The sequence below is a fragment of the Photorhabdus heterorhabditis genome, assembly GCF_001280945.1.
Classification (GTDB): domain Bacteria; phylum Pseudomonadota; class Gammaproteobacteria; order Enterobacterales; family Enterobacteriaceae; genus Photorhabdus; species Photorhabdus heterorhabditis.
The window spans coordinates 1-57,671 of sequence record NZ_LJCS01000024.1; the positions used below are offsets into that span (position 1 = coordinate 1).

Below are 57,671 nucleotides of genomic sequence, written 5' to 3' on the forward strand. Positions count from 1 at the left end.
GTTTCTTTAACAACGGCGAGGTGTTCAATCAGAGTCATCATTGAGCTATCTGAAGAGAAATAAGCGTGATTAGATCATGTCATTACTCTACTTTCAATAGGCGTTAAAAAAGTATGCTCGCGCCCTGGCTTATCCTGAAGATAAAGAGCAAACTGTACAGCGTCTTCACTGTCAGGTATATATTGCTTAAATGGGCCAAGATTTACCAAATTCATTATTTTTATCCTCGTACAATAGTGATCCATTGACCATTTTTAAGAAATTGAATAGGACTCCAATATAACGTCTCAGCGGAATAATCCCTATCTCTATTATAAAACCCAGTTAACACATTAGGGCCGTGATATTCCAACACACCACCAGCTCCTATTTGTACTTCAACACCAAGGCGGATGTTAGAAATGTAAAGACTATTGCATTCTTCTTTTGTATATACGCCCAAATTTCCAACAGAAGGGGGATTTGATGTATTATATTCCCTAGTCCAAGGAGTCCATGGTAAATCATTATATTGGCTACGAGTATATATCCGGCTGCTGTTATAAACAAAATAGCGTTGAATAATCCCCGCAGCTTTCAACACAATAAGAGAACCAGCAAGTTGCTCAGGATAATTAGCACCATTTTGGGCATGAACATTATAATCTTGATAATAAACCCCTGGTGTTTTGTAATTATCTAAATTCGCTTTATCACCTAAATAAATAGCTTGCCCATTAAATATGTCTTGAGAAGTAATATCGATATCTCTGGATAGAGCCTTACCATTTATCTTACGGATTCCTGTAATATATCGAGAGTCGGATTCCGTTTGTGTATAAACCCCAATATCTACGGCAGTCGGTTTATTCAGTGTATTATATTCCCTAGCCCAAGATGTCCATACTCCGATGTCATTTAAGGAGCGAGTATATATCCGGCTGCTGTTATAAACAAAATAGCGTTGAATGATCCCCGCAGCTTTCAACACAATAAGCGAACCGGCCAGAGGTTCAGGATAATTAGTACCAGATTCTGCTGAGGCGTTGGCATATTGAACATAAACACCTGGTGTTTTGTAATCATTCAAATTGATTTTTTCAGGGATAGTGACTGCTTGCCCATCAAAGATATCCTGAGACGTAATATTGATATCCCCAGACAACACCTTTCCATTCACTTTCCTGCTATTAGGCACCGCATTTTTCGCTAAATTTACTGTTTCCATCAAACCAAGGTTTTTCAAAATTCTCTAATACGTGATAATTTCTATAAGAATAGTCTCCTATTGGTATTAAACAGGATTAAACATGGCGAAGATTGGTTATGTCAGGGTGTCAACAAATGACCAAAACAGTGATTTACAGCGAAACGCTCTGATAAGTATAAATTGTGAGCGGATTTTTGAGGATAAAATCAGTGGAAAAACAGCCAACAGACCAGGTTTAAAACGAGCTTTAAAGCAACTTAAAAAAGGGGATACTTTAGTTGTTTGGAAACTTGATCGACTGGGACGTAGCGTAAAAAATATGGTTACTTTAATTTCTGATTTAAGTGAACGTGGTATTCATTTTCAAAGCCTGACTGACAGTATTGATACTAGTACCTCTATGGGGAGGTTTTTCTTTCACGTTATGAGTGCACTGGCTGAAATGGAACGGGAATTGATCGTTGAAAGAACAAATGCAGGATTAATAGCTGCTCGTGCTCAGGGAAGAATAGGTGGCAGACCTGTATCATTCTCATTTGCTGAACAGCAACAGGCCGCAAGATTGTTGGCTAAAGGCCATTCGCGGAAACAATTATCATTGATCTACAACACATCGTTATCCACGATATATAAATATTTTCCGGTAAATAAAACAGATTTTAGGTTCAGCTAACTAAACGTTTACTTAGACAACAGATTGCCATCAAGCATGGATTTACATATCTGAAAAAATTAATTTATCGACAATGAAAAAAACTTTCAGTACCTGGAAATCATCAGGTAAACTCGACCAATGAAGTTAATCTCATCAATTGCACAATCAAAGGTCACATCATTATCACATACCCTGATTTTACCGACCGGGATTTTTGTGATCTTTTTAATACTATGCATTCCTTCAATATCAATTAACCATAAACCATCCTGAACATCAGGTTCTTTTGTATCCAACAAATACCAAGTGTTATTGTTATCTACAATGAGAGGTTTTCTTATTTCTCTGGCAATAAGTTGAGTATCTAAAGTCACAGGGTTGTCAGCGTTCAACTTTCCACCAACTAATTTAACCCGCTGTATTGTCGGAGTGATAATGTTTTCTAAAGACTCCTTTTTCTTTTCTCCATCAGGGAACATGTCTCCTTGCCCTGTGCTTAGCCATAACAATGAAGCATTGGTTTCAAGGTTGCATTGAATAACCCAATCTGCTGGAAAGCTATCTCTTAAGTACCGGTTTGCCATTGTGCTTTTAGACACACCTAGATGGTCGCTTAGTGCTTGACGTGATTTAAACCCATATGCACTAACAAGGCGTTCGATAGCTTGTTTTCCTCCACTATCTGCACCCATTTTTATCTCAGTTACATTTTTTTTCATTTAAAGTACAGTTTAGTGAGTTTTTCTTCTCCACAACTCTCTCTAATTAAAGAGCTATAGTGATTCCAAATAAATTTACTAGATCCAACGAATGATATTGCATCATGGGCATCTAAATTTCAATCTATATACTTTGTGAAACTATACAATCTAAATAAATAGCAAAAATCTTCTAAGTAATAAAATAAGAAAAACTTATTAATTACAACGGATTGTGATAGGAAAGAAACCTTTTTAATCATTAATTATTTCAATAAAAACAATAATTAATATATTAACACTATCAAATATAGTTCTTAAAAAAGATAAAAAATCCCTTTAATTTTTTCTAATCAAGGTGTACTGTCCTTATATACAGTTATGTTATACGGGGGTAAGTTTGTCAGTGGACTTTCTTATGGAATCAGTAATAGCGCAACGTATTAATTTTATTGCCAGAATGGCAATAAGCTGTGAATGTAATCATATTGAAGATAAAGAGCTAGCTTTGACTTGGATTGCAGAATTATCGACGCCACTTACGAAACAACTTATTAATTGTCACGAAACACGTGAAGAATAAATGCGACAAATAAACAGTACGCATGTGGAGTTTTTGTATGATAAATAATCTAGAGTTTCTAAGTTGGTTATGATTGTATTGAAAAATTAGCCACTGAAAAGTGGCTTCTTGCTTTTCATTTGTACTATGGCTCTAACAATGTTGTTTCATTGTTTCCCCTCTTTTATTGGCACACCATGGTACTCTAATTTAACAATATTTCTTGTAATAGAGATTACCTAATGAAAATAATTGCACAGCAAAATGATACTGTTGATGCCTTGTGCTGGCGCCACTATGGCCGAACTCAGGGTATGACTGAACGTGTTTTAGAAGCTAATCCAGGATTGGTTGAATTGATATTTAAAAAATTTCCGGAATTGTCCGAATCTGAATATAGCGTAATCCTGCCACATGGCACTGAAGTTGAAATGCCTGAAATTATGCCAACTGCAACAAAACCTATTCTGCAACTCTGGGATTAAAGGTAACGAATGGGCGTGAATACAACCATGCCATTTATGGTAGTGTTAGTTTGATTGTTTTTTCAAAGGATTATCACTCTATTTTTACCAGCGTTGCCAGGAGTATGGCTTGATCTACTGGCCTTTTAAGAGCAAATAAAACCTATCCGCATTTTACAGGATATTCTGGAAAAAAATTGTAACTGTATTGTTTTCGACATTCGAGCAAGAATTATCTGTAATCAGCTTACCTTTAGTATCTTATATCCAGCATACGATTAGACAATACAACATTGGAATTCCTTAGATTACTGCATTAAGCGTTGATAGAAAAACCACCTACAGATTATTAAAAAGCCTTTCCCTTTAAGGAAAAGGCTTTTTAATTCATATTGTTATAGTCTTTACCTTCCAAGAAATTTGTCTGACCTTTCCTACAATTCGTCTTTAATGTCTACCGCTACCTTTAATGTCATTCTTCCAAACATAAACCCATAACTACCTACATGGCATTTTTCCGAATATGGATACACAACTAACAGAACTTCTACGCTTATTACGTAACCTGATCAGAACTGGTGTTGTTACCGAGGTAGATACTCAGCGAGGAATGTGTCGAATTGCGACAGGTAATCTCGAAACTGACTGGAGACCTTGGTTGACAATGCGAGCGGGTAATTCCCGTACTTGGTGGGCTCCCAGCCGTGGTGAGCAAGTTTTGCTATTATCTGTTGGCGGTGAATTGACCACATCCTTTGTATTACCGGCTGTTTATTCTAATCAATTTCCAGAGCCATCGACTCTCCCTACAGAAACTGACCATATTGATTTTCCTGATGGTGGATTACCGGCCATTTATTCTGATCAATCTCTGGCATCACCGCCTCGTTCTGAACAAGCTGTTCATATTGCTTTCCCCGATGGGGCTGTAATGGAGTATGAGCCGAAATTTGGTGCTTTAGTGGTAAAAGGTATTAAGACTGCCAGTGTGAAAGCTGCAAATTCCATAACACTTGAGGCAACGAATATAACACTAAAGGCATACAACAAAATTGGATTGGAGTCGTACAACGAAATTGGGATAAATGGATACAACAAAGTTGGATTGGAATCGTACAACAAAATTGGATTGAATTCAAAAAACGAGATTGGACTAGAAGCACTTAATAAAATTGGATTGGACTCAAAAAACGAGATTGGACTAAAAGCAGGAAAAGAAATGGGTCTGAAAGCGTCAAAAATTAAATTGGAAGGTGATGTTGAAAACACAGGCGGAAAACTCAGTTCTAATGGTGTGACCTTACATTCTCACCAACACTCCGGCGTCATGGCAGGCGGTGCGACAACAGGAGGTCCAGTATAATGATGTATCTTGGAATGAACCGGCAAACCGGTCGTAGCCTGACAGATTTGGAACATGTACGCCAGTCTGTCAGCGATATCTTACTAACCCCCGTAGGTAGCCGTTTAGAACGTCGCACTTATGGTTCTCTGCTACCCGAATTAATTGACTGGCCACAAAACGCGGCTCTACGTCTGCAAGTTATGGCTGCCAGTTATACAGCTATCAGCCGCTGGGAACCACGAATTAATCTGACAGCTATCACCATAAATACCCAACAAGACGGCAAAATGACAATAGATATATCCGGTCATTATCAGCTGTCTCCTGGGGTGTTTTCTCTATCCATCCCTGTGAGGTAAAACAATGCCGACTATTGACTTGGTAGATCTAAGCCAACTGCCACCACCTGATGTAGTAGAGCCACTGGATTATGAAAGACTATTGGCTGAGCGTAAAGCCAAATTAATATCTCTTTATCCTGAAGAACAACGAGATGCTATTACTCGAACACTAGAGCTGGAATCCGAACCTCTGGTTAAGTTGCTGGAAGAAAATGCTTACCGAGAATTGATATTGCGTCAGCGGGTAAATGAAGCGGCTCGTGCAGTGATGCTGGCCTATGCAACCAATGGCGATTTAGACCAATTAGGTGCGAACTATAACGTTACTCGGGCCGTTATGGAGCCTGATAGCACCTTCCGTAACCGTATCCAGAGAGCCTTTGAAGGGCTAAGTGTTGCAGGGCCGATAGGTGCATATGAATATCATGCCCTTAAAGTTAATGAAGGTATTAGTGTCAATAAAGGTGACGGAAAAGGTAAAGGTGAATATCAAACTGTTGCGGATGTTTCTGTCATCAGTCCATCACCGGCTAATGTAACCGTCACTATTTTGTCACAGAAATGGATATGGGAAAAAGATAAGGACGATAAGGAAGATGAAACACATAACGGTATACCTTCACAAGACTTACTGGATAAAGTGGTTATAGCACTTAATGACGAAGATGTCAGACCGGTTGCTGATCGGGTAAAAGTGCAACCAGCCAAAATAATGGAATATCAGATTGATGCTGTGCTCTATCTTGAGCGGACACCTGAGTCTGAGCCTATCCGTAAATTAGCTCAAGAAAATATGGATAAGTACGTGCTAGATCAACATAAGTTAGGGAAAGATATTCGGTTATCCGCCATCTATGCCGCACTGCATGTAACTGGGGTGAAACAGGTGGAATTGAAAGCTCCGACGAAGGATATAATTCTGTGTAAAGATCAAGCTCCTTACTGCACTGGTAAAAAATTAGAGCTGAGTAAAATTCAAACTTCTGATTGCTCTAAGCCAGATCCAATAGTGGGAGGTTATGATGAATGACCGCCTGTTACCAACAGGTTCTACCGTTTTGGAGTTGGCTGCTGCTAAAGCATGTTCGCAACTGCAAAATATAGAAGTACGACGACTCCGTAAACTCTGGAATCCTGACACTTGCCCTCCAGAGTTTTTACCCTATCTCGCATGGGCGTGGTCGGTTGATCGTTGGGATGAAAACTGGTCGGTGAGTACTAAGCGGGAAGTTATAAAAAACTCGATGTTTCTGCACAAACATAAAGGAACCATTGGTGCCGTCCGTCGCGTGGTAGAACCGTTAGGCTATCTCATTCAAATAAAGGAATGGTGGGAGAACAATGAAACACCAGGCACATTCCGATTGGCGATAGGGGTACAGGAAAACGGCATCACCGAAGAAACTTTTTTAGAGCTGGAACGGTTAATTTCTGATGCCAAGCCTGTTAGTCGTCATCTGATAGGTTTGTCAATCAATTTGGATGTTAAGGGCGAATTTTATTGCGCTGCGACAAGTTATAGTGGAGATGATCTCACTGTTTACCAATATATCCCTGACGTCATCACAACTAGCGACAATGCTCCTTTAGGGGCAGCAATTCATTTGATCGATACAGATACATTGAGGGTTTCACCATGAAATACTTTGCAATTTTAACCAAACTGGGAGCGGCTAAGCTGGCAAATGCTGCTGCTTTGGGAACAAAAGTCGATATTACTCACATGGCTGTTGGTGATGGAGGCGGTAAATTACCTGATCCTGACGTTAATCAGACACAGCTAGTTAATGAAAAGCGTCGGGCCGCAATTAATACATTGAGTGTCGACCCGGTAAACACCAACCAAATTATTGCCGAACAGATTATCCCTGAAGGTGAAGGGGGCTGGTGGATGCGTGAAATTGGTCTGTTTGACAGTGAAGGTAACTTGATTGCGGTGGCAAACTGCCCGGAAACTTATAAACCACAATTACAGGAAGGTTCGGGTAGAACACAAACTGTCAGAATGATCTTAATTATCAGTAATACTGATTCAGTAACACTGAAAATTGATCCCTCTATAGTTCTGGCAACTCGTGAATATGTAGATAGTTCAATTCTGAAACATGAAAAAAGCCGCAATCACCCAGATGCTACGTTGACAGAGAAAGGTTTTACAAAACTTAATAGTGCGACTAATAGTAATGATGAAACCACAGCGGCAACACCCAAAGCAGTAAAAGCAGCTTATGATAATGCTAATAGTAAATTGGCAAAAAACCAAAACGGAGCGGATATCCCTGACAAAAATGCTTTTGTGAAAAACCTTGGTTTGATGGAAAAGCTAATTCCGGTCGGTGTGCCACTTCCCTGGCCGACTGAAATACCACCGGAAGGATGGGTTCCGTGTAATGGGGCGGCCTTTGATAAGTCGAAATTTCCGGAGTTAGCCAAGGCTTATCCCAGTGGTAATTTGCCCGATTTGCGTGGTGAATTTATCCGTGGTTGGGATGCTGGGCGTGGAGTCGATCCATCTCGTCCATTATTGGTATGGCAGGAAGGTTCTTATTTACTACAGGAAATTGCTGGTCAGCCTGCTGATAATGTTGTTAATTTCTCGCTCAATGAGCGCATAAAGTTACAGTGGGATACTCCTCAACCACAACCTAACGGTATTCCACTAAGAGCCAGATCTGTAGGTTCAGCAACAACCTGGACTACCAATGCAGGTTACATCGGGGTATCAAGGCCACGTAACTTAGCATTTAACTATATTGTAAGGGCAGCATAATGAGTACATCTGTACTCGAAGAAATCCCGGTGGGAATACCTCTTCCTTGGCCGACTAACATACCACCAAATGGATGGGTAAAATGTAATGGAGCAATCTTTGATAAATCCTTATATCCAAAATTAGCAGAAGTTTATCCTAGTGGTAGATTACCTGATTTACGGGGTGAATTTATCCGTGGCTGGGATGATGGACGTGGGGTGGATGTTGGTCGATATCTACTTTCCAATCAATTGGCTGATATTGCTCCACATAATCATAGGCTTAGTCGAATGTGGTCTAACTCAAATGCTGGAGCTGATGGTTTGGGTACACCGAGCTGTATTCTCAATAGTGTCACCAAAGATGCTAACTACGGATTTGATGGCCGTGGATTGGGTATCGCTACCGGAATTGGAAATGGTGGTTCCGGTTATATGGACGATGCGATTCTTGCTTCAACAGGAACAGAAACACGTCCGCGAAACGTAGCATTTAATTACATTGTGAGGATTGCCTGATGAATAAGGCTGTACTGGATAAAAATAATATTGCCATCAGTACCGGAAGTATCGTTGTGTTTAATTACGATGCGATTACACTGGAATATCTAAACAGTACTGATGAACATCTTTCCGTTGGTATTGGTCTTCCTGCCAATTCCTGCACAGACGCACCACCTGATCCCCAAGAGGGGTATGTCATCTGCCGTTCATCTGATTTAACCAACTGGTTGATTGTACCAGATTATCGCGGAAAAATAGCTTACAACACCCAAACTGGGAAACAGCAGGAAATTATTGAACTAGGTGAATTACCAGAAATACTGACATTTAAACAACCCGCTACCGATTTTGATAAATGGGATGACGAAAAATGGGTAACAGATATCGAAGCCCAAAAAAACAGTCAGATTGAACAAGTAGAACTACAACGAGCCACTCTTCGCCAACACGCTAATGAAGCTATGACTTTATTACAATATGCTGTTGAGACTGAAATGGCCTCAGACGCAGAGAAAGCGTTATTACTTGCCTGGAAGAAGTATTTGGTATTACTGAGTCGTGTCGATACTTCAATAACCCCAGATATTGATTGGCCACAAGTACCAGAATGATAAAATTGTCAAGACCGGGCATTATTCTGTCTCCGGTCTTTTTTCAGTTATGATTGGCTATGTTGGCCAGTCCGATGTTTTTGAAGTATCAATTCAGTTAATATGATTTGGTATTTTCTTCATTCCAGTGAAGCCTGACGCATCAAATAAGCACTTATTGATTGTCCTAAAAACTAGGATAGAAAAAGGCCTGCGGTTTGTGAACTGCGGGCCTATATTATTTATACTGGTTGTGCGGGCCACCCAATATCTGGTGCTATGGTGGGATCAATGCGGTTTGCTTGTATTCGGTATTTTTTCCAGTCTTTGAGTTGTTCTATCTCTTCCAGAGTTGCTTCATCTAGATCAACGGCATCCTGTAAAGAGGCAATACTATTGCTGGCGAGGGATAGCAATTCTTCTTTACGTCTCTCTGCTTGAGCCATTAACTCGACCTTTGTGTACTTACGCGGAACAATAGCACCATTTATATATTGCCATTTGCCAGAAATATCACAAGAATCAGGTAGATTACTTACCTCAGCTACACTCATTCCATCTGGGTTAAAAGCTGATACATCTCCTGATATAGAACGGATTACATTATTAAAATCATACATTACTTTGATTGTGTCAGGATTAAAGCTTTTCTGGCATTCATACCAGTCTTGGTCGTCTTCTGACTTCAAATAAATGACATTAAAATCTTCAATGATTTTTCTGGCTTGTTTTGAGTCTGGTGTATATTGGGAAAAATTTTTAATGTTTTGCATATATTCATCACCCTACTAAATATTGGATATATTCATCCATATGCCGTTAACCTTTTTCTGTATTGGCCTCGATTTACGGTATCAACTAACTCATTTCTATTTCCATTTATTACAGCAGTAGTGGCATACCCACTTGTGTCTGTATCTCCATAATTTACCCGTACTTGTGCGTACTCTTTGGCACCAAAGCGAATGTCTTGAATATAACGCGTGTCTGATTCTGATTTTGTATAAGCGCCAATAATCGCAGCGGTTGGTCTATATCCTTCATGATAGACCTGATACCTCCTAACTCGAAGATTATCGTGTCTAAGGCTCATCCATTCATTAGTCGGTCCTCCAGAGAGGGCATGCTGCCATTTGAAATATTCGTTACCATTATCCCCCGTTTTAAACCACATATAGGAATCTGCATCACCATCTCCGGTGTTTTTAAAACCGATAGAGGCAAAGTCGGTGTTTCTGTTCCAACTCAGCATAGAGTCAGTAGTAATAGTTATGTCACCTGTTACATTGCCCCCGCTACGTTGCAACGCGTCTGCGGCTTTAGTAACGGTTTCCACTAAACCAGATTTTTCAAAACTCACTATTCTGTGAAATTTCCAAAAGAATAGTCTCTCATTGGTACTCAGCAGGGTTACATATGGAAAAGATTGGCTATATCCGAGTGTCAACAAATGACCAGAATGGTGATTTACAGAGAAATGTGTTGATATGTATAAATTACAATCTATTTTTGTAGGAAAAATCTGTGAAAAAACAATTGATAAACAGAGATAAAAATTCCTAACAGCAAGAAATATGCATTGATTTATAGAGGTTCCATTTCCTGCTTACCTATGAAGTGCTTAAGGTTAATTTATTAGAAAAAACAATAGATTAACTAACCTGATTTGTATCATCTGCCACACATTTCTAATCGAATGATTTAATAACTTGGATACCTCAACATAGCGGGACACCTTAATAGGAGAACCGCTAATATGGCACAAGATTATCATCATGGCGTCCGTGTACAGGAAATTAACGAAGGTACACGCACCATCACCACAATTAGCACCGCTATTGTTGGTATGGTCTGTACTGGCCCTAAAGCAGACGCAGACGCTTTTCCATTAAACACCCCGGTTTTGATTACTGATGTTTCGATGGCAATTGGCAAAGCGGGTGATGCCGGTACATTGCCTCAGGCACTTAAAGCTATCGCAGACCAAGCTAAACCCGTTACTGTTGTTGTCCGTGTAGAACAAGGTGAAACGGAAGGTGATACCACCACCAACATCATTGGTACTACAACTAGTGAAGGTAAGAAAACGGGCATGCAGGCACTGTTGGCAGCACAAGGCCAATTAGGTGTTAAGCCACGTATTCTGGGGGTTCCTGGGCTGGATACAAAAGCTGTTGCTGTTGAATTGGCGAGTATTGCGCAAAAACTAAGAGCAATGGCTTATATCAGTGCTTATGGTTGTAAGAATAAAGAAGAAGTTGCCGAATATCGTAAAAACTTCAGTCAGCGAGAAGTGATGCTGATTTGGCCTGATTTCTTAGGTTGGGACTCTGTTCTCAAAAAAGAATCTATCGCCTACGCTACTGCCCGAGCACTGGGCCTGCGGGCAAAAATTGATGAAGAAACGGGTTGGCATAAAACTCTGTCAAACATCGGTGTCAATGGTGTGACGGGTATTTCAGCAGACGTATTCTGGGATCTGCAAGATCCAGCAACTGATGCTGGTTATCTAAATGAAAAAGGCATCACGACACTTATCCGCAAAAACGGATTCCGTTTCTGGGGTTCTCGTACCTGCGCTGATGATCCATTGTTCCAGTTCGAAAGTTACACCCGCACTGCTCAGGTGCTGGCTGATACCATGGCGGAAGCACATATGTGGGCAATCGATAAGCCACTGACTGCTTCACTGGTACGAGACATTATCGAAGGTGTTAACGCCAAGTTCCGTGAATTGAGGTCCGGGGGGTACATCATTGATGGTAAATGCTGGTACGACGAAAATGCCAATGATAAAGACACTCTGAAAGCGGGTAAATTGACCCTCGATTACGACTACACACCTGTACCACCACTGGAAAATATGATGTTACGCCAGCGTATTACAGATCGTTACCTGATGGATTTCGCGAAAAGCATAAACGGCTAAGGGGACACAGATGGCATTACCTCGCAAACTTAAATACCTGAACTTGTTTAATGACGGCAATAGTTATCAGGGAATAGTGGAAGAACTTATTCTGCCTAAGCTGAGTCGTAAACTAGAAACCTATCGTGGCGGTGGTATGAACGGTAGCGTGACGGTGGACTTGGGCTTGGATGAAGGTGCATTGGATGTTGAATTTACTCTGGGAGGTATGGAAGCTCAGCATTATCGGCAGTGGGGAATAACTAAAGCCGACGGCGTAATGTTGCGTTTTGCGGGTTCCTACCAGCGCGATGATACCAATGATGTGATTGCTGTTGAAATCGTGATGCGTGGCCGCTTCCATGAGTTTGACCATGGCACTTATAAGCAAGGGGATAATACTCAGACCAAAATCAGCGCTAAAAACACCTATTTCAAACTGACATGGGATGGTGAAGTTCTGATCGAAGTGGATACCGTTAACATGGTTGAAATTGTTAATGGTGAAGATCGTCTGGCAGATCATCGCCGCGCTATGGGTCTTTAATCTAATCGGATAAACAAGGTTGAACCATGACAGAAACACTCATTACTCAAAACGACGAGCAGCGCACAATCGTATTAGAAGAACCACTTGCACGTGGTAATAGCAACATCACTGAAGTGGTGGTGCGCAAACCTAACAGTGGAGCGCTGCGTGGTGCTCGGCTACAGGCTTTGCTGGAGATGGATGTGGACTCAATGATGCTAGTTTTGCCACGTGTTACCACTCCCGCTCTCACTAAAAGCGACCTGTTGGCAATGACACCGGGCGATCTGATTAATTTCAGTGTTGAGGTGGTCAATTTTTTGTTACCGAAGTCGGCGAAGTCCGGTTTCCAGACCGACTAACCGTAGATGACTTGGTGGCAGATATTGCCACCGTTTTCCACTGGTCTCCGGCAGTGACAAGTGAAATGTCATTGACAGAATTACTGGACTGGCGACATCGGGCCATCTTACGAAGTGGTGCAGAAAATGAGTAATACACAGTCACAGCTTAAATGGGTAATACAGTCCGTTAATAAGCTGACCAGCGTTTTGAAATCCGCACAGCGAAATAATAAAAGGCTGGCGGATTCCATCCGGCAAAACCGTGGTGAACTCAAGCAGTTAAATCAGACTTGGGAAGCAATTAAACCTTATTCTGTTCCTGAATATGCGCAGGAAACTGCGCATGACAGTAGTAAAAAGGAAGAGAGCCGCTATAGCAAAACTAAAGATCTTCGTGATCGTATTAGCCAGCATGGTGCTAATGCAAAATCGGCAGGTGTTAAAATACTGACAACCAGCAAAAACTTTTTAATGCCAGGTTACGATCTTAATGCTCAAATGGCCAAAATTCGGGTACAAACTAATATTGAAAAAAATTCTCCTGAATATGCCATGTTGCTCAATCAAAGTCGGGAGTTGAGCAAAAGTACCGGAATTGATGCCAGCAAAATTGCGCAAGGGCAGAGTCTTTATGCCTCTGCCGGTTATTCCCCTGCTCAGATAAAGAATATGATGCCCGGTACAGTATCAATGTCACAGGCTAGTGGTGCAGATTTCGCCGCTACCATTGATATTGGCACTAATGTGCTGGAAGGGTTCAAATTACAATCCGAAGAGATGAGCCGTGTGAGTGATGTTTTAACGGCAACGTTTACTGGTTCAAAAACGACGTTGGCAGCATTGGGTGACACCATGAAATTTGTTGCGCCGACCGCTTCTTCTTTGGGGATTGATATTGAAACAGTTGCTGCTGCTACCAGAAAGCTGAGTGATGCTAATATCAAAGGAAGTGAAGCTGGAGAGATTCTGAATAGTGTGTTGGAATGGTTGGCTGAGCCACCTAAAGCCGCTACCGCTGCATTGGCGCAACTAAGTATCAAGACCCGGGATGCTAAAGGTAATTTACGGCAATTACCTGACATCCTCGCTGAATTGGATGATAAAACCCGGTCAATGAGCAGTAAACAACGTACAAGTTATTTCACAGCAATTGGTGGTGAAAAGTCCGTACCTGCTTTGGATGTGTTGGTAAATCAGGCTGGACAGGGAGGATTACAAGCTTTTATCGCTGCACTAAAAAATGTTCAAGGTGAATCCCAAAAAGTTGCATCAGTAATGACGAATAGCCTTACCGGTGATATTCAAAAGCTTAATGCCGCTTGGAGTGATCTGGGCGTTCAGACGTTTTCCGGCGTAGAGGGACCTTTAAGAGAGGTCACTCAGCAAGTGACAAATGTCGTTAATAAAGTAAGTGAATGGATGAAAGCCAACCCTCGTTTAGCTGCAATGCTTGCGACTATCACGATGGTCGTCGGAGGGATGTTAACTGTTTTTGGTGCATTAGCGCAGGCGATTGCTTCAATATTACTGCCATTAGCTGTAGCGAAATATAGTCTCACTCTCTTTGGCAGTACTGGTGTGAAAGCTTTTGGATTAGTTGGAAATGCTCTGAAAGTGTTGGGAAGTACCATGATGATAGTTGGTCGTCTGATGATGGCTAACCCAATCCTTGCTATTGTTGGTTTAATTTCTATGGCTGCTGTTTATATTTGGCAAAATTGGGAAACATTGGGGCCGAAATTTTCTCAGCTTTGGGAAAATATTAAAATCAGCTTGAGTGAGAAATGGGAATCAATTAAACAGAGTGCCTTACAAATCTGGGAGAATATTAAAACTAATATAAGTAATGCCTGGGAGTTAGTTAAACAGAATACATTGGATATCTGGGAGAATATTAAAATATCGATCTCGGATAAATGGAATGAAATTATTGCTGATGTAATGAACTTACCCAGTAAATTTAAAGAGGTTGGCACAGCGATAATTAACAGTTTGTTGGAGGGGATTAATGAAAAGTGGGAGGCATTGAAAAAGAAACTGACCTCATTGTCTGAGTATATCCCTGATTGGATGCGGCCAGGGGAAGATACTGCGAAAGGTACGGGTAATAACATGACTCCTAATGTCAGCTCGGTTCTGCCTAAACATGACAAAGGTGGAATTATCCCAGCTGGCGGATTTGGTATTGTTGGTGAATATGGACCGGAGATTGTAACAGGCCCTGTTAATGTTATTAGTCGGCGTCAGACTGCTAAACTTGCAGCCGCTGCTGCGTTTTCTTTAAGTGTGATGGCGCCTTCTGCGGCAGCTAGAACAGCACCGTTGCATATTCAGAGTTTACCTGTTCAGGCGTATCCACAAATTCAGGAGAAAACAGAGAAGCGCCAGATACAGTACCTTAGTGAATCCCCGGTCTATCATATAAATATCTATGGCGCTCCAGAGCAGTCTGCGCAGGATATCGCTGCAATGGTCAGGCGCGAACTGGATGATCGGGACCGTAAACAGCAAGCTCGTTTACGCAGTTCATTCTCTGACAGAGGAGAATTCTAATTATGATGGCAGCACTGGGTTTATTTGTTTTTATGTTGAAAACCACGCCATACCAGAGCCTGCAATATCAGCAGTCATGGAGACATGCTTTTAATAGCCGTATTGGGCTCCGGCCTGCCGGGCAATTTCTGGGGCCAGATAATGACACAATGATACTTTCAGGCTCGTTATATCCAGAAATTACCGGTGGTCGTTTATCATTGGTGGCTCTACAGGTTATGGCTGATAGCGGTAAAGCCTGGTCTTTTATAGATGGTAGTGGCACGGTTTACGGCATGTTTGTCATTGAGAGCATCGACCAGACAAAAACGGAACTTATGTCGAATGGTGCTGCTCGCAAAATTGATTTTACTTTGAAATTGCGGCGAGTTGATAGCTCTTTGGGTGAAATGTTCGGTGATCTTCAGAATCAGTTCTCCATGCTTACAGAAAGTTTGGTGGGTAGAGTCAAAGAAAGAGGTATTGGATGATGTCTGAATTTGACAGGGTTCCAGAAAAAGGCAGTGCACCGGGATTTCTTCTGGAAATTGATAATAAAGATATCAGCGGGCGCATTCAATCGCGCCTGATATCACTGACGATGACGGATAATCGCGGTTTTGAGGCCGATCAGCTTGATGTTGAACTGGATGATGCAGATGGAAGCTTGATGTTACCTTCTCGAGGTAATGTGATTTCATTGGCATTAGGGTGGCGTGATCAGCCACTTATAGATAAAGGGCGTTTTACTGTGGATGAAATTGAGCACAGTGGAACACCGGATAAATTAACTATCCGTGCCCGTAGTGCTGATTTTCGTGAATCTCTCAATATGAGACGTGAAGTATCTTATCATGAGAAAACAATAGGTGAGATTGTCCATACTATTGCCGCCAGAAATAAACTCACCGCCGATTTGCATAAGGATATAGAGAAGGTATTTATTAATCATATTGATCAGACAAATGAGTCTGATGGCAGCTTTCTTACCCGGTTGGCAAATCAGGAAGGGGCAATTGCTTCAGTAAAAAATGGCAAATTGATATTTATTCGGCAAGGGCTGAACAAAACAGCCAGCGGTCAAGCTATCCCTGCATTAGTGATCACTCGTCGGTTAGGGGACAGCCATAATTTTACTTTATCTGATCGTGAGGCTTATACCGGCGTGGTGGCAAATTGGTTAGATACCCGTAAACCGGAGAAAAAACACATTTTGTCAGTTCGAGGTACTGGTAACTCAAAATCATATCTGATTGGTAGTAAGGATAATGTATTGGAACTTTCCCGTGTTTATGCTGATGAAGCCAGCGCTAAGCGTGCGGCCAAAGCTACTTGGGAAAAAATACAACGTGGTACGGCGACATTTTCAATTCAATTGGCTCAAGGGCGTGCAGATCTTTACCCCGAAGTACCGATAAAAGTCATTGGTTTTAAACCTGAAATAGATGAAACGGAATGGACGCTAACAAAAGTTACTCACACGATGAATGGATCTAGCGGTGGTTTTACAACGGCACTGACTCTGGAATTAAAAATTGATGATCTCGATATGAAATAATCGTTCTTTAAATAAGATCTTGTTGCTATATTGTTCGCGAAATGAGATTTTATGTTTTAGTTAAGGGTAATAAATATGATCAAGTGTCCTCTTTGTGGTAAAGCTGCTCATGCACGCAGCAGCTTTGAGCATTCCAGTCAGACAAAAGAACGTTACAACCAGTGTCAAAATATCAATTGTGGTGCAACCTTCGTCAGCCATGAAACATTTGTTCGCTTTATTTCCAAGCCGGGTGAAGTGGTCAGTGTGAAACCGCATCCGAAAGAAAAGCCTAAAACTCAGTTGAATTTGGCTTGAAGAATCACAAATTAGCTGTAAATGTTTGCCACCGATGGGTGGCTTTTTATTGTGTCCCCCGATTCTCTATCTTGCTGCTAGAGATATTGCTAAATATCTTATGAATAGCGAATAAATTCACTTGCGTCCCCGGCCATATTTTGTCAGCTTTAATGTAATCAGAGTACTCACCAAAGCAGGACAATAATGATGAAAAATGTGGGTTTTATCGGCTGGCGCGGTATGGTCGGCTCAGTATTAATGCAACGTATGATTGAAGAGCGGGATTTTGATGTTATTCGCCCTGTATTCTTTACAACATCACAATACGGACAGCTGGCTCCTGATTTTACGGGTCAACAAGGTACATTACAGAATGCTTTCGATATCGAAGCCCTTGGTGTTTTGGATATTATTATTAGTTGTCAGGGGGGAGATTATACTAATGAGATTTATCCAAAGTTAAGAGCAACAGGTTGGCAGGGATATTGGATTGATGCAGCTTCAGCATTGCGTATGAATGATGATTCTATCATTATTCTTGATCCGGTTAACCATGCTCATATTCAGGAAGGTCTTAATAAAGGTATAAAGACTTTTGTGGGTGGTAATTGTACCGTTAGCCTGATGTTGATGTCTTTGGGCGGTTTGTTTGCTAATGATTTGATTGAATGGGCTTCTGTTGCGACTTATCAGGCAGCTTCTGGTGCTGGCGCTCGTCATATGCGTGAACTCTTGGTTCAGATGGGATCTCTGCATGCTCAAGTAACAAAAGAACTACAAGATCCGGCATCGGCTATTTTGGAGATTGAAAGAACAGTAACGGATTTTACCCGTAGTGGTGTTATGCCAACTGATCAATTTGGTGTGCCGTTGGCAGGTAGTTTGATTCCATGGATTGATAAGCAACTTGATAATGGTCAAAGCCGTGAAGAGTGGAAAGGGCAGGCAGAAACCAACAAGATCCTCAATACCGGTAGAAATCTTATTACCGTTGATGGTTTGTGTGTCCGTATTGGTGCTTTGCGTTGTCACAGTCAGGCATTTACTTTGAAATTGAAAAAAGATATTTCGATTCCTGACATTGAGCAATTACTGGCTGCGCATAATGACTGGGTTCGTGTTATTCCAAATGATCGCGAATTGAGCATGCGCGAATTAACCCCGGCAGCGGTAACAGGCACATTGAATACTCCTGTAGGGCGTTTACGTAAGTTGAATATGGGCCCAGAGTATTTATCTGCTTTTACTGTAGGTGACCAATTGCTGTGGGGAGCAGCAGAGCCTCTGCGTCGTATGTTACGTATCTTGATTTAATAATTTTAATCTATCTATTTATGTGAAAATCCACTCGTTATCCGGGTGGATTTCTCTATATAGCTCTGTTCATTGTTTCTTTGTTGGTTTATTTTTGCTATGTTATATAAGCTATGTTAATGATTTTTTGGTTTGAAAATAAAAAATCGGTTTTATAGGGGGAGATATGAAGCAAGATAACCTACTGAATTTAAAGGTAAGGGAATTAAGAGAGTTGGCGAAAACTTTATCTTTTCGCTATTTAACTCATAGTAAAATAAGAATGGATTTTAATTCAAAAATAAATCTTTTTGTAGAGGATATATTAGGTCAGGTTCGTATTCACTGTTTATCTTCAAATGGTGCAATTGAGATTATTCAGTTTGAAATAGATCACTTAAAAGAACAAGTTTTCTATTTGACAGCAAACAGAGTAAAGCAATATGCAATAATTGAAAGGGAAAAAGAGAAATCAAGTTATACTAATCTTATATTAAAACAGATCGGGTTTGTTGGTGGTGGTACTCAAATTCTTGCAGGTTATACAGTCTGTAAAGCTTCTTTAGGGTTAGCGTGTGCCTCATTCGGTGCGCCATTAATGGCTCATGGGTATAATAATGTTGTTGAAAATGGATATTATCTATTGTACAGAGAAAATATTAATGGTGGTGTCAGAGAAGGATACAGATATATTGCTAATAAAATCGGTTTAAGTGATAAAGATGCAGATATTGCTTATGCAACGGTTGATTTGGCTCTTTCAGGTTATGGCGCTTTTAGAGAAGTCTTGAAGCCAAGAGAAAAGTCATGGAAGTTATTCAGAAATATAGATAATGATTTTATCAGAGGGTGGAGAGAAATGGGAACTGTGAGCTTAACTACAGAAGGTATCGTTGATAGTTCTACAATTTTGAGTATTTATCAGTTACAAGAGGATAAATAATGAATTATATCGATGTTACAATTTCCACTCAATCTACTTGGCAGGATATTTTTCTGTACTATCTTTTATCATTAACGCTTTTATTTTTTCTTTTTTTTATGAAAATTACCATAGAGAAAAGAAGAAGTTATATTCTCTCTGTTCTTGGGTTTTTTATTATAGTAATATTGGGCTCAATTCAATTGTTTATTGTTAAATATGGTGGTTATCATGAAATTATATCAATGTTTATTAATTTAAATAGTGAGGTAATTAGGGTGGGTAGTGTGATTTTTTCTATTTTATATGCTTGCATGTTACCAAGAAAATATTGAAATTAGTTTTAGATTAGATGATTGTGAAATGAATTTGTTAATGGATAGGATAAGCTTATAATAACTATCTGATTACTGAAAAAACCATAATATGCTTGTTGAGTATTTGTTGATTAATATAGGAAAGAATATGGATTATATTGATGTTATAATTTCCACTAAGCCCACTTTGTGGGATATTTCTCTTTATTACATTATGTCTTTAGTTGTTTTTATCTCATTTTATTTTATAAAAAAGATTGTGGATAAAAAACGTAATTATATTTTGTCTGTTTTTGTTTCTATTTTAATAATTATATTTGGTTATATACAGCTATTTGTTGTTGGTCTTAATGAGCACCATGATTTTATATCGAAATTCATTAATTTAAATAGTGAAGAGATTAAAATAGGAAGTATGATATTCTCTGTTTTATATGCTTTGGTCCTACCGAGAAAAGTTCGTTAATGAAACAAGGCGTGAGGTTAAAACGCCTTGTTTTGCTCTTTTAATAAATCCTATCATCCCAAATACTATAACCGCCAGTACCTGCGATAAGGTGATTCCAGGTAATGTTTGTATATTTTAACGAAATACTTTCCTGTGGTGGAAGCTCATTATGATTCAACGAATGTGGATGTAAGACACTTATTTCAGTGATTGTGGCGCCAGTGATCTTTATATTGTAATAACGTTCTTGAGCACCATTTGAGTTAGTTCGGTAAAAATCAATAGAGCATTCAAGAGACTCATTCTCAGAAATAGCAACACCGAGTAATGGTGATGATTTGTCGATAGGTTTTTGGATAATAATGGGTTGATGGTCGACATTTTGAGCCCGTGTTATCGCATGGCTTAAGCTATAAACTAATATCTGATCAAAGTGGTTTGCTTGATATTTATTACCAATAGAATCAACAGAAGAACATCCAGCCGATATTAATCCCTGTTTTTTTCCCTTTATTGTCATGTAAATCATGTCAGCCATATTATACCCTCAGATTATATTTAAGTGATGTTTTATAGAAACATTAAGTAAATTACACTTTATTGGTTATAAATAACAGATAAAAAAAGCGCCCAATAGAGAATCAATATGGGCGCTTTTTGAATTTTTAATAATATCAGTTAGATATCAATATTGGCTGCTTTCAGCGCATTCTCTTCAATAAATGCCCGGCGAGGTTCAACGGCGTCACCCATCAGGGTTGTAAACAGTTGATCAGTGGCAATCGCATCTTTTACTGTCACGCGCATCATTCGGCGGGTTTCTGGGTTCATGGTGGTTTCCCATAACTGCTCAGGGTTCATTTCTCCCAGACCTTTATAGCGCTGTATAGACAGGCCGCGACGTGACTCTTTAGTCAGCCAGTTCAGAGCTTGCTCAAAGTCAGAAACCGGTTGGCGGCGTTCACCACGCTCAATATAGGCGTTTTCTTCGATCAAATTGCTGAGTTTATCACCTAATTGAGTGATACGATGGTACTCACCACCGTGGATAAAGTCGAAATCCAGTGGGTAATCAGTATCGACACCATGTGTACGGACACGCAGAACGGGTTCAAACATTTGGCGCTCACGATTTTCATGGAGTTGATAGCTATAACTGCTGCCGTTTTGTTCCCGGTCATTCAAGCGAGTTACCAGCGTTTCAATCCATTCCTGAACTTTTGTTTCATCAGCTAATGCTGCTTCAGTCAGCCTTGGATGATAAATGAGGTTGTGCAGTAAACTTGCTGGATATAGACGCTCCATACGTTTAATGATTTTCTTGATACCATTAAATTCTGTCACCAGTTTTTCCAACGGTTCCCCTTTCAAGGCTGGTGTGTGATCGCTGGTGTAAAGGGATGCGCCATCCAAAGCAATAGACAGTTGGTACTCGTCCATAGCTTCATCATCTTTAATGTACTGTTCCTGTTTGCCTTTTTTCACTTTATACAAAGGTGGTTGAGCAATAAATACATGACCACGTTCAATGATTTCTGGCATTTGACGATAGAAGAAAGTTAACAATAGAGTACGGATATGAGAACCGTCGACGTCTGCATCTGTCATTATAATGATACTGTGATAACGTAGCTTATCCGGGTTGTATTCGTCACGGCCAATACCACAACCCAATGCAGTGATCAGTGTTGCGACTTCCTGAGAAGAGAGCATTTTATCGAAACGCGCTTTTTCAACGTTTAGGATTTTACCTTTTAATGGCAAGATTGCCTGATTTTTGCGGTTACGCCCTTGTTTTGCAGAACCGCCCGCTGAGTCCCCTTCCACTAAGTAGAGTTCGGACAATGCCGGGTCACGTTCCTGACAATCAGCTAGTTTGCCTGGTAAGCCGGCCAGATCAAGAGCCCCTTTGCGGCGTGTCATTTCTCGTGCTTTACGGGCTGCTTCACGAGCACGAGCAGCATCAATAATTTTACTGACAACCGTTTTGGCATCATTTGGATTTTCCAGCAGGTATTCCACTAGCTTCTCATTCATCAGTGTTTCAACTGCGGTTTTCACTTCGGAAGAGACCAGTTTGTCTTTAGTCTGAGAAGAGAATTTTGGATCAGGTACTTTAACGGAAATGACGGCGACTAAACCTTCACGGGCATCATCACCCGTAGCGCTGACTTTAGATTTCTTGTTGTACCCCTCTTTATCCATGTAGCTATTAAGGGTACGAGTCATCGCAGTACGGAAACCAACTAAGTGAGTACCACCATCGCGCTGTGGAATATTATTGGTAAAGCAGTAAATATTTTCCTGGAAGCCATCGTTCCATTGCATTGAAATTTCAACACCGATGCCATCTTTTTCTGTCGAGAAATAGAAAACGTTTGGATGGATTGGCGTTTTGTTTTTATTTAAAAATTCAACAAACGCTTTAATTCCACCTTCATAATGGAAGTGATCTTCAGTATTCGTGCGCTTATCAATGAGGCGGATGGATACACCGGAATTCAGGAAGGAGAGTTCACGCAGGCGTTTAGCCAGAATGTCGTGCTGGAATTCAGTGTTGTCACGGAAAGTATCCATACTTGGCCAGAAGCGGACACGAGTACCGGTCTGTTCTGTTTCACCGACAACTTTCAGTGGGCTTTGTGGCACACCAAGGTGATAAGTCTGTTCATGAACTTTACCGTCACGGCGGATAATTAGTTCCAGCTTTTCAGATAAGGCGTTAACAACGGAAACTCCTACACCGTGCAGACCGCCGGAGACTTTATAAGAGTTATCATCGAATTTACCCCCCGCATGCAGCACGGTCATAATAACTTCGGCTGCTGAAACACCTTCTTCTTCGTGTATGCCGGTAGGAATACCGCGGCCATCATCCTGTACGGAGACTGAGTTATCAGCATGGATCGTGACGATAACTTCACTACAGTGGCCTGCGAGGGCTTCGTCGATAGCGTTGTCGACAACCTCGAAGACCATGTGGTGTAAGCCGGTACCATCGTCTGTATCGCCGATATACATGCCCGGACGTTTACGAACCGCATCCAGCCCTTTTAATACCTTGATACTTGAGGAGTCATATGTATTCGACATCAACGTTTCTCGCTCATTTTTAATCCTGTGGTTGAATCTTTATTTTGCCATTTTCCACGCGAAACATCCTGCTATTTCCATCAAGCATGTCTGTTACCTGGCCGGGATTTATCGCACTGACAAATACCTGAGCTTGCGTGGATTTTAGACGCTCGGCCAGCAACTGACGGCGGCCGGCATCCAGTTCGGAGGCAAAATCATCAAGCAGATACAGACATTGTTGTCCGCTCTGTCGGGTGAAATATTCACCCTGTGCTAACCGCAGTGCGCACATCAATAATTTTAATTGACCGCGGGATAGCATATCTTCTACTGGCGTTCCTTCCGCACGGATGCGCAAATCAGCCTTATGCGGGCCGGAAGCCGTGTAGGTTAATGTTCTGTCACGCTCAAATTGGCGTTCCAGTAATTCAGCATAATCACTCTCTTTGTCCCATCCCTGCTGGAAAGAGAAGCGCAATATAAATTCGGGTAAAAACTGTTTACAGGTATCAATAATACCTTGAGTGATGTGTGTAACATACTCAGTACGCCACTGGTTTATCTGGTTTGCCAGTGGTGCCAATTCCTGATCCCAAGGCCGTATCTGGCTGTAATGGGTGACTTGTCGTAGAGCTGCATTGCGTTGTTTAAGTAATCGTTTCAGGTTTACCCATGCAGAAAAAAAGCGTGGTTCATTGTGAAAACAACCCCAGTCAATAAAGGCTCTACGGTACTTTGGTCCGCCATTTAACAGGGTAAATCCTTCCGGGGTAATAAGCTGCATAGGTAGCATTTTGGCTAGTTCTGCAATTTTACCGCCATCACTGCCGTCAATTCTGACTTTGCTATCGCCATTACGGTTTTTACTCAGGCCGATAGACAATTCTCGTTCATTCTCTGGTTGTCCTAGTCGTCCATGTAGAATAAATTCATCACAGTCATGGCGGATTACTCGCCCTGCCTGAATGCTACGAAAAGAGCGTCCATGACCCAGCGTATAAATCGCTTCCAGTACACTGGTTTTGCCGCTGCCATTAGGCCCAACCAGAAAATTAAATCCGGGGGCTAGAGGCAAATCTGTATCTGCGATATTACGAAAATCGCGGATAAGTAAACGCGTAAGAGTCATATACCTGAAATGTAGATCCTGTTACAGGCGCATAGGCATCACGACATAAGCCGCATTGTGACTGGCACAGTCTTCTATCTGAACACTGGAAATAGCATCGGTCAGCAGTAAACGAACCTCTTCACATCTTAATGTGTTGAGTACATCCAGAACATAACTGACGTTAAAACCTATTTCCATTTCAGTACCCTGATAACTAACATCTACAATTTCTTCAGCTTCTTCTTGTTCAGGGTTATTTGCTGTGATTTTCAGTTGGTTTTTACTGAAATAGAGGCGAACCCCCCGGAATTTCTCATTAGAAAGAATGGCAGCGCGTGAAAAAGCTTGTTTCAACATATCACAACTCGCTTCCAGGGTTTTATCTGGGTTCTTCGGTAATACGCGGCGATAATCAGGGAAACGCCCATCCACCAGTTTAGAGGTGAAAATAAAATCACCAACATGAGCACGAATATTGTTACTGCCGATTTGTAACTGTAGCGGAGTATCGCCGCCATCCAGTAGTCTCATCAGCTCAATAACGCCTTTGCGTGGCACGATTACCGAATGGGAGGGCAGATTTTGACCGATTCCCATAGAACAGACTGCCAGACGGTGACCATCCGTTGCCACTGTACGCAATTCTTCACCCTCGGTTTCAAACAACATACCGTTGAGGTAATAGCGGACATCCTGATGAGCCATAGAGAACTGCGTTGATTCAATAAGACGTTTCAGTGTGGCTTGTGGCAGTGAGAATTCAACTTCACTTTGCCAGTCATCAAGATTTGGAAAATCAGCCGCAGGCAATGTGGAAAGTGAGAAACGGCTGCGACCAGAACGCACTAATAGACGATCACCATCCAGTTCCACACTGATTTCGGCACCATCCGGCAAACCGCGCCAGATATCAAAGAACTTACGTGCCGGTACAGTGGTTGCACCTTCTTCGTGTGGTAATGAAAGCGTGACACGTGCCATCATTTCCATTTCTAAATCTGTACCGGTTAACAATAGAGAACTTTCTGTTACCTGTAGTAATAAATTACCAAGAATGGGCAGAGTAGGGCGCCCACCCAAGGGGCTACTGACCTGTTGCAGTGGTTTTAGTAATTGCTCACGTTCAATGATAAATTTCATAGCGCTAGGAAGACAATGTTCTGATTAAGTTAGAAAAATCCTCTTTGATGTCGTGACTTTCTTCGCGCAGTTGTTCTATTTTACGACAAGCATGCAGCACAGTTGTATGGTCACGTCCACCAAAGGCATCCCCGATTTCAGGCAAGCTGTGATTGGTTAACTCTTTTGCCAGCGCCATTGCCATTTGCCTTGGACGGGCAACGGAGCGAGAACGCCGTTTGGAAAGTAAATCGGCTACCTTGATCTTATAATATTCAGCGACTGTTTTCTGAATATTATCAATAGTCACCAGTTTTTCCTGTAGTGCTAACAAGTCACGTAATGCTTCACGTACAAAATCAATAGTAATCGCTCGACCGGTAAAATTGGCATTGGCTATTACCCGGTTTAATGCACCTTCGAGTTCACGGACATTAGAACGCAGGCGTTTGGCGATAAAGAAAGCAACTTCTCCTGGTAACTGAATTTCGTTTTCGTCGGCTTTTTTCATCAAAATAGCGACACGAGTTTCCAATTCCGGTGGTTCAATTGCGACGGTTAAACCCCAGCCAAAACGGGATTTTAACCGATCTTCTACTCCATTTATCTCTTTTGGATAGCGATCTGATGTCAGAATAATCTGTTGATTACCTTCTAGTAATGCATTGAATGTATGAAAGAACTCTTCCTGAGAACGTTCTTTATTGGCAAAAAACTGAATATCATCGATCAGCAATGCATCGACAGAGCGGTAATAGCGTTTGAAGTCTTCTATTGCATTGTTTTGTAATGCTTTGACCATATCTTGGACAAAACGTTCAGAATGCATATAAACCACTTTGGCATTTGCCTTACGTGCCATAATACTGTTACCTACAGCATGTAACAGGTGGGTTTTACCCAAGCCAGTACCACCATAAAGAAACAGTGGGTTATAAGCGCCACCGGGGTTATCTGCTACCTGTCTTGCGGCAGCGCGGGCAAGCTGGTTGGATTTACCTTCAACAAAGTTATCAAAAGTATGTTTTGGATTAACGTTAGAGCGATAAGATAGCTCTGGTTGTACCGCAGTATTATCCCAACTGGGACGTACTGATGTGTTCTGTGGTGCAGGTGTAACTGGTGCATGAGCAACAACCCTTTGTGGTGGGTTGTCGTTTTGTGAAACAGGTTTATTGCCAACTTCGAAACGTAATAACGGTACTTCTGCTCCACAGAAGTCATTCAACAATCCATTAATATTGTTGATATACTTTTCTCTGACCCAGTCCAAAACAAACCGGTTAGGAGCATAAAGTGCCAGAGTGTTACCGCTTAGCTCTGCCTGAAGGGGGCGTATCCACATACTGAATTCTGTGGCAGGTAATTCATCCTGCAATCGGGCAAGACATTGCTGCCAAAGCGAAAGTGACACGGCGGACTCCCCTAAAACAAGGCCAATTAACAATTAAAAAAATCGGAGTGGTTAGCTCATTATATTGTATTGGGTTCAAAACAACGATTCCTTCAGGGCAAGGAAGGATTAATTGTCATGCTTGTGGCGATTTTTAATGTTATCGCTCCCCAATGATCCGTAGATAAGATCTGGATCATGACGCGGGATCATAGCGCAAAAGGCGCTACAGATCTTCATTCTTTTACACAGTTTAAGCGCTTTTTATCCACAGGGGAAAATTACCTGTGAAATAAAGGGTTGTGAAGGCGCTTTAAATATGGTCATTGCATATCTCAAATAAGGATCGATGATAAATCGATATTTAAGACAAAATTGAACTGAGGATCATAACAGAGAATGAAGATCAGGTGGTGATCATTGCGCTTTACTGAGCAGTCCGTATAATACTGGACCTTGCGTGCATTGCCAGAGTTTTTTGCCGGTAGTGGTTGGTGAGAGGTTCCTGTGTAAGCATTGGCAGGTTGTCGGTAAACATTCAACTCAGTAGAAAAGCCGGTCGGCTTGTGTCATGTTTAATTGACTCAGAGCTGTACATTTTATTACAATCCCGCTTCTTTTATATTGATGTTGCGATTGAGGCGTCAGTGTCACTTCTCACTGGCTGCTAACGCGTTTACTGAATCAGTAATAATTTTAAGTTAGGTAGAAATCGCTATGAAACGCACTTTCCAACCGTCCGTACTGAAGCGTAACCGTTCTCACGGCTTCCGTTCTCGTATGGCCACTAAAAATGGTCGTCAGGTTCTGGCTCGCCGTCGTGCAAAAGGCCGTGCTCGTCTGACCGTTTCTAAGTAATAAAGCTAACCATCTAGTGGTTACGCTCGCTTTTCCGAGGGAGTTACGCTTGTTAACTCCCAAGCATTTCACTTATGTTTTCCAGCAACCCCAACGGGCAAGTTCACCAGAGATTACTATCCTTGGTCGCCTTAATGAGCTGGGGCATCCCCGCATCGGTCTTACCATAGCCAAGAAAAATGTTAAACGTGCTCATGAGCGTAACCGAATTAAACGGTTGGCCCGTGAAAGTTTCCGTTTGAACCAACATAGTCTGCCTCCTATGGATTTTGTGGTATTGGTTAGGAAAGGGGTTTCTGAACTTGATAACCGTGAATTAACGGAAGCTTTGGGTAAATTATGGCGTCGTCACTGTCGCTTGGTTCGCGCCTCCTGATCGGATTAATCCGTGGATATCAGTTGGTGATAAGCCCGCTGCTGGGACCCCGTTGTCGTTTTAATCCTACATGTTCTCAGTATGGCATTGAGGCATTGAGCAGGTTTGGAATGATAAAAGGCGGTTGGTTAACAGTGAAACGCATATTAAAATGCCACCCTTTACACGAAGGTGGTGATGATCCCGTCCCACCTAAAAAAAACAACGATAATAGAGAACACTAACGATGGATTCGCAACGCAATCTTCTTCTCATCGCTTTGCTGTTCGTTTCTTTCTTGGTCTGGCAAGCATGGGAAGCAGATAAAAATCCGCAACCAACTACAGTACAGGCCACGCAACAAACGGATATGCCGAGTGGTGAGAATCAGGCAGTGCCAGGCAGTGGGAAAGGTAAACTGATCACGGTTAAAACTGATGTGCTCTCTTTGACCATCAATACTCGTGGTGGTGATATCGAAGAGGCTGATTTATTAGCCTACCCTGATACCTTGGGTTCAGACCAGCCATTTAAATTGCTGGAGACAACACCTGCTTTCACTTATCAGGCGCAAAGTGGGTTGACCGGTAAAGATGGCCCGGATAACCCGACGAATAGTGAGCGCCCGCTGTATACCACAGCACAGGATAGCTATGTATTGTCTAAAGAGCAGGATGAATTACGTATCCCGATGAATTTCGTCGCTAAAGATGGCGTTGTTTATGTTAAAACATTTGTCCTGAAACGGGGTGAATATGCGGTTAGTGTGGATTATCGCATTCACAATACGACAGAAAAGCCATTACAAATGACCTTCTTTGGTCAATTGAAACAGAATGTTGAACTGCCAAAACACCGTGATACGGGTAGCAGTAACTTTGCACTGCATACTTATCGTGGCGCGGCTTATTCTTCAGATGATAACAAATATAAAAAACACAGTTTCAGCGATATTGAAAGTGAACCTTTATCTGTAACCACTAAAGGCGGTTGGGTTGCAATGTTGCAGCAATATTTTGCTACGGCATGGGTTCCTGCGGCTAATGAAACCAGCACCTTCTATACTACGGCATTAGGTAAAGAGATGGCTGCGATTGGTTATAAGAGTGCGCCAATTTCTGTTGCGGCTAATAGTGAAAAAACAATCTCGTCTACACTGTGGATTGGCCCGGAAATTCAAGATGAAATGGCCGCAGTAGCGCCTCATCTGGATCTATCTGTGGATTATGGTTGGTTATGGTTTATCTCTCAGCCATTATTTAAGCTACTGAAATTCTTGCATGGTTTTATTGGTAACTGGGGCTTCTCCATTATCGTTATTACCTTTATCGTGCGTGGTATCATGTACCCGTTGACCAAGGCGCAGTACACCTCAATGGCGAAAATGCGTCTGTTGCAGCCTAAGTTAGCGGCTATGCGTGAGCGTATTGGTGATGATAAACAGCGTATGAGTCAGGAAATGATGGCGCTGTATAAAGCAGAGAAAGTGAACCCGCTAGGAGGTTGCTTGCCTCTGTTGATCCAGATGCCAATCTTCCTTGCGCTGTATTACATGTTGATGGGGTCTGTTGAATTGCGTCATGCGCCATTCGCTGGTTGGATCAATGACTTGTCTGCACAAGATCCTTATTACATCCTGCCATTGTTGATGGGTGTGACGATGTTCGTCATCCAGAAAATGTCTCCGACGACCATCACTGATCCGATGCAGCAGAAGATTATGACCTACATGCCTGTCATGTTCACCATCTTCTTCTTGTGGTTCCCGTCAGGTCTGGTTCTGTACTATATCGTCAGTAACTTGGTGACAATTATTCAGCAGCAGCTGATTTATCGTGGGTTGGAAAAACGTGGTCTGCACAGTCGCGAAAAGAAACCGGCGAAATAAAAATAGCTTCAACCAGTATTCATTCTGGTAGTTGTAATATAAAAGGCGGTCATTGGCCGCCTTAACTATTTGAGTTAAAAGTAAACGTTGAGCTAAAAAGTCAAAGGGAGATAGCCATGAATACCACCGATACGATAGTCGCTCAGGCTACCCCACCAGGACGGGGTGGTGTTGGCATCTTACGTGTTTCTGGCCCGAAAGCAGCACAAGTGGCGGAGGTGGTATTAGGTAAGTTACCCAAGCCCCGTTATGCAGATTATCTGCCATTTCGTGATGTAGATAATCGGATACTCGATCAGGGAATTGCGATTTACTTTCCGGGGCCTAGTTCCTTTACTGGAGAAGATGTACTGGAGCTTCAGGGGCACGGTGGACCGATTATTCTTGATTTACTGTTGAAACGCATTCTGACTCTGCCTGGTGTACGCATTGCTAATCCTGGTGAGTTTTCTGAACGTGCTTTTCTTAATGACAAACTGGATTTGGCTCAGGCGGAAGCCATTGCTGACTTGATTGATGCCAGTTCGGAGCAGGCTGCCCGTTCAGCGATGAATTCCTTGCAGGGTGCTTTTTCTACCCAAGTTCATCAGATGGTGGAAGCACTTACTCACTTGAGAATCTATGTAGAAGCTGCGATTGATTTTCCTGATGAAGAGATCGACTTTCTTTCTGATGGGAAAATTGAAGCCAGTCTGGATAACGTCATTGCTGAACTTGAGCGTGTGCGTTCTCAGGCTCGTCAAGGCAGCCTTTTACGTGAAGGAATGAAAGTTGTTATCGCGGGCCGACCTAATGCTGGGAAATCGAGCCTGCTTAATGCACTGGCAGGTCGTGAAGCGGCGATTGTTACCGATATTGCGGGTACAACCCGTGATGTGTTGCGTGAACATATCCATATTGATGGTATGCCATTGCATATTATTGATACTGCGGGTTTGCGTGAAGCCAGTGATGAAGTGGAGCGTATTGGCATTGAACGTGCGTGGCAGGAAATTGAACAGGCTGATCGTGTACTGTTTATGGTAGACAGTACGACAACTGATGCGATTGAGCCTGTAGAAATCTGGCCTGAATTTATGGCTCGTTTGCCGGCATCACTTCCTATCACTGTTGTCCGAAATAAAACGGATATGACCAATGAAGAAACGACTATTACTCAAGTAAGTGGTTACTCGCTAATTCGTCTTTCTGCTCGTAGTGGTGAAGGAATCGATTTGCTACGCGATCATCTAAAGGAAACTATGGGTTTCAACAGCAATACGGAAGGTGGTTTCCTGGCTCGTCGTCGTCATTTACAGGCATTAAATGCCGCAGCAGAGCATTTACAACAAGGTTATGAACAACTGGTGGTTGCCCGCTCAGGTGAATTGTTGGCAGAAGAGCTGCGTTTGGCACAACAGACACTGAGTGAAATCACGGGTGAATTCACTTCTGATGATTTGCTTGGAAGGATTTTTTCGAGTTTTTGTATTGGGAAGTGAATGGGTAAAATCATATTTAACTTTAACGGTTTTAGCGTGTAAAATTTGATTTACCTTCTATAGCGTGTAACAATGAGGTTAATTGCTCAAATTGGTTGACCGCAATATGAAAGTGACTAACTCGAAACAGCTCAGCGCATATTTAAAAGATGTCAGGCTCACTAAAAAGCTTTCCCAAGGTAAAGTGGCAAGGGAAGTGGGTATTCGGCAGGACACGGTATCAAGCTTTGAGCAGCACCCGGATTCTACCAAGTTGGAGACCTTCTTTAAAATTCTGTCAGCGTTGAATTTAGAACTCGATATCCGGCCAAGAAACTCTACTGAAATAAATTCATCATTGGAAGATGATCGCACAGTGTCAGACCAAGTGTGGAAAGAGGAGTGGTAATGGCAGCGCTGGATGTCTACATGAACGGTTACCAAGTTGGAGTATTCACTAAAACCAATACCGGCGCCCATCACTTCAAATATGATGAAGTCTGGCTCAAGTTACCAGGCAGCCGTCCTATTTCACTGTCTATGCCGCTGCGCTATCAGGCTTACCAAGGTGACGAGGTATATAACTTTTTCGATAATTTGCTGCCGGATAATCTAGAAGTCAGAAGACGAATCGTTGCCAGGCACAATGCAGAATCAACACAACCTTTTGATCTATTGGCTAAAGTGGGTCAAGACAGTGTTGGAGCTTTGCAATTGGTACAACAAGGCACTCTCGTCAATGATATCAAGAAGATTGAATATAAGCCCTTATCTGAGGCGGAACTGGAGAAAGTGCTGACTGGCTATCAGGATGATGCGCCATTGGGGATGATCAAAGACGAGGAAGATTTTCGTATATCCATTGCCGGCGCACAGGAAAAAACAGCGCTTTTAGATATTGATGGACATTGGTGTTTACCGTTAAATACCACGCCGACAACACACATCATTAAACTTCCCATCGGCAAAATTGAGAGTCATTCATACTCCATTGATATGTCTGACAGTGTGGAAAATGAATATCTATGCATGTTGATTGCGAGGGAGTTTGGGTTGTCTGTTCCTCACTGTTTCATGATGAAAGTGGGGGGAATAAAAGCACTGGCAGTAGAACGATTTGATCGCAAGTATTCATCTGACAACAGCTGGATCATGCGGCTGCCTCAGGAAGACTTTTGTCAAACCTTGAACGTGCCTTCAGCGAAAAAATATGAGAGTCATGGTGGTTCAGGGATTACCGAGATCATGTCCTATCTCTTGGGCTCGGTTAATGCTCAATTTGACCGTTATGAGTTTATGAAGGCCCAGGTGTTGTTTTGGTTGTTGGCCGCAACAGACGGCCATGCAAAAAACTTTTCACTGTTTATCGAGGCTGAGGGGTATTATCGGCTAACGCCTTTTTATGACATCCTTTCCATGTATCCTGTATTCGGAGGCAGGGGGCTTCATCCCAGAGATGCCAAATTGGCAATGGGGCTAACGGGGACAAAAGGTAAGAAGTACAAGATAGAGCAGATCTTTCCAAGACATTTCTTTCAAACAGCCAAAGTTGTTGGGTTTGATAAGGATGCTATGGCAAGAATTCTTATTGAGTATGCTGAGACTGTTGATACAGTTATCATTAATGTCAAAAGCCAGTTGCCTGTAGATTTCCCTGCCCATATCAGTGACTCGATATTGGGAGGATTGTACGCCAGAGCTAAACGTCTGGTAATTGGATGGGATTAACATTCTTGTCATCAATATTGTCTACTGTGGATGATGAAGCCCGGAAATAGTTATCCCCCAAAGAATATCACTCTGGGGGATAAGGGAACATCAACGCCCCAATGCTTTGTTTATTAGCCCAGTAGCAATATTACAACCATTGGGTTTTGATATTTCTGAGTGGGCGCAATCTACCAATTCTACGGTTATTTTGTCAGAGCATTTTATCTTGTCGATAAAGTATTTTTCATCGTTGGAAAAAAACAACGATGTCGATTTTACTGATTGCACATCCAGGTAATCGCGGATACGTGAACCAAAGATGCAAATTGTATTCTGAACTGGCAAATGTCTATCTTCTGAAAGTCGCCATGCCACTGTAGCACCGATACTGAATCCAACCAATATCACAGGAGAATTGATATATGCAAGAGTGCTCCTCACTTTACATGTGTATTTCTCTATTGAGGACACACTATGAAAATATTTGTATACCTCGTTTTTATCATTTGGAGTTTCATTCTCTTTTTCGTAGGGAGAAATGAATGACACATCATGACCTAAATATTGTGCGATTATTTTTGCGTGTTCTGAAATTCCATAAATATCCGTTAAAAATATAAATTTCATATAATTATCAATGTGTTGTTGTAAAGCAAGAATAAACAACATGATCAGTTATCTAGCTAAGAAAATCAATTAAATTGTGTTGAGAGATGTTTACTTTGGTTCTTTTTGTAAAATAGAATAATTTATGTATTATAAAATTGAGCGCTAAGTCATTTAGTTAAATAATTTGTGTAAGCAACCAGAGAGGAATAAAATAATATAAACAATTTATTGTGAAAATAAAATTTATTTATATAATTCAGCTATTAGCCATGGATTCGGACACATTGGCGGTTGGGTGCGAGGGTTATTCAACCTGCTATGCGTTCAATGTATATAGATGCCAGGGCGGGATTCTACTTTGCGTAAAAATTATACATTTCGCAGATATTGATAATTTCTCACATTCAATACGATTTTATTGATAGGTTTTGATATCTGGCATGAACATTTATTGAGCTAGTAGAGGGTTGTTTTTATCCACAATAACCATATAGAAAATGTGAGATCCCGCCCTGATATAGATGCCACGCTTGATAAATGGCAGGAGTGGACAGAAATGAAATTCCCACAAAGTGGGCAGTACGTTATTCCTGGTGGTTTAGTGCCATTGCTAGTGGATGTACAGCAGCAAATGGGCTATTACACTGAACCCAATTTATGGATGTCTTATAACCTGAATGATTAATTTATTAATCTTTCAGAATGGGTATAAACCGTTGCTCTGCCGGGTTTGCAGAAACCGACCAGTGTCAGATTACATCGTTCAGCGACTTCCACTGCCAATGAAGTTGCTGCTGAAACAGCAAATAGAATCTCAGCGCCACAGATGGCAGATTTTTGTACCATTTCATAGCTAGCGCGGCTGGATACTAAAATGGCACCTTGCTGCCAGTCTGTTTTGGCTTTCATTCCCAGTATCTTATCCAACGCGACGTGACGGCCCACATCCTCACAGCCACCCAATAACTCACCTTTTGGGTTGATCCAACTTGCTACATGGGTACATCCGGTCAGTACACCAATATTCTGGATATTGGTTAATTGGGAAAGAGCATGGTCGAGGTGGCTTAATGAAAAAGTTTGAGTGAAAGGCAGTGGCGTAATCGGGCGGAAAATATCAGAAAGTTGCTCTGTACCACAGATCCCGCAGCCCGTCCGTCCAGCCATATTGCGTCTGCGCTCTTTCAAACTAGCAAAACGACGGCTGGAAAGCTCTATTTGCAATTCAATTCCGCCATGACAATTGACAATAGTGTCAATACCACGAATTTCTTGTTGAGATTCAATAATGCCTTCAGAAAGTGAAAACCCAATAGCGAAATATTCGAGATCTTTAGGGCTGGTCATCATCACGACATGAGAGATGCCGTTGTAGACTAAAGCAACAGGAACTTCTTCTGCTACCCAATCCGCTTTTGATATATTGAGGTGATGCTTTTGTTGCACATTCGTTTGTTTTATGCCCTCAATTACATCAAGTTGTAACAATTTCTCTGATCTTGTGTTATGCATTAGACGAATGACCTAATAGTATTGCTACATAATAATAATAGAAAAAGAGTCTATACTATTTATCAGGTCATGAATCTGATCACGCTATGGAAAGTGGTTAATAAAAGAAGACACATTCAAGATTTTTCCCGTGAAGGAATGGGCGTATGTTTAAAACAATGTGAGTGAGGAGATCCCCATGCAAGTCAGCAGAAGGCAGTTCTTTAAGATCTGCGCTGGCGGTATGGCGGGTACGACGGTAGCGGCGTTGGGTTTTGCTCCAACCGTAGCTCTTGCACAAACACGTAATTATAAACTATTGCGTGCGCGTGAAACCCGGAATACCTGTACGTACTGTTCTGTCGGTTGTGGGTTGTTGATGTACAGCCTTGGCGATGGCGCAAAAAATGCGAAAGAAAGTATTTTCCATATTGAAGGCGATCCTGATCATCCGGTAAATCGAGGCGCACTTTGCCCGAAAGGGGCTGGTTTGGTTGATTTTATCCACAGCGAAAGTCGCCTGAAATATCCGGAATATCGTGCTGCGGGTTCTGACAAATGGCAACGTATCACCTGGGATGAGGCATTTGATCGCATTGCTAAGTTAATGAAAGCAGACCGTGACGCTAATTTCATTAAAACTAATCAAGATGGTGTTACGGTCAATCGTTGGCTGACGACGGGTATGTTGTGCGCATCTGCTTCCAGTAATGAAACCGGCTATTTAACCCAGAAATTTAGTCGCGCCCTCGGCATGCTTGCCGTAGATAATCAAGCGCGTGTCTGACACGGACCAACGGTAGCAAGTCTTGCTCCAACATTTGGTCGCGGTGCGATGACCAACCACTGGGTTGATATTAAGAACGCGAATCTGATCGTCGTTATGGGGGGAAATGCTGCTGAAGCGCATCCTGTGGGGTTCCGCTGGGCAATGGAAGCGAAAATTCATAATAACGCTAAGTTAATCGTGATCGATCCACGCTTTACCCGTACGGCATCTGTGGCGGATTTCTATACCCCGATCCGTTCTGGTACTGATATTGCTTTCCTGTTAGGTGTGATTTTATACCTACTAACCAATGAAAAGATTAATCGCGAATATGTTGAAGCATATACCAACGCTAGTCTTATCGTGCGTGAAGATTACTCGTTCGATGATGGTTTATTCAGCGGTTATGATGCCGAAAAACGTCAATACGACAAAACCAGTTGGAATTATGCACTGGATGAAAACGGCTTTGCTCAACGTGATATCACACTGAGTCATCCACGTTGTGTATGGAATCTGTTGAAAGAGCACGTTAGTCGTTATACGCCCGACGTCGTTAGTAATATTTGTGGCACTCCAAAAGATGATTTCCTGAAAGTCTGTGAATATATTGCCGAGACTTGCGTTAAGGACCGGACCGCTTCCTTCCTATACGCACTGGGTTGGACTCAGCACTCGGTTGGTGCACAGAACATCCGTAGTATGGCCATGATCCAGCTTCTGCTAGGTAACATGGGGATGGCTGGTGGCGGTGTTAACGCATTGCGTGGTCACTCGAATATTCAGGGATTGACTGATTTGGGGCTATTGTCACAGAGCTTGCCGGGATACCTGACGTTACCATCAGAAAAACAAGCCGATCTGCAAACTTATTTGCAGGCAAATACACCAAAACCTATGTTGCCGGGTCAGGTTAACTACTGGGGTAATTATCCGAAATTCTTTGTCAGTCTGATGAAGAGTTTCTACGGTGACAATGCTCGTAAAGATAATGACTGGGGTTTTGACTGGTTGCCTAAGTGGGATAAAAGTTATGACGTCCTGCAATTTTTCGAAATGATGTCGAAAGGTGAGGTGAATGGCTATATCTGTCAGGGCTTTAATCCGGTTGCTTCATTCCCGGATAAAAACAAAGTGGTTGATGCACTGTCGAAGCTGAAATTTTTGATCACTATTGATCCGCTTAATACTGAAACGTCAACTTTCTGGCAGAACCACGGTGAATTTAATGAAGTTGATTCAGCCAAAATTCAAACAGAAGTTTTCCGTCTGCCGTGTTGCTGTTTTGCGGAAGAAAATGGCTCGATTGTTAACTCTGGTCGCTGGTTGCAATGGCACTGGAAAGGTGCTGATGCTCCGGGAGAAGCTATCGGTGATGCGGAAATTCTTTCTGGTATCTTCAAGCGTATGCGCGATATGTACCTTGCCGAAGGGGGCGCATTACCTGAGCAGGTACTGAATATGACCTGGGATTACTTCAACCCGGATAGCCCTACATCGGAAGAGGTGGCTCAGGAGAGCAACGGTCGGGCATTGATTGATCTAATTGATGCTGATGGCAACGTCATTGTGAAGCAAGGCCAGCAGTTGACCTCTTTTGCGCAGTTACGTGATGACGGTACGACGGCTAGTGGTTGTTGGATCTTTGCCGGAAGCTGGACGCCAGAAGGTAATCAGATGGCTCGTCGTGATAACTCTGACCCATCAGGCTTGGGTAATACGCTGGGTTGGGCGTGGGCCTGGCCGCTAAATCGCCGTATTTTGTATAACCGCGCCTCGGCTAATCCACAGGGTAAACCATGGGACCCGAAACGCCAGTTACTGGCGTGGAATGGTGCTAAGTGGGGAGGTATTGATATTCCTGATTACAGTGTAGCTGCACCGGAAACAGAAGTTGGTCCGTTTATCATGCAACCGGAAGGTATGGGGCGTTTGTTTGCTATTGATAAAATGGCGGAAGGGCCGTTCCCTGAACATTACGAACCCTTTGAAACGCCGTTAGGCACTAATCCGTTGCATCCGAACGTGGTTTCTAACCCGGCTGCCCGGGTGTTCAAAAGCGATTTTGAGGCCATGGGTAAACCAGATAAATTCCCCTATGTAGGAACGACTTACCGCCTGACAGAACATTTTCACTATTGGACGAAACATGCATTATTGAACTCGATTATCCAGCCTGAACAGTTTGTGGAAATTGGTGAAAAACTGGCAGAGAAAAAGGGCATCAAACACGGTGATACCGTCAAAGTGAGTTCTAACCGTGGCTACATCAAAGCGAAAGCGGTTGTCACCAAGCGTATTCGAACCCTGAATGTACAGGGCCGTGAAGTGGATACTATTGGTATTCCAATTCATTGGGGATTTGAAGGGGCAGCGAAAAAAGGCTTTATTGCCAATACGTTGACACCATTTGTTGGTGATGCAAACACACAAACGCCTGAATTCAAAGCGTTCTTGGTTAATGTGGAAAAGGTGTAAGGGGGAAAAATTATGTCATTCAAACTCAAGACATCATTCGTCGCTCTGCCACCCACTCCTTAACTCCTGCGCCATGGGTGCGGATGACTAACAAGAAGTTGCAAAGCTGATTGATGTAACAACGTGTATCGGTTGTAACGTTGGTGTTTATGATAACTCGGCTGATTTGACCGTGTTGGGTTTTTGCTGCTGACAGCATGACGTCACTATTCACTTCACAGGCGGTTTTCTAAGGCAGGGGCATATCCTGCCTGAGTGAATAATAGAGGAAATTAGCTCATAATATTTAAATTATTTTTTCAATTCTATAAAAGTATTTTCAGATTTTAGTTTTGTAAGCTGACTATCATTGTTAGTTATATGAAAATGCTTTTTCTTTTCTGATATTTTTGTGAGTAAGAAATCTTTATAACTGCATCCAATCACTGTGAATGATGCAGAATCATTAATGATTTCACTTATTAATGTAGAATTGTGTAAACGCTTATTCCAATTATCTACCATATGAAATAACTCTAACAATATAATAACAAAAACAGAAATGGTGCCATTTGCGTTTTCTAAGCTAATAATTTGTAAACTGTCTGGGTCTACAGAATAAGAGTTTTTTAAGGATGAAGAAATACATTCGATGAATTCATCTATAGATATTGTTGTTCCTAATATTACTGAGGAGTGGTTATTTCTACCTTTTAATATTATATTGGTTCCTGAGAATCCACATTGACAGATAAGTTTAGATAGTTCACCTATATCTCCTGTATTATGTTTATCGACTTTTTTTCCGTCTGGATAGTTTACTGATACTAAGATTTCTTTAGAGCCAGAATTTAGGTCAACATCGATGTGTTCAAATAAATGATAGTTGTCATCGTTACAATGTGAACATTGATATCCTATCACACCTGTTTCTTGAGTCGTATATGCTAAAGGAATTATTGTAATATCGGGTACTTTCAGTTTTATCTTATTTCTATTATACTCACTGAATTTCTCACCAAGATAAAATATATTTTTTATCTTAAATAAACGATTATCATTACATTCAAAATATAATTTAGAGGCAAAGCTAGGAAGACAAAATAACGTATCTATGTCATATTCACTAATGTAATTGAGTAAGGTGTCATGATCGACATGGGAACAGAATGGGAAAGAAGACAGATTATTATATCGACATATTTCATGACCAAATAAGAAACCGCCCCATAGGTTACCTGATGTTAAACAATTGGCGACTTTTTTAATCCCTAATTTATCAAAATAAGGTTTCATTTTCATCGCAGCAATTTGATTAACGAAATTGAATTGCGACCAGGAATGAAAAACATTCTTTCCTTTAGACGTTGTACCACCGGTTGAAAAATATATACCACCATCAGTTGATAACATTATATTTCACTCCTAACTTTTTGCTAATAATTAAAGTTACAACAGATAATAAAGAAAATAAAAGTATAAATAGATTAATTAAATAACCGGAGCGATAATCAAAAAGATCAACAAGAAATCCGATTGATGTTGATCCAACAGCCTCTCCAAGATTTGCCATAACTAATAGCAAGCTGAATGCTATACTAGATTTCTCTTTATTGACTATATTTGATGAAGTTGAATAAATTTCAGGGATTATTATAGCCTCAAAAATACTATATGCGACTAGTGCTATTATTGCTATGGCTATACCTCCAGAAAAATATGTCGCTGAAACTAAAGATAGTAATAATAACATGTATTTAATGGTTTTTTCAGAAAAATCAAATAGCTTAGAAAAAATTAACTGCCAGAGACAAACGACTAATCCAACTATGGTAAAGAATAATCCTACATAATCATTGAAGAGATTATTGATTCTATTTGACAAGGTAGTTGCAGTTATAAATACGCCCATCAATGAAAAGGAGAAAAATGAACTAAAAAGCAGAAATAAAAATGAAGGTGAGCTCAAATTTTTAGGTCTAATTATACTATTCTGAATTTTAATATTTTTACTTTTTTCCCTCCATGTAAAGAAGCATATAAACGCAAAAAATAAGCTCATAATTATAATAGTGGCAAAGAAAATATTCTTATAATTATTATTAGCAAAATATGCTCCAGCTATAGGTGCCAATACAATGGCAGCATTCTGTGAGAATGAATAATTGTAGAATGCTTTCTTTAATTTTCTTTTAGGTATTATTTCAGACAAGATATCACGAGTAAACGGTTTTGCAATTGCTTTTGATATTGCTAATGTTGAAAAAAATAATAGCCAAGAATAGAATCCAGAGAATAGTATTAGAAATGAGAAAGAAATAGCTCTTAATAGGCAGGATATTAAGAATATCCATCCTTTACTGAGTTTGTTTAGTTTATTTGTAATTGTCAGCATTAAGATACATTCAAGTATAACAGCGAATGAAAACATTCCTGATATTGCTTTTGCTGATAGATTTCTCTCTGAAGAAAGAATGGGCAATGAACAAAAAAAAGCAAACTCAAAGAAAAATACTAAAGCATATAGTGTAACTATTTTATACTTTAACATAATTTGTCTTTTATATAAGAAGATATGTTGCCAAATACTTTCAAAGCAATGTTCTCTGGAAGCTTTGTTAATCCAGTTTCTGCCGTACACATTTCATTGAAGTAGAATTGATTTTCTTTAACTAACCAATCAATAGAAATTATATCAGCTCCAGAGTTATTCATGATAATTTCACTGTTCCTGATTATTTCTTTGGATATTGATTCCCTAAAGTCTTTGAAAAAAGTTTTATTGAATGTTCTTTTTTCATAAATTACCTGTTTTCCTCCAAATGCAGTATTTCCAAGATATCCATTTTCTACAGGAGATCGGGTTTTTATAAAAATTAATTCTTTTTTGAGAAAGAACAATCTTACATCAATAACACCTTCAATATAAGGCGTAATATTATAAATAAGATTAGATGTTGAAATAAGTTCTGCGGTGCTAATACTTTGTTGGAAAGTATCTGATTTTATAATACCGAATCCCATTCCTGAACCATTTGGTTTTAACATTAACGGGTGATTATTGTTTTTCGAGAAATCACCCATCATGTGTGAAAATTTACAACCGTAACCTAGCAGACTTAGAGGTAGTGTAGGGACACCTAATTGATGAACAAATAGATGTTGTGCTGATTTATCCCATTCCATATCGTCAATATCTGCTATTTTTTGGTTTAAAATCAAAGCATTTCTTGATTGTTTTATTAATCTTTTTAACGTTAAGGAAAAATTTAAACCTTGGCTATTTAGGTTTGGTGGGGATATTATAAATGCCGTCTTCCCATCAATTAGATTATTACCATTGAGATATAAACCCAGATCATCTTCTATTTTAACATCTATGTGTTTCATAGATATAAAGCTAAAATCTATATCAAAAATCTTAAACCATGTTTTATATTCATTATATGTATTTTCCAAGGATTTTGGGTTTATATAATCATCTTTTGGAACAATCCAAAATAATTTATAATTCATTGTTTGCCTCCAATATAATAATTGATTTTGATACGCTCATGTTCTCAGTTTTTTTTATAACTAATCCTGCCTGATTGGCTAAATGTTCAAATTCAGATAAATAACGCTCTTGTCCTAAAAATAGAATGTCCATTAATATATCCAGAGATTTTCCTATTGGACTTTGTGGTGTTTTTATTGAGTCTATTAATAATAGAGTTGATCTTTTATCCATAACTTTCCGACAGTTTTTTAATATTAATATTGCATCATTATCAGGCCAATCATGAATTATATTTTTCAGAATATATAGGTCATAACCAGATGGAATGGATTTTAAAAAGTCTCCACTTATAAAATTTATGTTTTCCGATGCGGGAATTTCTTTATATTTGTCTAATACAGCATAATGTTTTCCTATTACTTTTTTACTAATTCCTTTTAAAAGATTTCCTTTTCCTCCTCCAATATCTAGTATTCTGTTGTTTTTATTAAAATCATAAATATCAACTAATTCATGAATTATTTCATCTGTGATTCTTGACATTAGAGTGTCGAAATTTGATTTGAGCAATTCATTATTTTCTAGGTATTCAAAGAATGATTGATCATGTGTTTTCTCAAATGCTGACTTTCCATCATTTTTAAGTAAAGAGTTTGAGTACATTAGCCATGACTTCCAGTAGGCTGAACCAAGTTCACATTTTATCCACAATGATTCTAGACTTTCAGGATCAGCAAGTGAACGGCATGCATCAGAAAGTTTGACTCCAAGGCTGCTATTAACCAATACCCCTATTTCAATCAAAAAATCACATAATCGACTGAGACGAGATCTATCAATACCATATTTGTAGGAAAGTTCACTTATACTTATATAAGTATTATCTTTAAAATTAAAAGATAGACCCGTATCAACAAAGGCGTAAATTGCCGCTGATTTTCTATATGATGTAATTAATTCAGTTATCAAAAATATATCCTTTATTGTATTAGTTCATTAATTTCGTAACATAAATTTTTTATTTGTTCCTCTAAATGTGATGATGAGATTGCAATTCGTAGAATACTTTTATTCTTTGGAACAGTGGGGTACATTGCTGCTGTTGTTAAAAATCCTTTTTCCCTAAGTATACCAGAAATATTTATTGCTAAATATTCATCACCAATAAGTATAGTTCGTATAGGGCTGTGCTTTTCTTTTGAACTAATTTTACTTGCTATTAATTCATCAAACAATGTTACATTGATCCACAGTTTATCTTGTAACTCATAAATTTCATTGGAAAGATGTATTTGGGCTGATTCAACACATGCAGCTATGCCAGGTAAAGATGGGGGGCCGCTGAAAATATAACTGTGAGAATATTTTTTCGCAAACTCCATTGCCTTACTATTATGGAATGACACACAACCACCGTGTGCACCAAATGCTTTTGATAAGGAAGAAACCAATATTAAGGTTGAAGGAAAACATTCAAGATAATGAAGAGCGTAACCACAACCATTTTCTCCTATGATTGATGTGCCATGTGCATCGTCTATGTATATACCCGTCATCTTTCAAGTTGCTTCTTTGTTGGCTGCACTCACTCACCCCGGTCACATAGTTATCTATGCTCCCGGGGATTCGCTCCCTTGCCGCCGCGATGCATCTTGAAATCCATAGGGTATATATAACCATTATATTTCTCGGCTAATTGGCTAATGGTTTTTATTGGGGATGCCCCTCCCATAGAACCTAAACTGTCAGATATAAAAATGGGTGTTTTTCTTTCAGCGGAGCTTTGCTTGGCTTCTATTTCTATATCAGAGATATTTGAAAAATCAATTCTTTTAATAACGCCAAATTGATTCATTATTCCCTGAAGAATTTGTATAGATGCATGAGATGTTTTGTCTAAAATCCAAACAATTCCACTATCACTAATTGGATATCCAGGCAACATTCCTGAACCTAATAAGGGTAAAATACCTAAATGTCCAGCACCAACTGAGTTGAATGTAATTGTGAATGAATTTTTGAATATCAGGTTAAGGAGTTCATCTAATTCATCGAAAATGCTACATTTTGCTCTTGTTCTTGCTGCTGAATATTGTACTCCATATAGGTCTATCGCTGATTTTGCTGCATCAGAAAGACGTTTATTACTTTCAAGCCCTAAATATGAGCACGACATAAAATCTACATAATATTTTTTACCTTTAGTAACGATAATACGATTATCTTTTCTTGAGATGATAGATAAATCATTTATGCCTTTTCCCCATATTTTTTCTTGATGAGGTAGCGAGTGCATAATTTTATTTGCTTGCCAGTTTTTAAATTGGCTTTTATTATTCATAACCCATTTCCCCTGTGTAATGCAATATGTCAGTGTTTTATAATTATACAATCTACAATTACATTAATCTGAATGGTGAGTCAATAATATATTCTTGAAATGATGCATTGATCACTATAATAATATAATTTTAAGTGGATTGTTAGTAATTAAAATATTCACCAAAGGTTATTTCTAAAATAATTAATTTACAGAGAAACGTAACATTATCATTTAAGTTAATGTCCTAGCCGTATACGCCATGGATTTGCTTTTTATGATGTTCAGGATATTGAAGAATATCATGGTTTAAAGCTTTATTTTTTAAAATGTTTCTGTTTAAAGGGATAAGTGTAAATATAGCATTGGACTATTGTTCTAATAGGACTTATTCGAGATGGTTAATTCACATGTATGATTATTCAACACCTAATATTTGGAGATAGTTATTTATGTGTTCTTCCCTATTGTCTGATTATGAGTTTTCTGGCCTGCTCTACGGTATTGTGCTTTTTATTATGAAATTTCAATAAAAATTTTGATCATTAAACTTATTATTATTTTTAACTAAAATTAAATTTGGCATCAAATTCTGATGCCAATTTCTATATCTGTTACGTATATTTCTCCAAGATATAATATCCATATCGTTATTTTTCAAGGTACCTCTTTGTTGGCTGCGTTCACTTACCGCTGCGATACCTTTTGAAATCCATTGGGTATCATTTATTTTATGTTTAGTTCTATAATTGAATACTCTTCATTTATATCTTTAGTGTCTTTAATGGTAAGCCCGGCCCGATTAGCCAAGTATTCGATTTCTTCCAGGTAACGTTCTTTTCCTAAAAATAATGTATCCATTAATATGTCTAAAGAGATGATCATTTTAGATTGTGGTTTTTTTATGAAGCTTATCAATAAAACAGTGGCACCAGTATTCATTGCCTTTCGGCAGTTTTCTAAAATTAATATCGAATCATTATCGGACCAATCATGGATAATGTTCTTTAAAATATATAAATCATAACTCGATGGAATTGATTTTAGAAAATCTCCATTTATAAAGTCTATATTTTCTGAAACAGGAATTTCATTATATCTGTCTAATACAGCGTAATGTTTTCCTTTTACTTTTTCACTAATTTTTACCAGAAGATTTCCTTCTCCACCTCCAACGTCTAATATTCTGTTGTGTTCACTAAAATCATAAATATCAAGTAATTTTTCAACTATTTTGTCTGAGGTTTTTGACATTGAAGAGTCAAAATTTGATTTGAGAAATTTGTGACTATTTAAATGTTCGAAGAATGGTTTCCCATGTGTTATTTCAAATGCTGATTTACCGTTGTTCTCAAGTAAGGATTTTGGATACATTGACCAAGCGTTCCAGCAATCTGAGCTAAGCTCCCACTTTAGCATTAATGACTCCATACTTTCAGGATCTGCAAGTGCACTGCATTCATCAGAAAGAGCAACTTCACGGTTGTTACTGACTAATACCTCTATTTCAATTAAGAAATCACATAATCGGCTAAGGCGAGAATGATCAATATTACATTTTCGGGAAAGTTCGTCTATATCTACATAGGCTCCATTTTTAAAGTGAACAGATAAACCTGTATCAACGAAAGCATAGATTGCGGCTGATTTTCTATATGATGTAATAAGTTCGTTTAACATTAAATTATCCTTTATTCTTATAAAGAAATGAGGAATTTCCTCTAAATTACAGGTAATACTTCTGGATATTGTGACAACATGTTTTTACAAAAATGTAATTATTAAATTTGATATCTTTTGTTAATTATATAATAAAGATTAAATTCTCCTTTGGTAATTGTTTGGTCCATCTTAATGATGGATTTATAGAAGTAAACGATTAACTGTCAGACTATATCAAGTTTGATAGAAATAAATGAGTAAGATCACAGTTAACTACTTTTCAGGACTTTTGAAAGTTAAATAAGATAAAATAACTTGGTGTATTTTATCTGTTTGAAACTGTCAGAGTGCTTTTTTCTCCGATATGAAATAATACATGGCATCAGATATCTCGATGCCATGTTTTAAATATATGTTTCTCTATGTTGGAATATTCATAGGGCTATCTGGGTGAATAATATTTAATTTCTATAATTTATTTTACCCCTAGTTTAATAAATGAAAATGATTCATCTATATCTTCGGTTTCTTGAATGATGAGTCCTGCTTGGTCAGCCAAATATTCGAACTCAGTCAAATAACGTTCTTTCCCTAAAAGTATCACATCCATGAATATATCCATAGACTTAGCTATATTCGCTATAGAGGACTGTGGTTTTTTCATTATGGTGATCAATAAGAGAGTGGCGTTATCATCCATCGCTTTCCGGCAATTCTTCAAAATTAATATTGAGTCATCATCAGACCAATTATGGATGACATTCTTTAAAATATAGAGATCATAACCTGATGGAACTGATTTCAGGAAATCTCCATTTATAAAATCCATATCTTCTGAAATAGGTATTTCATTATATCTGTCTAATACGGTGTAATGTTTTCCTTTTACCTTTTCATTGATTTTTACCAGAAGATTTCCTTCTCCTCCGCCAAGATCTAATATTTTGTTATGTTTGCTGAAATCATAAATTTCAAGTAACTTTTTAGCTAATTTGTCCGAGTTTCTTGACATTAAAGAATCAAAATTTGATTTTATTAATTTATTATTGTCCAAATACTCGAAGAATGGCTTGCCATGTGCTATTTCTAATGCTGACTTGTTATCATTTTTCAGTAAGGATTCTGGATACGCTAACCAAGAATTCCAGTTATATGAGCTAATTTCATGTTTTACTAATAATGATTCTAGACTATTAGGATCTGCAAGTGCACTGCATTCATCAGAAAGGGCAACTCCATGGTTGTTGCTAACCAATACCCCAATTTCAATTAAAAAATCACATAATCGGCTAAGGCGAGAGTTATCAATACCGCATTTATGGGAAAGTTCACCTATATCTACATAGATCCCATCTTTAAGATGAACAGATAATCCTGTATTAACAAGAGCATAGATTGCTGCTGATTTTCTATATGATCTAATAAGTTCGGTTAGCATTGAGTTATCCTTTATGATTATAAAGAAATGAGTGTTTTCTGTAAATTACAGAGTGTTATTGAATATCTTGATAAAATATTTCGACCAAAATGTAATTGTTAGTTTTAATATATTTTCCCAGTTAGGTAATGAAGCTTATTTTCTCCTTTGGCAATGACTTGGTTAACCTGGATGATGAACTTCTATAAGTAAATTATCAACTGGTAGACTATATTAAATTCAATAAAAAGAAATGATGAAGATCACAGTTAACTATTTTAAATATTTTTGAAAATTAAATGAAATAATATGGCGTAGTAAAATGTTTTTTAAGAAAATTATTTATGAAAAAATGAATAATGATAAATCCTGGGAAATTACAGGTATTTATTGAATATGCTCACTACCATCCAGCACATAATTTTCAGTATTTTAACCTAAATTCGCACTGTAATTTCTATATTCTCCCTGTGGCTCAGAGTCCACTTTTGATCTATGCTGAACGCTAAAAATAGGCTTAGGATTATTATTAACCGGAAAGCCGTATATACCCAATGGATTTCAAGATGGATCGCGACGGCAAGGGAGTGAATCCCCGGGAACAGAGATAACTCTGTGATCGGGGTGAGCGAGTGCAGCCAACAAAGAGGCAACTTGAAAGATAACGGGTATAACAGATAACAGGAAGATAGAGCTTAATGAGTATTCGCATCGTTCCTAAAGAGCAATTGAGTAAAGAATGTGTCAATGAAAAAGCAGCAGATTATATCCCGCCACTGCTTTTTGTTAATCTGAAAAACCTCTATCAGCGTCGTGCTGAGCGTCTTAAACAACTGGCTGTAGATAATCCATTTGCAGACTATCTTAGCTTTGTAGCAGACGTAGTTCAGGCCCAGCAAAAAGCGTTACATGACAATCCCCTGAAAATAGAGATGGCAGATATTTTGGAAAAATCTGCTGCTGAGGGTAAACCGCCTCTGGATTGTAAAATATTCCCACGTACTGAGCACTGGCAAAAATTGCTTTACTCTTTGATAGCAGAATTACTGCCTGATGCTCCAGAACATATCAGCATAGTTTTGGATAATCTGGAAAAAGCGTCGGAGCAGGAATTGGAACAGATGGCTGATGCTTTGCTGAAAAATGAATTTAGTAAAGTCAGTCCTGAAAAAGCACTATTTATTTGGGCTGCCCTTTCCTTGTATTGGACACAAATGGCAAATCAAATCCCAGGAAAGGCGCGGGCAGAATATGGTGAACATCGTCAGTTCTGTCCTGTTTGTGGCAGTATGCCGGTTGCCAGTGTTGTGCAGATTGGAACCATTAATGGGCTGCGTTACCTGCATTGTAGTCTGTGTGAAAGTGAATGGCATGTGGTACGGGTGAAGTGCAGTAACTGTGAACAGACTCATGATCTCAATTATTGGTCGCTGAATAGTGAACAAACAGCAGTGAAAGCGGAAAGTTGTGGTGATTGTGGCAGTTATCTAAAAATCCTCTATCAGGAAAAAGATCCAAAAGTTGAGGCTATTGCTGATGATCTGGCTTCACTGATCCTTGATGCCAAAATGGAAGAGGAAGGTTTTGCCCGTAGTAGTATCAATCCATTTCTGTTCCCAAATGAGTAACGGCTAACTGACGGAATTGCTATGACACAAAACCAAAGTCCATTGTACAGCCAGCTTCCTGCTATTGATCGTTTGTTGCATGAGCCACAGATAGCCCTATTCGTGGAACAATATGGACAGACGCTGGTAACGGCAACATTAAGAAAAATGCAGCAACAGGCCAGAACAAATATCAGGCAGCATCAGGAACTGCCTGATTGGTGTGATAATTGGGCGGTGGCACTTGGTCAGCAATTGGAACAAAAACAAGCTTTGTCCTTAAAGCCGCTGTTTAATCTCAGTGGTACGGTACTTCATACCAACTTTGGCCGGGCATTAATGGCAGAGTCGGTTATTAAGGCGGTGACACAGGTGATGCGTTCACCGGTAACGCTGGAATATTCCCTCAATGGCGCTGGGCGTGGACACCGTGATCGTGCTTTGGCGAATTTATTGTGTGAATTAACCGGGGCGGAAGATGCCTGTATCGTTAATAATAATGCAGCGGCTGTGTTGTTATTGTTGGCAACTGTGGCATCCGGTAAGCAGGTTGTGGTTTCTCGTGGTGAGTTGGTGGAAATTGGTGGGGCATTCCGTATTCCTGATGTGATGGCTCAGGCAGGATGCCGATTGGTTGAAGTCGGTACCACTAATCGTACTCACCTGAAAGATTATCAACAGGCTATCAATGAAGAAACTGCTCTTTTGATGAAAGTTCATACGAGTAACTACAGCATTGAAGGTTTTACTGCCGAAGTTTCCGGCCATGAACTGGCGCAATTGGGGGTTAAATCTCGAATTCCTACTGCTATTGATTTAGGTAGTGGTTCCATGATCAATATGGCTCAATATGGATTGCCTGCTGAACCTTTGCCCCAGGACTATCTGAATCAGGGCATCGATCTGGTCACTTTTTCTGGGGATAAATTACTGGGGGGACCGCAGGCTGGAATTATCCTCGGTAAGCAACAATGGATAGACGCCATCCAGCGTCATCCACTGAAACGCGCTTTGCGGGCCGACAAAATGACTTTGGCTGCTTTGGAAGCTACATTGCGATTGTATCAATGCCCTGAACAACTTTGCTGCCAATTGCCAACGTTGCGTTTGTTAACCCGTTCACAGCAAGAAATGTATGATTTGGCACAACAGCTATTACCTCAGATTCAGGCATATTATGGTGACCAGTTTATTGTGCGTGATGAGCCATGCTATTCACAGATTGGCAGTGGTTCACTGCCGGTCGATCTGCTGCCTAGCTGGGCTTTGACTTTCACTGCCATTGGTGGTCAAGGTGGGACTTTGGAACAGTTGGCACAGCATTGGCGTGGATTGGCGAAACCTGTTATTGGCCGTATCTCTGAAGGGCGTTTATGGCTGGATTTACGTTGCCTTGAAGATGGAAGAGCGTTGTTGCAGGCACTATTACTTTAATTTTCTAGAACTGCCATAATTTTCTAGAACTGCCATAATTTTTTGGAACCACCATAATTTTCTGAAACTATATATGATTTTTGCCACCGCAGGTCATGTTGACCATGGTAAAACTACGCTGATTCAAGCTATTACCGGTGTTAATACGGCACATTTGCCGGAAGAGAAAAAACGAGGTATGACCATCGACTTGGGTTATGCCTATTGGCCGCAACCAGATGGGTCTTCGGTTGGTTTTGTTGATGTGCCCGGACATGAGAAATTTCTCGCTAATATGCTGGCAGGGATAGGGGGTATCGATCATGTTTTACTGGTGGTTGCCTGTGATGATGGGGTAATGGCTCAAACCAAAGAGCATTTGGCTATTTTGCGTTTGATTGGTTGCTCTGCAATCACAGCTGTGCTCACTAAGGCAGATCGGGTGGAATGGCAACGGGTGGTTGAGGTCTGCCAACAGATTGAACATGAGCTGACAACTCAGGGGTGGATCGGGTCTCCTCTGTTTGTAACGGTTGCCACTGATGAAGAGAGTATTGCCCCTTTGAGGCAGCATTTGTTGCAGTTACACCAGCAAAACAGACAACATGAAAAGTTAAATCAGCGTTTTCGTTTGGCGATAGATCGCGCTTTCAGTGTAAAAGGCACGGGTCTGGTAGTAACGGGAATGGCATTGGCTGGATGCGTCAGTGTAGGGGACATTCTCTGGCTGACGGGCAGTGATAAGCAAGTTAGAGTGCGTGGCCTGCATGCTCAGAATCAACAGACAGATACGGCTCAGGTCGGGCTGCGTATTGCACTGAATATTACCGGTGATATTAGTAAAGAGCAGGTTTCCCGTGGTGATTGGCTACTTTCTCAAAAGCCCGTTGAGAGTGTGGAGAAGGTGTTGGTAGAACTAGAAACTGATGAGCCTTTGCGAAATTGGCAATCTCTTCATATTCATCATGCTGCCAGCCATATCACTGGCCGGATTTCGTTACTAAATCAGCTTTCTGATCAGCTTCTGTTAGCTGAACTGGTATTTGATCGCCCATTATGGCTGGTTGAGAACGACCGATTGATATTGCGCGATATCGGTGCCAGAAGAACGCTTGCCGGAGCACGCGTGATAAACCTAAATTCTCCTCGTCGTGGTAAGCGTCAGACAGAGTTTTTGCATTGGCTCACTCTGCTTGCCAGAACATCGGATCATGCGGCTAATTTAGTACTCCATTTGTCACGGGGGGCACTTTCCGTTAACCATTTTTCTTGGGCGCGTCAGTTAACGGAAGAGACTTTCCATCAGTTAATCGCTGGTATGGATGTGATTATTGCTGGTGGTATGGTGTTATCACAGAGTCATGCTGAGTTGGCAGAACAGAAGCTATTGCAAGTTTTGGCTGAATATCATCAGCAACATGCTGATCAACTGGGTTTGGGAAGGGCCCGCTTAAAGCGAATGGCTTTGCCAACGTTGAATGAAGCGCTAGTTTATACTCTGATCGATGTATTGCTCGATAATGGGCGATTAGAACAAGCTCGAGGTTGGTTATATCTTCCTGAACATGGTTTGTCTTTCAGTGACGAGCAAGAAAAACTGTGGCAGCGAATAGCTCCTTATTTTTCAGATGATCCTTGGTGGGTACGTGACTTGGCTGCTGATTTAAAGGAAGAAGACGTGACAATTCGCAGTTTATTGAAAAAAGCAGCGCAATTGGGACATATTACGGCCATTGTTCCTGATCGCTATTATTGTAGCCAACGAATGCAGCAATTCGCGGAACTTATCCGGGAGTTTAATCAAAGTCATGGTGCGATCACTGCTGCTGATTTTCGTGATGAACTGGGTATTGGTCGTAAACTGGCTATTCAGATACTGGAATTCTTTGATCGCAGCGGTTTTACTCGTCGTCAGGCTGAATTACATATTCTCAGGGATCATGGATTGTTTTGATGGTTTTTTGTATTTAAAAAGTGGACAGAATCAGCAAAATTACAGTTTTGGTTCGCTTGATTTAACTTGCCTGTGTTATTTTTGCCAACTGTTACTAACATGGGTTTTCTATTGACTGGATTGAATACGATATGAAAAAGAAGATAATATCGAGTGTTTATCTGGGATTATTGTTTATTGCAACTTTAATACTGGTTTTTGAAAAAAGTGATAGTGATGATATTTACCCGGCATTGGTAGCTCTCGGTGTATTTGGAATAATATTTGGTATAGTGTTTTTTGCTTCGGCCAGGTTACTGTTTTCTGCTGCCTTTACCGGGACACTATTTATTATCTTTAAATTTCTTAATCAGATAAAAGTTCATTATTACAAAGAACAGCTCATGTTCTCTGACCTAAACCTGATGTTTGATCCTGCCAATCAGGAAACATTGCGGCACTATTGGTTAGCTGGCTTAGCCGTTGTTGCTATGTTTATTTGGTTGATTTTTAATATGATACTCAGTTGGAAAAAATCATCCCCTTTCCGTGGTTTCAAATGGCGAATTGCCAGCCTGGTGTTGATTGTGATCTGTGTATGGGAAGTGAGTGTTACCGCTAATGCGTTTAGAGAGCAGTGGGAATCTTCATTACCAAAAGGGCGTGGTACAGTCACCAATATGGTAATGTCAGCTAAAGATGCCAAATATCATGCTCCTCAGTTTGGGCAATCATCTGATTATTTCCTGCAACTGGCTAAAGGTGTCACGCTGCCTGTGCCGCAGTCGGAAATCAAACCAGATGTGGTGATGTTACTGCAGGAATCAACAGTGACTCCACATATCTATCAATTACCGGATGGTTCACGGCTACCTAATCTTTATATGTTCCAGCGGAATGCCGGGGTCAGTGCACAAAGCGCAATGAGGGTACAAACTTTTGGCGGTGGTACTTGGTTATCCGAATTCTCTGCTCTGACGGGTTTGAATACTGATGATTTTGGTTCACGCAAAAACGCTGTTTTTTATTTTATCGTCGATCACTTGAAATACAGTCTATTCCGCGAGATGAAACAAAATGGTTATTACACTGTTGTTCTGACACCATTTAATAAATCCTCTTATCATTCTGGTCATGCTTATCAGACACTGGGTGTTGATCGTATTATTCAACCGCAGGAATTAGGCTATCCTGCCAGCCTTGATGAAAATCTGTGGACTATCCCTACACAGAGTATGTTGAATTATGTGAAAGAAATCTTGGTACAGGAAACCGATAAGCCGCTGTTTATTTTTTCACTGACTATGTATGAACATGGCCCATATGATGAAGATCATTCTGATGATTACGGACTTTCCGGGCATGTGAGAGATTCACCGGCAGCTGGTAAGTTCAGCCACTATATGGAGAAAATCAAAGCCTCTGATCCGGCAATCAAAGATTTCAGCGAGTTTGTTGCTAAACGGGAAAAACCGACCATTTTCCTTTATTTCGGTGATCATCAGCCTAATATCAACTTAAATCAATACAATAGTGTATTTTCAAATCCGGGTTATATCACTCAGTTCACCATGCGGGATAATTTGAAACAGGGAGAACCGGTTCAGGCTGATGAGTTGACTGATATTTCATACCTTGGTGGAATGATTATGGAGAGAGCTAAGCTGAATGTTTCACCTTTTTATCGGGCGAATATGACGATGCGCCATCTCTGTCGAGGAGCGCTGGATGATTGTCAGGATAAAGAGCTGGTAGATAGTTACAAATACTATATTTATCATCAACTGAAAGTTGCTAATAAAAACTAAATCACAAAATAATAAGCGAGTGGGTGCCATATTTATATGGCACTTGCTATATTTTAAATGTCGGTAAACTTTCTCTAACCTTTTTTAATTATTTTTCAAGTACGCTTTCATCATTTTTTGTAACATAATAATAGAGATGATTATCCCATCTATTATTAAATTGTTCGCATATTCAGTCAATAAAGCCATTCAATATCATTGATAATATTGAGAATTCAATATATTTAGTGCATATAAATATATAAATGAAATTTCAGTCTTACCAATGGATTTAGACTGGTATCACATAATTATACAGGCCGATTCTTATTTGGCCCCTGCTAATGTTAAAGTGTAAATATTTCTTATGTATTTTGTTCGGGAATTAAAGATGACTAAACCTGCATCAGATATCGTGTCTGGTTATTTATTTGGCTATGGTCAAGTATTCGGTGTGCCTTCTGAACTATGGGTTTTGCAATAAGTGGCAGCATTTTGGCTGGATAAGCTGAAAGAACTTTATGACTTTATTGGTGCCGGAATGGACATCATGGAGTCTGTTTCTTGTGCTCTGGTCATGGTGGATTTAGTTGATGGTTATCCGGTTCGGTGTGTGATTTTTTGCGCCAACCTCGGGGGAGATGCGGACGCCATCGGTACCATGGCTGGAGCCATTTCTGGCTGTGCGGTAAGCGATCTTTATCCACCGTAAACATGGGTTACCAAAAGTGGGTTTATTGATGGCCTGTAGGTGAGGATTACAGCCTCGGGTTATTCGTCTCTTTCTTCATTGCCGGGCTATGGCTTATGTTTAGCCAGAAAAAGGAGAGTCTGATGGGCGGGTTACTGCCGATTACTGTGATCGGTGCGGCTGCGGGAGATATTGTTCTCAGTTTACCAAAGCTTCCTCGCAGTGGTGAAGACCGGGAAGCGAGGGAAATTGAGCGGCAGATCGGCGGCTCAGGTTTTAACGTTGCCCGGGCTTTGGTTCGTCTGAAAATCCCTGTGATTAATGGTATTCCTGTCGGTAATGGATATTGGGGGGAGCAGGTAATTAAAGAGATGCAAGCTCTTGGGCTTAAGGTGACGTTAACCAACTCATATCTTGATAATGGTTGGTGTTTGGCAATGGTTGAGCTGGATGGTGAGAGGAGCTTTGTTTCTGTTAGTGGTTGTGAAGTTGACTGGAGTGCGGCAATGCTCTCCTCTATTGCTCTGCCGGAAAAGGGGTATCTCTATGCCAGTGGTTATGTCATGGCGGGTAAAACTACGGCGATTTTGTGTGACTGGTTACTGCTGTCACCTCTTGGCCAGACGTTGTTGCTGGATTTTGGTCCGCGTTTACCAGAGATAGATCCCGCCTTCATTGATGCATTACCTGCTGACCGAACTATTCTGACACTGAGCCGTGATGAGATTGCTATGTTGTGTGGAGCAGGCGATTCTGTCACTCAGGCTAGTTATTATTCTAGTAAAAGAAAAATCACGATTATCTGTCGGTTAGGTTCACAAGGGGCGTGGATATGCCTGCCTGACAGCGTCCCCGAGCATGTTCCCTCCTATAAGGTGAAAGTGGTAGATACTATCGGAGCCGGTGATGCTCATAGTAGTGGCATGCTGGCTGGTTTATCGCAGGGAATGTCTCTGAGAGATGCGGTTAAGCTTGGTAATCGTGTTGCTGCCATTGTTGTCAACCGTTCTGGTGCTGCTGGTGCACCAACTATAAAAGAGCTAGAGGAGTTTGTGTTTGAATAATTACTTTCAGACATTACATTTCTTAAATATTAAGGGGCGTCGCTAAAATGAGTGCAATACTTCCAGATTGGAAACAAAAAACAGCTTTATTTTTATCGGCTCAAACAATTTCTCTGCTGGGTTCTTCCATTGTCCAGTTCTCCATCGTCTGGTATATCACCTTAAGTACTTCATCAGGAGAAATGCTGGCTATTTCGGTACTCTGTGCATTTCTTCCACAGGTATTAATCTCTTTATTTGCGGGGGTTTGGGCTGATACTTACAACCGTAAGTTGCTCAGTATTGCCTCTGATGCGTTAATTGCATTAGTGACTCTTGGTTTGGCGATCTCTTTTATGCTCGGATTTAAGAGCATTGAATTGCTATTTGTGGCCCTGATTCTCCGTTCATTTTGTACGGGAATTCAGACTCCGGCAGTGAGTGCCATCATTCCACAACTGGTCCCGAAAGAAAAACTATTGCGGGTCAATGGTATTAATACTTCTCTGACTTCACTAATGATGTTGGCATCTCCTGCCATCAGTGGTTTTTTGTATTCTCAAACTTCGCTTGAAAATATTTTTTTAGTGGATGTGGTAACTGCCATTATTGGCATTAGTATTGTTGCATTTATTCCTATTCCTACAGTAGCTTCTGATTCCATGCCGGATAATAAATTTCAGGCGATTTTAGCTGGTTTTCGCTATCTGCGAGAGAATAAGATAATTAGAAATCTTTTGATTTTCCTGATTTGTGACTGCTTCCTGGTTAGTCCGGCTGCGTTTTTGACGCCGCTATTGGTTAACCGAACATTTGGTGAAGAATCATGGCGTTTAGCTATTAATGAAGTGACATTTAGTGCGGGAGCCGTTTTAGGCGGATTGCTGATTTCTTTCTTGAATGAATATAAAAATAAACTGCGTATAACGGCAGTAGCTTGCGCATTGTCTGGTATATTTACGATTGCTCTTGGCTATGCGTATTGGTTCCCGCTTTATCTGGCATTAAACGTCTTTTTGGGCATGATAATGCCTTGTTTTAACGCACCGATAGTAGCAACTTTTCAGGAAAAGGTTAAACCTGAGATGATGGGAAGGGTATTTAGTTTAGTCCAAATATCTATGTCCTGTTCTTTGCCATTAGGTATGGTGTTGTTTGGTCCGGTTGCTGATTATATTAGTGTTCAATCTCTTTTAATAATATGTGGTGGGTTGATATTATTGACTGGTGCACTGTTTTTTATGTTTAACGGAGAAGGCAATAGAGAAAGTAGCAGAGTCGTTTAGTCAGGCTAGTGTTGCCAAAGATATCGCATTATTCCGGTTGAATATGGTCAGTTATGCGATAAGCGCAGCGCCGTGAACCGGTTAGAATGTACTCTACTCGTTTAACTTGAGCTTGAAGTATCTCCTGAAAAACGTTCAACTCAGCGCGACAAAAACCCTGGCAGGTAGTAGCGGCAGCGCAAATAGGGCAATGGTTTTCTACCAGTAAAATGGTGCCGTCTTCGGTATGCGACCACTGAGCCATGTAACCTTCATGGCACCTTATGGCAACCAGACGCTCGACTCGTTCTTGTAGGTTAGCCGCCCCATTCATTGCCTGCTGGTAATTAATACGGGTTTCTTGCTCGCGGGTATCAATTAGCAAATCTATTGCTTTTTCACCCAACTGCTTACGGATGGTGTTTAATAATTGTACTGTCAGTTCAGCATGTGCATCTGGGAAATGCGCATGACCTGCGGCTGTTAAATGCCAAAGCTGGATTGGACGAC

The 57,671-nt window shown here is 40.4% G+C and carries 58 protein-coding genes and 1 pseudogene (1 of these 59 running past the window's edge); 39 read left to right on the forward strand and 20 right to left on the reverse strand.

The window, feature by feature from the left end; genetic code table 11:
* Positions 1 to 220: 220 nt before the first annotated feature.
* Positions 221 to 1,225, reverse strand: coding sequence for a pyocin knob domain-containing protein (locus AM629_RS10135; protein WP_152911995.1), 1,005 nt, complete (start codon positions 1,223 to 1,225; stop codon positions 221 to 223).
* A 64-nt stretch (positions 1,226 to 1,289) separates the two neighbouring features.
* Between AM629_RS10135 and AM629_RS10140 the strand changes: the two genes are divergently transcribed.
* The gene (locus AM629_RS10140) at positions 1,290 to 1,862 is read left to right on the forward strand and encodes a recombinase family protein (RefSeq protein ID WP_054478580.1); all 573 of its coding nucleotides are present in this window, start codon (positions 1,290 to 1,292) and stop codon (positions 1,860 to 1,862) included.
* Between the two features lie 86 nt (positions 1,863 to 1,948).
* Here the strand turns inward: AM629_RS10140 and AM629_RS10145 are convergent, their stop codons facing one another.
* Positions 1,949 to 2,563, reverse strand: a complete 615-nt coding sequence (locus tag AM629_RS10145; RefSeq protein WP_054478582.1) for a phage repressor protein CI — start codon at positions 2,561 to 2,563, stop codon at positions 1,949 to 1,951.
* 397 nt (positions 2,564 to 2,960) lie between these two features.
* Here AM629_RS10145 and AM629_RS24210 point away from each other — a divergent pair, with 397 nt between their 5' ends.
* The 9 genes from AM629_RS24210 (at position 2,961) to AM629_RS10185 (ending at position 9,120) form a co-directional block, all read left to right on the forward strand.
* Positions 2,961 to 3,125 (forward strand): hypothetical protein, encoded by a 165-nt coding sequence (locus tag AM629_RS24210; protein ID WP_166304310.1) that lies wholly within the window; start codon positions 2,961 to 2,963, stop codon positions 3,123 to 3,125.
* Between the two features lie 221 nt (positions 3,126 to 3,346).
* Positions 3,347 to 3,589 (forward strand): tail protein X, encoded by a 243-nt coding sequence (locus AM629_RS10150; RefSeq protein WP_036769919.1) that lies wholly within the window; start codon positions 3,347 to 3,349, stop codon positions 3,587 to 3,589.
* Between the two features lie 502 nt (positions 3,590 to 4,091).
* Entirely contained in the window at positions 4,092 to 4,931 is an 840-nt protein-coding gene (locus AM629_RS10155) for a phage baseplate assembly protein V (protein ID WP_054478583.1), read from the forward strand.
* The gene (locus AM629_RS10160) at positions 4,931 to 5,272 is read left to right on the forward strand and encodes a GPW/gp25 family protein (RefSeq protein WP_036769912.1); all 342 of its coding nucleotides are present in this window, start codon (positions 4,931 to 4,933) and stop codon (positions 5,270 to 5,272) included. The genes AM629_RS10155 and AM629_RS10160 overlap by 1 nt, the downstream gene beginning before the upstream one ends.
* Positions 5,273 to 5,285: 13 nt before the next feature.
* Positions 5,286 to 6,284: a baseplate J/gp47 family protein gene (locus tag AM629_RS10165; protein WP_188093417.1), complete on the forward strand. Its 999-nt coding sequence runs from the start codon at positions 5,286 to 5,288 to the stop codon at positions 6,282 to 6,284.
* Positions 6,277 to 6,894 carry a phage tail protein I gene (locus AM629_RS10170; protein ID WP_054478588.1) on the forward strand — a complete coding sequence of 206 codons (618 nt, stop codon included), beginning with the start codon at positions 6,277 to 6,279 and terminating at the stop codon, positions 6,892 to 6,894. Before AM629_RS10165 ends, AM629_RS10170 begins: the two co-directional genes overlap by 8 nt.
* A complete protein-coding gene (locus AM629_RS10175) occupies positions 6,891 to 8,024 on the forward strand; it encodes a phage tail protein (RefSeq protein ID WP_054478590.1) in 1,134 nt (377 codons plus the stop codon). The genes AM629_RS10170 and AM629_RS10175 overlap by 4 nt, the downstream gene beginning before the upstream one ends.
* Positions 8,024 to 8,524, forward strand: a complete 501-nt coding sequence (locus tag AM629_RS10180; RefSeq protein ID WP_054478592.1) for a phage tail protein — start codon at positions 8,024 to 8,026, stop codon at positions 8,522 to 8,524. The genes AM629_RS10175 and AM629_RS10180 overlap by 1 nt, the downstream gene beginning before the upstream one ends.
* Positions 8,524 to 9,120, forward strand: a complete 597-nt coding sequence (locus tag AM629_RS10185) for a tail fiber assembly protein (RefSeq protein ID WP_054478594.1) — start codon at positions 8,524 to 8,526, stop codon at positions 9,118 to 9,120. The genes AM629_RS10180 and AM629_RS10185 overlap by 1 nt, the downstream gene beginning before the upstream one ends.
* Positions 9,121 to 9,341: 221 nt before the next feature.
* Here the strand turns inward: AM629_RS10185 and AM629_RS10190 are convergent, their stop codons facing one another.
* The gene (locus tag AM629_RS10190) at positions 9,342 to 9,872 is read right to left on the reverse strand and encodes a tail fiber assembly protein (protein WP_054478596.1); all 531 of its coding nucleotides are present in this window, start codon (positions 9,870 to 9,872) and stop codon (positions 9,342 to 9,344) included.
* A gap of 32 nt (positions 9,873 to 9,904) precedes the next feature.
* Positions 9,905 to 10,459, reverse strand: a complete 555-nt coding sequence (locus AM629_RS24590; RefSeq protein WP_054478598.1) for a hypothetical protein — start codon at positions 10,457 to 10,459, stop codon at positions 9,905 to 9,907.
* 396 nt (positions 10,460 to 10,855) lie between these two features.
* Between AM629_RS24590 and AM629_RS10200 the strand changes: the two genes are divergently transcribed.
* The 12 genes from AM629_RS10200 to AM629_RS10250 all read left to right on the forward strand — a co-directional run bounded on the left by AM629_RS10200 (position 10,856) and on the right by AM629_RS10250 (position 20,247).
* A complete protein-coding gene (locus AM629_RS10200; protein WP_054478600.1) occupies positions 10,856 to 12,028 on the forward strand; it encodes a phage tail sheath protein in 1,173 nt (390 codons plus the stop codon).
* 10 nt (positions 12,029 to 12,038) lie between these two features.
* Positions 12,039 to 12,554 (forward strand): phage major tail tube protein, encoded by a 516-nt coding sequence (locus AM629_RS10205; RefSeq protein WP_054478602.1) that lies wholly within the window; start codon positions 12,039 to 12,041, stop codon positions 12,552 to 12,554.
* Between the two features lie 26 nt (positions 12,555 to 12,580).
* Positions 12,581 to 12,898: a phage tail assembly protein gene (locus tag AM629_RS10210; RefSeq protein ID WP_054478604.1), complete on the forward strand. Its 318-nt coding sequence runs from the start codon at positions 12,581 to 12,583 to the stop codon at positions 12,896 to 12,898.
* A gap of 14 nt (positions 12,899 to 12,912) precedes the next feature.
* The gene (locus AM629_RS22165) at positions 12,913 to 13,032 is read left to right on the forward strand and encodes a GpE family phage tail protein (protein WP_200905763.1); all 120 of its coding nucleotides are present in this window, start codon (positions 12,913 to 12,915) and stop codon (positions 13,030 to 13,032) included.
* Positions 13,025 to 15,433 (forward strand): phage tail tape measure protein, encoded by a 2,409-nt coding sequence (locus tag AM629_RS10215; protein ID WP_072161865.1) that lies wholly within the window; start codon positions 13,025 to 13,027, stop codon positions 15,431 to 15,433. The genes AM629_RS22165 and AM629_RS10215 overlap by 8 nt, the downstream gene beginning before the upstream one ends.
* Positions 15,434 to 15,435: 2 nt before the next feature.
* Positions 15,436 to 15,903, forward strand: coding sequence for a phage tail protein (locus tag AM629_RS10220; RefSeq protein WP_054478608.1), 468 nt, complete (start codon positions 15,436 to 15,438; stop codon positions 15,901 to 15,903).
* Positions 15,903 to 16,970: a phage late control D family protein gene (locus AM629_RS10225; RefSeq protein ID WP_054478610.1), complete on the forward strand. Its 1,068-nt coding sequence runs from the start codon at positions 15,903 to 15,905 to the stop codon at positions 16,968 to 16,970. The genes AM629_RS10220 and AM629_RS10225 overlap by 1 nt, the downstream gene beginning before the upstream one ends.
* Before the next feature lie 75 nt (positions 16,971 to 17,045).
* Entirely contained in the window at positions 17,046 to 17,267 is a 222-nt protein-coding gene (locus tag AM629_RS10230) for an ogr/Delta-like zinc finger family protein (protein WP_054478612.1), read from the forward strand.
* 189 nt (positions 17,268 to 17,456) lie between these two features.
* A complete protein-coding gene (gene asd / locus AM629_RS10235) occupies positions 17,457 to 18,563 on the forward strand; it encodes an aspartate-semialdehyde dehydrogenase (RefSeq protein WP_054478614.1) in 1,107 nt (368 codons plus the stop codon).
* Between the two features lie 166 nt (positions 18,564 to 18,729).
* A complete protein-coding gene (locus AM629_RS22170; protein WP_072161866.1) occupies positions 18,730 to 19,485 on the forward strand; it encodes a DUF4225 domain-containing protein in 756 nt (251 codons plus the stop codon).
* Positions 19,485 to 19,799, forward strand: a complete 315-nt coding sequence (locus AM629_RS10245; RefSeq protein ID WP_054478616.1) for a hypothetical protein — start codon at positions 19,485 to 19,487, stop codon at positions 19,797 to 19,799. Before AM629_RS22170 ends, AM629_RS10245 begins: the two co-directional genes overlap by 1 nt.
* Positions 19,800 to 19,929: 130 nt before the next feature.
* On the forward strand, positions 19,930 to 20,247 hold the full coding sequence (locus AM629_RS10250) for a hypothetical protein (protein WP_054478618.1): 318 nt from the start codon (positions 19,930 to 19,932) through the stop codon (positions 20,245 to 20,247).
* 40 nt (positions 20,248 to 20,287) lie between these two features.
* Here the strand turns inward: AM629_RS10250 and AM629_RS10255 are convergent, their stop codons facing one another.
* From AM629_RS10255 to dnaA, 5 genes are all read right to left on the reverse strand, one after another.
* Positions 20,288 to 20,767 (reverse strand): Hcp family type VI secretion system effector, encoded by a 480-nt coding sequence (locus AM629_RS10255; protein WP_054478620.1) that lies wholly within the window; start codon positions 20,765 to 20,767, stop codon positions 20,288 to 20,290.
* 140 nt (positions 20,768 to 20,907) lie between these two features.
* Positions 20,908 to 23,322 (reverse strand): DNA topoisomerase (ATP-hydrolyzing) subunit B, encoded by a 2,415-nt coding sequence (gene gyrB, locus AM629_RS10260; RefSeq protein WP_054478622.1) that lies wholly within the window; start codon positions 23,320 to 23,322, stop codon positions 20,908 to 20,910.
* A gap of 19 nt (positions 23,323 to 23,341) precedes the next feature.
* Positions 23,342 to 24,433, reverse strand: a complete 1,092-nt coding sequence (recF, locus tag AM629_RS10265; protein ID WP_054478624.1) for a DNA replication/repair protein RecF — start codon at positions 24,431 to 24,433, stop codon at positions 23,342 to 23,344.
* Positions 24,434 to 24,454: 21 nt separating this feature from the next.
* Complete coding sequence (gene dnaN, locus AM629_RS10270) at positions 24,455 to 25,555, reverse strand: DNA polymerase III subunit beta (RefSeq protein WP_012776197.1); 1,101 nt, start codon at positions 25,553 to 25,555, stop codon at positions 24,455 to 24,457.
* 4 nt (positions 25,556 to 25,559) lie between these two features.
* Entirely contained in the window at positions 25,560 to 26,948 is a 1,389-nt protein-coding gene (gene dnaA / locus AM629_RS10275) for a chromosomal replication initiator protein DnaA (RefSeq protein WP_054478626.1), read from the reverse strand.
* Positions 26,949 to 27,644: 696 nt separating this feature from the next.
* Between dnaA and rpmH the strand changes: the two genes are divergently transcribed.
* From rpmH to AM629_RS10305, 7 genes are all read left to right on the forward strand, one after another.
* Complete coding sequence (gene rpmH, locus AM629_RS10280; protein WP_054478628.1) at positions 27,645 to 27,785, forward strand: 50S ribosomal protein L34; 141 nt, start codon at positions 27,645 to 27,647, stop codon at positions 27,783 to 27,785.
* A gap of 16 nt (positions 27,786 to 27,801) precedes the next feature.
* Positions 27,802 to 28,161, forward strand: a complete 360-nt coding sequence (gene rnpA, locus AM629_RS10285) for a ribonuclease P protein component (protein ID WP_072161867.1) — start codon at positions 27,802 to 27,804, stop codon at positions 28,159 to 28,161.
* Positions 28,125 to 28,385, forward strand: a complete 261-nt coding sequence (gene yidD, locus AM629_RS22175; RefSeq protein WP_072161868.1) for a membrane protein insertion efficiency factor YidD — start codon at positions 28,125 to 28,127, stop codon at positions 28,383 to 28,385. Before rnpA ends, yidD begins: the two co-directional genes overlap by 37 nt.
* A gap of 2 nt (positions 28,386 to 28,387) precedes the next feature.
* Positions 28,388 to 30,028: a membrane protein insertase YidC gene (yidC, locus tag AM629_RS10290; RefSeq protein ID WP_054478632.1), complete on the forward strand. Its 1,641-nt coding sequence runs from the start codon at positions 28,388 to 28,390 to the stop codon at positions 30,026 to 30,028.
* A 116-nt stretch (positions 30,029 to 30,144) separates the two neighbouring features.
* The gene (gene mnmE, locus AM629_RS10295; RefSeq protein ID WP_054478634.1) at positions 30,145 to 31,509 is read left to right on the forward strand and encodes a tRNA uridine-5-carboxymethylaminomethyl(34) synthesis GTPase MnmE; all 1,365 of its coding nucleotides are present in this window, start codon (positions 30,145 to 30,147) and stop codon (positions 31,507 to 31,509) included.
* Between the two features lie 106 nt (positions 31,510 to 31,615).
* Positions 31,616 to 31,897, forward strand: coding sequence for a helix-turn-helix domain-containing protein (locus tag AM629_RS10300; RefSeq protein ID WP_054478636.1), 282 nt, complete (start codon positions 31,616 to 31,618; stop codon positions 31,895 to 31,897).
* Positions 31,897 to 33,216, forward strand: a complete 1,320-nt coding sequence (locus AM629_RS10305; protein WP_054478638.1) for a type II toxin-antitoxin system HipA family toxin — start codon at positions 31,897 to 31,899, stop codon at positions 33,214 to 33,216. Before AM629_RS10300 ends, AM629_RS10305 begins: the two co-directional genes overlap by 1 nt.
* Before the next feature lie 90 nt (positions 33,217 to 33,306).
* Here the strand turns inward: AM629_RS10305 and AM629_RS10310 are convergent, their stop codons facing one another.
* Positions 33,307 to 33,867 (reverse strand): hypothetical protein, encoded by a 561-nt coding sequence (locus tag AM629_RS10310; protein ID WP_054478640.1) that lies wholly within the window; start codon positions 33,865 to 33,867, stop codon positions 33,307 to 33,309.
* 496 nt (positions 33,868 to 34,363) lie between these two features.
* On the opposite strand from AM629_RS10310, the gene AM629_RS24990 reads away from it, so the two are divergent.
* Positions 34,364 to 34,492 carry a hypothetical protein gene (locus AM629_RS24990; protein ID WP_262500047.1) on the forward strand — a complete coding sequence of 43 codons (129 nt, stop codon included), beginning with the start codon at positions 34,364 to 34,366 and terminating at the stop codon, positions 34,490 to 34,492.
* On the opposite strand, the gene fdhD is transcribed toward AM629_RS24990, so the two are convergent.
* On the reverse strand, positions 34,489 to 35,319 hold the full coding sequence (fdhD, locus tag AM629_RS10315; RefSeq protein ID WP_054478642.1) for a formate dehydrogenase accessory sulfurtransferase FdhD: 831 nt from the start codon (positions 35,317 to 35,319) through the stop codon (positions 34,489 to 34,491). The two genes, AM629_RS24990 and fdhD, sit on opposite strands and share 4 nt — an antisense overlap.
* Before the next feature lie 178 nt (positions 35,320 to 35,497).
* On the opposite strand from fdhD, the gene fdnG reads away from it, so the two are divergent.
* Together fdnG and AM629_RS25250 are read left to right on the forward strand one after the other, a co-directional pair.
* A complete protein-coding gene (fdnG, locus tag AM629_RS10325; RefSeq protein ID WP_152911996.1) occupies positions 35,498 to 38,545 on the forward strand; it encodes a formate dehydrogenase-N subunit alpha in 3,048 nt (1,015 codons plus the stop codon).
* 17 nt (positions 38,546 to 38,562) lie between these two features.
* Positions 38,563 to 38,717 (forward strand): annotated as a pseudogene (locus tag AM629_RS25250) (formate dehydrogenase subunit beta); the annotation flags it as partial.
* 119 nt (positions 38,718 to 38,836) lie between these two features.
* Here AM629_RS25250 and AM629_RS10330 read toward each other — a convergent pair.
* The 8 genes from AM629_RS10330 to AM629_RS10365 form a co-directional block, all read right to left on the reverse strand.
* Positions 38,837 to 39,937: a phenylacetate--CoA ligase family protein gene (locus AM629_RS10330; protein WP_054478648.1), complete on the reverse strand. Its 1,101-nt coding sequence runs from the start codon at positions 39,935 to 39,937 to the stop codon at positions 38,837 to 38,839.
* The gene (locus AM629_RS10335) at positions 39,924 to 41,075 is read right to left on the reverse strand and encodes an MFS transporter (RefSeq protein ID WP_054478652.1); all 1,152 of its coding nucleotides are present in this window, start codon (positions 41,073 to 41,075) and stop codon (positions 39,924 to 39,926) included. Before AM629_RS10335 ends, AM629_RS10330 begins: the two co-directional genes overlap by 14 nt.
* Positions 41,069 to 42,040, reverse strand: a complete 972-nt coding sequence (locus tag AM629_RS10340) for an ATP-grasp domain-containing protein (protein ID WP_054478654.1) — start codon at positions 42,038 to 42,040, stop codon at positions 41,069 to 41,071. Before AM629_RS10340 ends, AM629_RS10335 begins: the two co-directional genes overlap by 7 nt.
* Positions 42,030 to 42,992: a methyltransferase gene (locus AM629_RS10345; protein ID WP_054478656.1), complete on the reverse strand. Its 963-nt coding sequence runs from the start codon at positions 42,990 to 42,992 to the stop codon at positions 42,030 to 42,032. The genes AM629_RS10340 and AM629_RS10345 overlap by 11 nt, the downstream gene beginning before the upstream one ends.
* 11 nt (positions 42,993 to 43,003) lie before the next feature.
* On the reverse strand, positions 43,004 to 43,579 hold the full coding sequence (locus AM629_RS10350; protein WP_054478658.1) for an aminotransferase class I/II-fold pyridoxal phosphate-dependent enzyme: 576 nt from the start codon (positions 43,577 to 43,579) through the stop codon (positions 43,004 to 43,006).
* Between the two features lie 50 nt (positions 43,580 to 43,629).
* The gene (locus tag AM629_RS23945; RefSeq protein WP_054478661.1) at positions 43,630 to 44,364 is read right to left on the reverse strand and encodes a PLP-dependent aminotransferase family protein; all 735 of its coding nucleotides are present in this window, start codon (positions 44,362 to 44,364) and stop codon (positions 43,630 to 43,632) included.
* Positions 44,365 to 45,069: 705 nt separating this feature from the next.
* Positions 45,070 to 46,023 (reverse strand): methyltransferase, encoded by a 954-nt coding sequence (locus tag AM629_RS10360; RefSeq protein WP_054478663.1) that lies wholly within the window; start codon positions 46,021 to 46,023, stop codon positions 45,070 to 45,072.
* A 457-nt stretch (positions 46,024 to 46,480) separates the two neighbouring features.
* The gene (locus AM629_RS10365; RefSeq protein WP_054478664.1) at positions 46,481 to 47,443 is read right to left on the reverse strand and encodes a methyltransferase; all 963 of its coding nucleotides are present in this window, start codon (positions 47,441 to 47,443) and stop codon (positions 46,481 to 46,483) included.
* A gap of 677 nt (positions 47,444 to 48,120) precedes the next feature.
* On the opposite strand from AM629_RS10365, the gene fdhE reads away from it, so the two are divergent.
* From fdhE to AM629_RS10400, 7 genes are all read left to right on the forward strand, one after another.
* Positions 48,121 to 49,050 carry a formate dehydrogenase accessory protein FdhE gene (gene fdhE / locus AM629_RS10370; protein WP_054478666.1) on the forward strand — a complete coding sequence of 310 codons (930 nt, stop codon included), beginning with the start codon at positions 48,121 to 48,123 and terminating at the stop codon, positions 49,048 to 49,050.
* A gap of 21 nt (positions 49,051 to 49,071) precedes the next feature.
* Positions 49,072 to 50,463: an L-seryl-tRNA(Sec) selenium transferase gene (gene selA, locus AM629_RS10375; protein WP_054478668.1), complete on the forward strand. Its 1,392-nt coding sequence runs from the start codon at positions 49,072 to 49,074 to the stop codon at positions 50,461 to 50,463.
* 73 nt (positions 50,464 to 50,536) lie between these two features.
* Positions 50,537 to 52,396, forward strand: coding sequence for a selenocysteine-specific translation elongation factor (gene selB, locus AM629_RS10380; protein ID WP_054478670.1), 1,860 nt, complete (start codon positions 50,537 to 50,539; stop codon positions 52,394 to 52,396).
* A gap of 131 nt (positions 52,397 to 52,527) precedes the next feature.
* Positions 52,528 to 54,183, forward strand: coding sequence for an LTA synthase family protein (locus AM629_RS10385; RefSeq protein WP_054478672.1), 1,656 nt, complete (start codon positions 52,528 to 52,530; stop codon positions 54,181 to 54,183).
* A 463-nt stretch (positions 54,184 to 54,646) separates the two neighbouring features.
* Positions 54,647 to 54,874 (forward strand): ADP-ribosylglycohydrolase family protein, encoded by a 228-nt coding sequence (locus AM629_RS10390; protein WP_054478674.1) that lies wholly within the window; start codon positions 54,647 to 54,649, stop codon positions 54,872 to 54,874.
* A 122-nt stretch (positions 54,875 to 54,996) separates the two neighbouring features.
* Positions 54,997 to 55,917 carry a PfkB family carbohydrate kinase gene (locus tag AM629_RS10395; RefSeq protein WP_054478676.1) on the forward strand — a complete coding sequence of 307 codons (921 nt, stop codon included), beginning with the start codon at positions 54,997 to 54,999 and terminating at the stop codon, positions 55,915 to 55,917.
* A gap of 47 nt (positions 55,918 to 55,964) precedes the next feature.
* The gene (locus AM629_RS10400; protein WP_054478677.1) at positions 55,965 to 57,182 is read left to right on the forward strand and encodes an MFS transporter; all 1,218 of its coding nucleotides are present in this window, start codon (positions 55,965 to 55,967) and stop codon (positions 57,180 to 57,182) included.
* A gap of 28 nt (positions 57,183 to 57,210) precedes the next feature.
* On the opposite strand, the gene AM629_RS10405 is transcribed toward AM629_RS10400, so the two are convergent.
* Positions 57,211 to 57,671, reverse strand: partial view of a helix-turn-helix transcriptional regulator gene (locus tag AM629_RS10405; protein WP_054478679.1) — the 3' portion only. Its footprint extends 205 nt past the window's final position; 461 of the gene's 666 nt are visible here — the last part of the coding sequence; the start codon falls outside the window, past its right edge; the stop codon is at positions 57,211 to 57,213.

Excerpts from the sequence above, each read along its gene's own strand:
- AM629_RS22170 (WP_072161866.1), top strand. The coding sequence starts at position 18,730 with ATGAAGCAAGATAACCTACTGAATTTAAAGGTAAGGGAATTAAGAGAG.
- AM629_RS10200 (WP_054478600.1), top strand. The coding sequence starts at position 10,856 with ATGGCACAAGATTATCATCATGGCGTCCGTGTACAGGAAATTAACGAA.
- fdhD (WP_054478642.1), bottom strand. The coding sequence starts at position 35,319 with ATGCATAACACAAGATCAGAGAAATTGTTACAACTTGATGTAATTGAG.
- AM629_RS10395 (WP_054478676.1), top strand. The coding sequence starts at position 54,997 with ATGGGCGGGTTACTGCCGATTACTGTGATCGGTGCGGCTGCGGGAGAT.
- AM629_RS10310 (WP_054478640.1), bottom strand. The coding sequence starts at position 33,867 with ATGTTGTTTATTCTTGCTTTACAACAACACATTGATAATTATATGAAA.
- rpmH (WP_054478628.1), top strand. The coding sequence starts at position 27,645 with ATGAAACGCACTTTCCAACCGTCCGTACTGAAGCGTAACCGTTCTCAC.
- fdhE (WP_054478666.1), top strand. The coding sequence starts at position 48,121 with ATGAGTATTCGCATCGTTCCTAAAGAGCAATTGAGTAAAGAATGTGTC.
- AM629_RS10210 (WP_054478604.1), top strand. The coding sequence starts at position 12,581 with ATGACAGAAACACTCATTACTCAAAACGACGAGCAGCGCACAATCGTA.
- AM629_RS24210 (WP_166304310.1), top strand. The coding sequence starts at position 2,961 with ATGGAATCAGTAATAGCGCAACGTATTAATTTTATTGCCAGAATGGCA.
- dnaN (WP_012776197.1), bottom strand. The coding sequence starts at position 25,555 with ATGAAATTTATCATTGAACGTGAGCAATTACTAAAACCACTGCAACAG.
- AM629_RS10335 (WP_054478652.1), bottom strand. The coding sequence starts at position 41,075 with ATGTTAAAGTATAAAATAGTTACACTATATGCTTTAGTATTTTTCTTT.
- AM629_RS10305 (WP_054478638.1), top strand. The coding sequence starts at position 31,897 with ATGGCAGCGCTGGATGTCTACATGAACGGTTACCAAGTTGGAGTATTC.
- AM629_RS10150 (WP_036769919.1), top strand. The coding sequence starts at position 3,347 with ATGAAAATAATTGCACAGCAAAATGATACTGTTGATGCCTTGTGCTGG.
- AM629_RS10185 (WP_054478594.1), top strand. The coding sequence starts at position 8,524 with ATGAATAAGGCTGTACTGGATAAAAATAATATTGCCATCAGTACCGGA.
- mnmE (WP_054478634.1), top strand. The coding sequence starts at position 30,145 with ATGAATACCACCGATACGATAGTCGCTCAGGCTACCCCACCAGGACGG.
- AM629_RS10215 (WP_072161865.1), top strand. The coding sequence starts at position 13,025 with ATGAGTAATACACAGTCACAGCTTAAATGGGTAATACAGTCCGTTAAT.
- AM629_RS10170 (WP_054478588.1), top strand. The coding sequence starts at position 6,277 with ATGAATGACCGCCTGTTACCAACAGGTTCTACCGTTTTGGAGTTGGCT.
- AM629_RS10220 (WP_054478608.1), top strand. The coding sequence starts at position 15,436 with ATGATGGCAGCACTGGGTTTATTTGTTTTTATGTTGAAAACCACGCCA.
- yidD (WP_072161868.1), top strand. The coding sequence starts at position 28,125 with ATGGCGTCGTCACTGTCGCTTGGTTCGCGCCTCCTGATCGGATTAATC.
- AM629_RS10300 (WP_054478636.1), top strand. The coding sequence starts at position 31,616 with ATGAAAGTGACTAACTCGAAACAGCTCAGCGCATATTTAAAAGATGTC.
- AM629_RS10330 (WP_054478648.1), bottom strand. The coding sequence starts at position 39,937 with ATGTTATCAACTGATGGTGGTATATATTTTTCAACCGGTGGTACAACG.
- recF (WP_054478624.1), bottom strand. The coding sequence starts at position 24,433 with ATGACTCTTACGCGTTTACTTATCCGCGATTTTCGTAATATCGCAGAT.
- AM629_RS10205 (WP_054478602.1), top strand. The coding sequence starts at position 12,039 with ATGGCATTACCTCGCAAACTTAAATACCTGAACTTGTTTAATGACGGC.
- AM629_RS10250 (WP_054478618.1), top strand. The coding sequence starts at position 19,930 with ATGGATTATATTGATGTTATAATTTCCACTAAGCCCACTTTGTGGGAT.
- AM629_RS10245 (WP_054478616.1), top strand. The coding sequence starts at position 19,485 with ATGAATTATATCGATGTTACAATTTCCACTCAATCTACTTGGCAGGAT.
- AM629_RS10230 (WP_054478612.1), top strand. The coding sequence starts at position 17,046 with ATGATCAAGTGTCCTCTTTGTGGTAAAGCTGCTCATGCACGCAGCAGC.
- AM629_RS10190 (WP_054478596.1), bottom strand. The coding sequence starts at position 9,872 with ATGCAAAACATTAAAAATTTTTCCCAATATACACCAGACTCAAAACAA.
- AM629_RS10175 (WP_054478590.1), top strand. The coding sequence starts at position 6,891 with ATGAAATACTTTGCAATTTTAACCAAACTGGGAGCGGCTAAGCTGGCA.
- AM629_RS10350 (WP_054478658.1), bottom strand. The coding sequence starts at position 43,579 with ATGACGGGTATATACATAGACGATGCACATGGCACATCAATCATAGGA.
- AM629_RS23945 (WP_054478661.1), bottom strand. The coding sequence starts at position 44,364 with ATGAATAATAAAAGCCAATTTAAAAACTGGCAAGCAAATAAAATTATG.
- AM629_RS10180 (WP_054478592.1), top strand. The coding sequence starts at position 8,024 with ATGAGTACATCTGTACTCGAAGAAATCCCGGTGGGAATACCTCTTCCT.
- selB (WP_054478670.1), top strand. The coding sequence starts at position 50,537 with ATGATTTTTGCCACCGCAGGTCATGTTGACCATGGTAAAACTACGCTG.
- AM629_RS10360 (WP_054478663.1), bottom strand. The coding sequence starts at position 46,023 with ATGTTAAACGAACTTATTACATCATATAGAAAATCAGCCGCAATCTAT.
- yidC (WP_054478632.1), top strand. The coding sequence starts at position 28,388 with ATGGATTCGCAACGCAATCTTCTTCTCATCGCTTTGCTGTTCGTTTCT.
- AM629_RS10140 (WP_054478580.1), top strand. The coding sequence starts at position 1,290 with ATGGCGAAGATTGGTTATGTCAGGGTGTCAACAAATGACCAAAACAGT.
- asd (WP_054478614.1), top strand. The coding sequence starts at position 17,457 with ATGAAAAATGTGGGTTTTATCGGCTGGCGCGGTATGGTCGGCTCAGTA.
- AM629_RS10365 (WP_054478664.1), bottom strand. The coding sequence starts at position 47,443 with ATGCTAACCGAACTTATTAGATCATATAGAAAATCAGCAGCAATCTAT.
- AM629_RS10225 (WP_054478610.1), top strand. The coding sequence starts at position 15,903 with ATGTCTGAATTTGACAGGGTTCCAGAAAAAGGCAGTGCACCGGGATTT.
- gyrB (WP_054478622.1), bottom strand. The coding sequence starts at position 23,322 with ATGTCGAATACATATGACTCCTCAAGTATCAAGGTATTAAAAGGGCTG.
- AM629_RS10145 (WP_054478582.1), bottom strand. The coding sequence starts at position 2,563 with ATGAAAAAAAATGTAACTGAGATAAAAATGGGTGCAGATAGTGGAGGA.
- AM629_RS24990 (WP_262500047.1), top strand. The coding sequence starts at position 34,364 with ATGAAATTCCCACAAAGTGGGCAGTACGTTATTCCTGGTGGTTTAGTG.
- AM629_RS10385 (WP_054478672.1), top strand. The coding sequence starts at position 52,528 with ATGAAAAAGAAGATAATATCGAGTGTTTATCTGGGATTATTGTTTATT.
- AM629_RS10340 (WP_054478654.1), bottom strand. The coding sequence starts at position 42,040 with ATGAATTATAAATTATTTTGGATTGTTCCAAAAGATGATTATATAAAC.
- AM629_RS10400 (WP_054478677.1), top strand. The coding sequence starts at position 55,965 with ATGAGTGCAATACTTCCAGATTGGAAACAAAAAACAGCTTTATTTTTA.
- AM629_RS10255 (WP_054478620.1), bottom strand. The coding sequence starts at position 20,767 with ATGGCTGACATGATTTACATGACAATAAAGGGAAAAAAACAGGGATTA.
- AM629_RS10160 (WP_036769912.1), top strand. The coding sequence starts at position 4,931 with ATGATGTATCTTGGAATGAACCGGCAAACCGGTCGTAGCCTGACAGAT.
- AM629_RS10155 (WP_054478583.1), top strand. The coding sequence starts at position 4,092 with ATGGATACACAACTAACAGAACTTCTACGCTTATTACGTAACCTGATC.
- selA (WP_054478668.1), top strand. The coding sequence starts at position 49,072 with ATGACACAAAACCAAAGTCCATTGTACAGCCAGCTTCCTGCTATTGAT.